The following is a 57,671-nucleotide window of genomic DNA, read 5'->3' as shown; positions in this document are numbered from 1 at the left end:
GGTGGACAAGACACCCCGCGAGTTAAGGGCGCGCCCGTATCCGAACACCGACCAGGGTACCGGTGCGCAGCACCGGCAAGTAGTCAGCCCGGATACCGGGGCAGACGAACCGAGAGGCGTCTTGCTGAGACCAAGCTCCCTTCAATAAGCAGCAGCGTATCGAAGCCAAGCCAGACCAAATGACGGGCGACAAACCTGCTATTTGCCAACAAACCCTTGCACACAATAATCACCAAAAAAGTGCCTATCAAATTGGTACATCGCTAGATACGCGGACAGACAGACGGATAGACAGCTAGACAGATAAACAGATAGATAGGTGGGTAGGTGGGTAGGTGGGTAGGTGGGTAAAGTATGTGCGTGAAAAGACGACATTTACCGAGCCTCCCTGAAAAGAAAAATCCCCGCTGGCAGATCAAGCAAGCGGGGATTTCAAAACATCTTAGGCGGCAAAGATCTAAGTCATCAGCCACACAAACAATACTCCGCCCAACGCAATCCGATACCAGGCAAAAGGACGATAGGTGCGACTGGACACAAAGCGCAGCACGGCCTTCACCAGGAACAAGGCGCTAAAGAAGGCAGCAACAAAGCCCACAATAATCGCGGTGCTTTGATCTGCACTCAAGGACGCACCGTTGCGATACAGGTCATAAACCGTAGCAGCCAGCATGGTTGGCATGGCCAGGAAGAAAGAAAACTCCGTGGCGGTCTTGCGCTGAATACCAGCCAACATGCCACCGATAATGGTGGCACCCGAACGTGAAGTACCTGGCACCATGGCAATGCACTGGGCAAAACCAACCACCAAAGCCTGCTTCCAGGTGATCTCTTCCAAGGCAAAGGCGGTGGCCTTTTGCGAGGTGGCGGTTTCACCCTGATCCAGCTCCGACGTGTTCTTCGCGTACTGCGGTTTGCGCTCGACCCACAGCATCAACAAACCACCCAATACCAGCGTGAACACAAACACAATCTGGTGATGGAACAAGGCTTTAACGTACTGAATCGTCAAGGCACCAATAACGGCAGCGGGCAAAAAGGCAATCAGCAGATTGCGAGTGAACATCAGCTCGGTACGATCTCCGCGCAAGACCCCGGTGATCAGCTGAATCAAACGGGCGCGAAAAATCCAGATCACGGCCAGAATCGAACCAAACTGAATGACAACCTCGAAGACCTTGGCATCACCCGAGGAAAAATCAATCCAGGAGCCCAGGATCAGCAAGTGCGCCGTACTGGAAACCGGAATGAATTCCGTGATGCCCTCAACAATCCCCAGAAACAGGGCTTTCAACAAATAGAGAGTTTGCTCAGTCATGTTGTCCGAATCAAAGCCAATAAAAATTAAGACGCCAGAAATGGATCGATTTGTTCATCATCGTATGGCACACGCTCCAGGCTGACCTGCGAAATGCGACGCCCTTCCAGCTCTTCCACCTTGAAGCGATACACCGCATCGCTTTGCTCAAGCACACACATATCGCCCACCTTGGGCAATTGTCCGAAACGCGTCAGCAGATAACCGGCCAGGGTGGCATATTCTTCCTCTTCATCCACCAGACCATCCACACCCAGCATCTGTTCCAGATGATGCAAGTCGGTGGAGCCGTCCAGGAGCCAGTGGTCCTGGGACTCCTGGACAATATCGGGAGTTTCGTCCTCGCTGGGGAAATCGCCTGCAATCGCCTCGAAAATATCCAAAGGCGTCACCAAACCTTCAATAGTGCCGAACTCGTCCGTCACCATGACCAACTGCCCGCGGCTTTGCTTGATGGTTTCCATCAGGTCCAAAATCCCGATGGACTCATACACAAAAACCGGCTGACGCAATTGGTCCAGACGGATATGACCATGAATCAGCAGGTCTGCCAGTAACTCTTTGCTTCGGCCAATGCCAATAACCTCATCGAGCGAACCGCGACACACTGGCACCATGCTATGGGGTTCATGCGTCATCTTTTCGCGCAGGACCTCAGGATCGTCCTGCACATTCACCCAGGTAATCGCATTGCGCGGCGTCATCACCGAATGCACCGTGCGCTCGGACAAGGTCAATACACCACTGACCATATTGCGCTCTTCCTGACCGAACACCATTTGCGCCGCCGCACCGGGCAGATCCGGCCCGATGGCCGTTTCACCGGAAGCGGGACGCTTGCCCAACATGCGCAGCACAGCCTCGGCCGTACGCTCACGCATGGGACGACCAGCCTGCAGCATACGCAACTTGCGACGCGCCAGCTGATTGAACATTTCGATCAGGATGGAGAAGGAAATGGCCGCATACAGGTAACCCTTGGGTACATGTACGCCAAAGCCTTCCACCAGCAAGGAGAAGCCGATCATCAACAAAAAGCCCAGGCACAGGATCACCACCGTGGGGCGACTATTGATATAAGCCGTCAAGGGTTTGGAAGCAACCAGCATGATGCCAATGGCAATGACCACCGCCGCCATCATGATGGGCAGGTGCTCGACCATACCCACCGCAGTAATGACCGCGTCGATGGAGAACACGGCATCCAGCACCACGATCTGCGCCACGATGACCCAGAAGCTGGCATACATGCGCGAGCCGGAAGCATGAGCGCTGCGGTTCTCAATACGTTCGTGCAGCTCCAGTGTGCCCTTGAACAGCAGGAAAAAACCACCCACGATCATGATCAGATCACGGCCAGAAAAATCCAGACTGAATATGGAGATCAAGGGGTCGGTCAGCTGCACCAGATGGGACATGACCGTGAGCAAGCCAAGGCGCATCAGCAAGGCCAGTGACAGGCCCAGCACACGAGCCCGGTCGCGCTGCGCCGGAGGCAGCTTGTCGACCAAAATTGCAATGAACACCAGGTTATCGATGCCCAGCACAATTTCCAGAACTACCAGTGTGAGTAACCCAACCCAGGCGGTCGGGTCCATCAACCACTCCATCTCAGCTCCTTGGCGCTGTGATTAAAAGAACACCCCGGCAATGCCGGGGTCTAGGTTCTTAATCTTGCAGGTGCGACAGCATCTGAATAAAGATCTTCGGACTGGCGGCAATCACATTGCCAGTCTCTTTCCAGGTTTGTTCGCCTTCAAAGTCGCCCACCAGACCGCCGGCTTCGGTCACCAGCAAAGTGCCGGCAGCCAGATCCCAAGGTTGCAGATTGACGGCGCAGAAGCCATCCAGACGACCTGCAGCCACATAAGCCAGATCCAAAACCGTTGCACCCACGCGACGCACGGCAGCACATTCGGCCAGCATATCGGCAAATGGGGAGGTGGGTTTCACGCCTGCACCCGAATCCGGCACGTGTGCACCGATCAAGGCATCGTGGTAACGAGTCTGGCCCGACACACGAATACGACGGTCGTTCAGGAAGGCACCACCGCCACGGCTGGCCGTGAACATTTCATTGCGGTTAGTGTCGTAAATGACGGCATGGGCAGCCTGGCCACGGTGCATCAAGGCAATCGAAATTGCGTAGCACGGAAAGCCGTGGATAAAGTTGGTGGTGCCATCCAGAGGATCAATGACCCACTGGTATTCGGGAGTACCTTCGCCTGCGGGTTCCAGCGGTGGGCGCTCGCCCGTTTCCTCGCCGATAAAACCGTGGTCGGGGTAAGCTTCGCTCAATACTTCAATGATGGCTTCCTCTGCTGCGCGATCCACTTCCGTGACATAATCTTTAGGGCCTTTACGCGCAACCGACAGGTGCTGGAGGTCCAGACTGGCGCGAGAGATAATGGTGCCGGCACGGCGAGCCGCCTTGATGGCGGTATTGAGCATCGGGTGCATGGAAATTCCGTTTTTTTAACAATAATTGAGCCTGCCTGGCGTGCCCTGTTGCAGGGCAAAATCGCGTGAGCAGACACAGGAAGCGTAGCTTCAAAGTAGCTATTTTAAATGACTCAGACGCAAGCATCGGCATTTGATGATAATTTTCACCGGGTTCGCTTCATTATGGTGCAACCCAGCCACCCTGGAAACGTCGGCGCAGCAGCGCGAGCGATCAAAACCATGGGCTTTGGCGACTTATGCCTGGTCGACCCGCTAGACCCGGACGTTGCACAAAACCCTCAGGCAATCTCGCTGGCCAGCGGTGCCGTAGACGTTTTGGAGCAAGCAACTATTGTTCCCACTCTGGCGCATGCACTGGAACCGGTCACTCTGGCTTTTGCCCTGACGGCCCGCCCCCGCTATTTAGGACCGCCAGCCGCCGATATACGTCAGACTGCCGAACTGAGCCGTGAGCATCTGCGCCAGCACGCCGGAACCGTCGCCATTGTGCTGGGGACCGAACGCGTGGGCCTGACCAACGATCACATCAGCCAGTGCCAATACGTCTGCCATATTCCGGCCAATCCTGAATACAGTTCCCTGAATGTCGCCCAGGCTTTGCAACTGGCTGCCTGGGAATTGCGCTACGCGCTGCTGGCTGAAAGCGGTGCCAGCCTGCTGCCCCATACGGATGGCAAGGCAGACCCTGGCAAGGAGCTGGCTCCCCAAGCCAAAGTGCAAGCCTTGCTACAGCACTGGGAACAGGCCATTGAAAGCGTCAAGTTCCTGGACCCCAAACACCCCAAGAAGCTGGTGCCCCGCATGCAGCACCTGTTCGGGCGCGCCCAGCTTAGTTTGGACGAAGTGGATATGTTGCGCGGCCTGTGTACCGCCATGATCAAGACCGCTAAAACAGCGGGCCACCCCATCCCCGAACAACGTAAAGACGAATCGGCAGGCCCGGAACATCGCTAAAACCTGCGTTCAAACGCGCTCCCCCTCTTGCCCGCTGCACCCAGCGGGCACTGTCTTTTATGAGCGATCACACAGTGGACACTTTCTTGGCTGGCGTATATTCTTACTGAGTTACTTTTTCGGTAAGCAATAGCTGTTTTCAAGCATGAACACTCCCGAGACCGTAGAACCGCAGGATCAGGCCGGGCCGCGCACCTTGCAACGCGGCCTGCTGGTGCTCAAGACTTTGCAGAATCATCAAGGCAAAGGGCTGAGCGTCACCGACCTGTCGCGCGCCACGCAATTACAGCGCCCCACCATCTACCGGCTGCTGGCCGCCCTGATCGATCACGGTCTGGTCCAGAACAGCAGCCATAGCCGTCGCTACAACGCCACGCGCCAGGATCAGGGCCTGTTTGGACTGGACCCGCGTGTCACCATCATGCAGCCCATCATGCAAGAGCTGGCTCAACAGACTGGCGACGCGGTCTTTCTGGTGGGCCGCGATGGCGACGACTCTGTTAGCCTGTGGCGCGAAATTGGCCCCTACCCGGTACAGATTCTGGCCACTTATGTAGGCAAGCGTCAGCCTTTGGGCGTGGGTTCGGGTGGCATGGCCTATCTGGCCACACTTGGGGACGAAGCGATCGAGCAGATTATCGAACGCAATGCCAATCAGCTGGATCAGTACGGTGGCATGACTCAGCGCGAGATGCGCCAGTTGGTCACCAACACCCGTATCCGGGGCTACTCGGTTGTAGGCAATTACGCCGTACGCGGTGCTTTGGGTGTGGGCTGCGCGTTGTGCGATCACAAAGGCCGCCCCATTCTGGCCATGAGTGTCACGGCCATTACCGAGCGCATGCCTGCGCCACGGCAAAAAGAAATTGCCGGTTTGCTGCGCGACGCGCTGGATTCGGTCGCCGACAAGTTTTAAATCTGGGCGGATTTCTCCCCCTGAATGGTGTCGGGATCGTTAACACCCTCATCCGCACACAGCCTGCCCTGTGTGCTTTTTTACGTCTCGAAGTTCATTCCCTCTGTCTGCTTTTCCAATCAACGCAGGTGGCTCCTCCAGGCTCAGCCTGTCAAAAAAAGAGAAACTACGCTGGCTATAAGCCCAGTCCCTTCCCACGCCGCACTCCCCCAGGTTGGCGTATGAAAAAAAAGCAGTTCCGTTTCAAACAGCGCCCTATCCGCAACTCAAACTGATCCTCTAATCAGTTCGTTTTAGCTAAATATCCCCATCTCCCGTAAAACAAGCGGCTTTATACCCAAAGCCGCGTGTCGCAGCATTCGCACGCCCTTTTCCCCTAGGGTTAACGCGTCATCGTTTCGCCGCGCGTAAATAAAACAACATTTGCTTTATTGATCCACGCACTAGCCTGTCGCTATCTTGTGGGCACAACGATAAGCCCCCTAAGGGGCACACCATAAAAAAGGAAGGCGAGATACAGGCAACAGTCATTACCGAGGAGTACGCGCTAGCGGGACTGTGTATCCAGCATCCACATCCATCAGCCGACCCACTAGCCAGGTCGGGGAGACAAAAACAAGGATAAGTTCATCATGAACACCACTGCTACCCTCTCGGCCAAACCCAGGCCAAACTTGCTGACCCGCTTTACCAATATCTGCGTGCGTTACGTAGAAAAGTGGATGCCGGACCCGTATCTGTTCGCCGTCATCCTGAGCTTGCTGGTTGTAGGACTGATTGCCCTGTTTGTCGATGGCGCCACCCCCGGAGGAATGGTGGATGCCTGGTATCGCGGGGTATGGGGCCCCAAAAGTATTTTCACCTTTGCCCTGCAAATGGTGCTGATTCTGGTGACGGGCTACACCCTGGCTGAAGCACCGCCCTTGAAACGCGCCATCATCTGGTTGGCCTCCCGTGCCCGCACACAAGTTGAAGGTGCCCTGTTGTGCTTTGCCGTGGGCGCGATCTTCTGCCTGCTGAACTGGGGCCTGGGTCTGGTGGCCGGTGCCCTGGTTGCACGCCAGGTTGCCCGCCGTCTGCCCAATGTGCACTTTGGTTATCTGATTGCCTCGGGTTATATGGGTTACCTGCTCTGGACTCAAGGTCTGTCCAGCTCGATTGCCCTGGCCAATACTGATCCCAACAGCCCCATCAACGTCATCCATCAACTGACCAGCATGACGGTGCCGTTCAGCCTGACCATTTTCCAGCCCTATAGCTGGATTCCAGTTGTGGCCCTGATCATCCTCCTGTTTCTGACGATCTGGCGCATGGAGCCTGACTACGCCTTGCCGCCCGACCCCGCCGTCTTTGCTGACATTGAAAAAGACCTGCCCAAAACCAAGCCCAGTACCCCGGCTGAAAAGCTGGAAAACCTGTGGATTCTGAATGTGCTGTTCTTTGCCGCGGGTATGTACTACTTCGTGCGCAGCGGTTTTGCGCTGAACATCTCATCCATGATCATGCTGTTTACCGTCACCGGTGCCCTGCTGCACTGGACGCCTATCCGCTTTATCAAGTCCTTTGTCGAGTCCGCCAAAACGGCAGGCCCGCTGATTCTGCAGTACCCGCTGTATGGCGGCATCATGGGCTTGCTGGCCTATATCCCCATGGAAGGCGGTCGCGCCCTGGAAGAAATCCTGTCCTCCGCGCTGGTGACTGGGGCCAATGAATACACTCTGCCCTTCCTGACCTTTATCGCCTCCATCATCATCTCGCTGTTTGTTCCTTCCGGTGGCGGACACTGGGGTGTGCAAGGCCCCATCGCCGTGCAATCGGCCCTGGCCATTGGTCAGGACGGACCCGCCTACCTGGGCCTGATGTCCATGGCCGTGGCCTTTGGTGAAGCGGTGGCCAATATGATCCAGCCCTTCTGGCTTTTGCCTGTGCTGGCCATTGCGCGCCTGAATGTACGACAAGTGATGGGCTTTACCGTGGTGGCCTTTCTGATTGGCACCGTCATTTTGACGATTGCTATTCTTATCGCACCTTTCACGATCTAAGGACGCGCCATGTCTGTGAATGATTTCGCTACCCGAAACAGGACATCCAGCCAGGAGGCAGCAGAGGCAGCAATTGCCCGCTACGAGCAAACCGAGGATCTGATTCAGGCCTTTGCCCATCTGGACAAGGAGCAGGTACGGCATGTCGCCCAAGAGCAGGAGAACAACACCGGCCCCTTGAAGGGGCTGGTCATCGGCATCAAGGATTTGATCAATACGGCGGACGCTCCAGCCACCTATGGTTCGCCCATTTATCGCGACAACCGCCCCACCCAGGACGCTGCCATTGTGCAGGCCCTGCGTGCGGCCGGTGCCGTGCCTTTTGGCAAAACCGTCACCACAGAATTTGCGCTGTTTAGTCCACCCAAGACACGCAACCCCTGGAATCTGGAGCACACGCCGGGCGGTTCGTCGTCCGGCTCGGCCGCTGCCGTGGCTGCCAATGTGGTGCCGGTAGCTTTGGGCACCCAGACAGCGGGGTCCGTGGTGCGCCCCGCCACGTTCTGCGGAATTTATGGCTTCAAACCCAGCTTCGGCGCCTTGCCCAGCAGCGGCCTGAAAACCATCAGCCCGTCTCTGGACACCTTGGGAATTTTGGGCCAGCGTCTGGAGGATGTTCGCCTTGTGTTCAACGCACTACGCAGCACGCCGGAAGTATCGCAAGTCCTGCAGCAAGCCCCTTTGCGCCTGAGCTTTTTGCACACACCCTGGTGGGAGGACATTGCCGAGGATTTGCGTGATCAGCTGGAAGCGACCGTGACTCACCTGAAAATGGATGACGGCCAGTTCGAAGTTCAGCTTAGCGACAGGGACAGTCTGTTTGGTGAACTGACCCATGCGCAGCAAGCCGTCATGGGGGCTGAAGTGCTGATCCATTTAAGCCATGAACGCCAGCAACATCTGGAACTGCTCTCGCCTGCTTTGCAGACTTATCTGGATAAATGCGCACAGACTCAACCTGCCGAACTGATTCAGGCTCAAGGCCTGATCAATCAGGTCAAGCGCCAACCCGAGCTGATCTTCGGCGACGCAGACCTGATCCTGAGCGCAGCCGCCTTGGGCGAGGCTCCCACACGCGACACGACGGGCGATCCCGTGCTGTGCCGCGCCTGGACGGCACTGGGCATTCCATGCATCAACTTGCCCATCGGCTTTGGTAGCCACGGGCTTCCTTTAGGACTGCAAGTGGCTGCCCGCCCTGGGCAAGATGACCTGCTACTGGAAGCGGCCACCCGCATTGCCCATCGCCTGGGCACATTAACTATCGCGCTGCCTGAACTCCGAACCTGAAGGGTCGGGCAGCTTACTCAACGGATCACATCGACAGAGGTAGGACAGGGAAACCCAATGACGGACAGCAACTGGAATCTTAAGAATCAAGCCCGCCAGCAAAGACTGCAACGTGCCAGCCGTGCACTGGGAGACTCTTTGCAAGGCAAGATATGCAGCACGGATAAAGCCAGCAGCTTGCTGGAAGCCGTATTACAAGTAGGAGATCGAGTATGTCTGGAAGGCAATAACCAGAAGCAGGCCGACTTTCTGGCCGACGCACTGGTGGGCGTCGACCCAGCGCAGATTCATGACCTGCACATGGTGCAATCCGTGCTGGCCTTGCCCCAGCATCTGGATGTGTTTGAAAAAGGCATTGCGAACCGCCTGGACTTCAGCTTTTCCGGCCCGCAAGGTGCGCGCCTGGCCAGGCTGGCCTCGGCAGGACGACTGAACATCGGTGCCATTCATACCTATCTGGAGTTGTTTGCCCGTTACTTTGTAGATTTGACCCCGAATGTCGCGCTCATCGCGGCCCAGGCCGCCGATGAGCACGGCAATCTGTACACCGGCCCCAATACCGAAGATACCCCGGCTATTGTGGAAGCCACTGCCTTTTCCGGCGGCATTGTCATCGCCCAGGTCAACGAGCTGGTCGACAGCAAGACCACCCGCCTGCCGCGTGTGGACATTCCCGCCGACTGGGTGAACTTTGTCGTGCCCGCTCCCCGCCCGCACTTTATCGAACCGCTGTTTACCCGCGACCCAGCCCAGATCAGCGAAATCCAGGTCTTGATGGCCATGATGGCGATCAAGGGCATCTACGCGGAATACGGTGTGCAACGCCTGAACCACGGCATCGGTTTTGATACCGCCGCCATTGAATTGTTGCTGCCCACTTACGGCGAATCACTGGGCCTGAAAGGCAAGATTTGCCAGCACTGGGCCTTGAATCCGCATCCTGCCCTGATCCCGGCCATCGAAGCCGGTTGGGTGCAATCGGTGCACTCCTTCGGCTCCGAGCTGGGCATGGAAAACTATCTGCGCGCCCGCTCCGATGTGTTCTTCACCGGCCCGGATGGCAGCATGCGCAGCAACCGCGCGTTCTGTCAGGCGGCTGGCCACTACGCCTGTGACCTGTTCATCGGCTCCACCTTGCAGATCGACCTGCATGGCAATAGCTCCACCGCCACGCTGGGCCGTATTGCCGGTTTTGGTGGCGCACCCAATATGGGCGCGGATGCACGTGGTCGTCGCCACGCCAGCCCCGCCTGGTTGAAAGCCGGGCAAGAGGCACGCCAAGGACGCCAAGGTGCAGCCGGTACGCCACGTGGTCAGAAGCTGGTGGTGCAGATTGTGGAAACCTTCCGCGAACACATGACGCCCGCCTTTGTGGACACCCTGGATGCCTGGACCCTGCAGGAGCAGACCGGCATGGATCTGCCGCCCATCATGGTGTACGGCGACGATGTCACTCACATCCTGACAGAAGAAGGCATCGCCAATCTCTTGCTGTGCCGTACCGACGAAGAGCGCGAGCAAGCCATACGGGGCGTTGCCGGCTATACGCAAGTGGGCCTGGGCCGAGATGCCCGCATGGTGGAGAACCTGCGTGATCGCGGCATCATCCGTCGCCCTCAGGATCTGGGCATAGACCCACGCCAGGCCACCCGCAATTTATTGGCCGCACGCAGCATGCGGGATCTGGTTCAAGCCTCCGGCGGGCTGTATCAACCTCCGGCACGCTTCCGTAACTGGTAATGGCCCGCCACGCTATTTGCATTAGGAGATCACGATGACAAACATTCCTCACGGCCTGGAAACCCTGGCCTATAGCTTCAAAGGGCAAGAGCCTATTGGCACCTTCCAGCCTGTGCTGGTGGGCGTGGTAGGTTCGGGCAATCTGGAAGTGCTGGCCGAGCCCAAGGACAGCGCCGAATGCACCATCCATATTCATACCTCGGCACGTGGTTTCTCCACGATCTGGGATGCGGTAGTGCGGGACTTTCACCAGCGCCATCCGCTGGCCGGTATTCACTTTGACATTAACGATATGGGGGCCACCCCTGCCGTGGTCAGTCTGCGTCTGGACCAGGCCGCCAGCGAAGCCCTGGCACGCAGCCAAGCACAAGGAACACAGTCATGAGCAGTTATCTGGAGTGTTCTGCCCGCCAGCGCGTCCAGGCTCTGTTTGACGCCAACAGCTTTCACGAATGGCTGCCCCCCGCACAACGCTTGAGCAGCCCCCATCTGGCGCAGTTGGGAGTGCCTTCTTCCTTTGATGATGGCGTGGCTATCGGCCGTGCTTTGCTGGAGGGGCAGACCGTGTATGTGGCGGCGCAAGAAGGCGAATTCATGGGCGGTGGTGTGGGCGAAGTCCACGGCGCCAAGCTGGTGGGCCTGCTGCGTCGAGCCATGATCGACCGCCCTGCAGGCGTAGTGCTGCTGCTGGAGTCCGGGGGTGTGCGTCTGCACGAAGCTAACGCCGGTTTGATAGCCGTCTCGGAAGTGATGCGCGCCCTGCTGGACACGCGTAATGCCGGAGTGCCTGTGATTGCTTTGGTCGGCGGGCAAAACGGTTGCTTTGGGGGTATGGGCATTGTGGCCCGCTGCACCAACCACCTGATCATGAGCGACGTCGGCCGTCTGGCCATGTCCGGCCCGGAAGTGATTGAAGCCTCCCACGGAGTCGAAGAATACGACTCCAAGGACCGCGCTTTGGTCTGGCAAACCAGTGGCGGAAAACACCGCTGGCTGACCGCCGATTGCGACGACCTTGTACCGGACACCGTGGCCGCTTTCCGCGCCGCTGCCGTACAAGGCTTGAAGAATCCAGCCCGTGGCCCCGTCACCCTGGAAGAGCTGGAACAGGAACATCAGCTGCTGGCACACCGCGCAGCCCTGCTGCCTGTGGAGCAATGGAACCAAACTGAAAATCAGGCCCAAGCCTTGTGGCAAGCACTGGGGCTGGAACAAAGTGATCAAGTCGGGCAGATGGATGCTGCAGCCGTCAAAGCATTACGCAGCCAGGAGGCGCTGTCATGAAATGGGAAACACTGGTGCAATCGCTGTTCGATACGCAGCACAGCATTAGCGAACAGGATTTATTTTTGCAGGGCGATGCCCAGTTTGATGGCGAGACCTTGGCCGTGATCGGCACGACGGGACACGCCCCCATCGGCGTGTCCCTGGCCCTGACCCAGGCACAGGCCGTGCTGGACACCATCAAGAACCATCCTGGTCGCAGCCTGCTGCTTTTGGTCGATACCCAGGGCCAGCAACTGCGCCGCCGCGATGAGCTGCTGGGCATCAACCGCGCCATGGCTCACTTGGGTATGTGCCTGGATCTGGCCCGACGCAAAGGCCACAAGGTCATTGGGCTGGTGTACGACCAGGCCCTGTCCGGTGGCTTCATCACCTCCGGCCTGATTGCCAATGCCTGCTATGCCGTGCCCGAAGCCGAAATTCGCGTCATGCGCATTCCTGCCATGGCCCGCGTGACCAAGCTGCCCGAAGCCATGCTGGAAGAGCTGGCGCAGTCCAATCCGGTCTTTGCGCCCGGCGTAGGCAACTACGTGGCCATGGGAGGCATTCAGTCTGTCTGGGACAGCAGCTCGCCAGAGCAACTGCGTGCTTCCTTGCGGGCGGCACTGGCTCAATCCAATGATCAGGATCGCCGCGCCAGCGATGGTGCCGAACGTGGTGGCCGCCACCTGGCTGCCCAGATCATTGAACAGGTCTTGCAGGCATCCTGATGAACGCCCAGCTGCCCGCTCGCCGTCACCACCTGATCAGCCTGGACAGTACCGCCTGGGATCAGGTGCTGACTGATCTGGAGCCGACCAGCCACACCTGCCAGAGCCTGCGTCAATGGCAAACTCGGGGCTGGCCGCTGGTCGTCAGCCGTCAGCCAGGCGAACTGCATAGCGGACAGTTGCAAGTGGGCATTCCTTTACCGAGCGATTGGGGGCGGCAACGTCTGTCCCTGATCGTTTCCCAAAACCAGAGCCTGTCTTGGGGCGGTTTCCCCCCCGCCCACGAAGCCCAAACCTTATTGCCAGCCTCCTTGGCGCAAGACTGGCTGAGCTTATGTCAGCGTATGCAAGCACATGGCTGCACGGCTCAGGTCTATGGCAGTTATGGCTGGGAACTGATCACAGGACAGGGCTATGTGCGTGAAGGTTCAGACCTGGATTTGCTGCTACCCGTGCAGAGCGCCACGCAAGCAGATCGTCTGGTGGAGCTATTAAGTGCAATCAGCGAATTGTCCGGTTTGCCCCGCCTGGATGGCGAGCTGCTGTTCCCCGATGACGCCGCCATTGCCTGGCGTGAATGGCAGCAATGGCGCAGCGGTGCCAGCAGCAAAGTCATGATCAAACGCACTCATGGTGTACGTATTCAGGCGCACTCGGACTGGCCCGAGCACGCTCCTGCTCCGGAGTCCTCTCATGCTGCTTGATGCAATTGAAACCAGAACATTGGCGCATCGCCCCACTGCCGCCGACTTCATGGATCCATCTCGTTCCTGGAGTTGTGCGGCCATAGGCCGTGCGGCGGTTCTAGCGCTGTATGACGAGCTGATTCTGGCCCCCAAACCGGGGCTGGTTTCCTTGCTCGACAGCGGCAGCCATGACGATATGGATGCCAGCACTTTTTATCGCAGTCTGTTTGCCCTGCGCCATTATTTTTCTGACATGGCGGCTCTGGGCCAACAGCGTGTTCCATTCAGCCAGCTGCAAACTCGCGGGATTGCAGCGGAGGCTCGCATGCAGGCGGCAACCGGGGGCATCAATACCCACCGTGGCGCCATCTTCATGCTGGGTCTGTTGTGCGCAGCCGCAGGCGCTTGCCTACCTTTTCGCACCCTGACTCCCGCCACGATTCGGGACCAACTTCAAACATTATGGGGGGCGGCTTTACAGGCCCGCAGCCTGCAAGCTTCGTCCGCACTGCCGGGCGGACGGGCGGTACGCCGCTATGGCTTGCAAGGCGCGAACCAGGAAGCAGCCCAGGGCTTTCCCACCTTGTTTGAAACGGCCTGGCCCGCCTGGCAAGTCGCTGTCAAAACTTTGTCTCCGCACAGCACACCAGTGGCAGAAGAGCAGTTGCAAACCGTGGGTTTGCATACCTTTTTTTCTGTTATGGCGGTCCTTGACGATAGTAATCTGGCCCATCGTGGCGGACTGGAGGGGCTACACTACGCGCGCCACTGCGCCACACAATACTTGCAAGCAGGCAGTGCGTTCAGCCCCGATGCGGTGCAGCGCGCGCAAGCCTTGCATCAAGCCTTCATGAAACGTCGCCTGTCCCCCGGCGGCGCAGCCGACACCTTGTCGGCCTGCTGCTGGCTGGATCGCTTGCAAGCCTATGCACCCGGCAGTGCCAGCCAGCGTCGCCCTACTGGAGCCTGACTATGAAAATCGCCCTGCTGTTTTCCGGGCAAGGCATGCAATACGCAGACATGCTGCCCTGGATGAACCCGGCAAACCCCTCGCTGCTGCAAATGCAGGAACAGTTGCACGTTCCCGATTGGCGCGCTGCCATGCGCGATACCCGTTGGGCCAGCACCAATGCCCATGCCCAAGTTCTGCTGACAGCTTGCGCCTTGGCCGCTTGGCAGGAATTGCAGGAGCACGTCCCTGCTCTGCAAACCTCCAGGCGATCTTTGGTGGCCGTGGCGGGCTACAGCATTGGTGAACTGGCAGCCGCTTGTGTAGCGGGTGTGTTATATGCCAGCAATACCATCCAGCTCGCCGGACTAAGAGCCGCCTTGATGGATAAAGCCGGGGCCGGACAGGACAGCAGCATGCTGGCGATAAGTGGGGTTTCAATCCGGACGATTGAGCAATGGTGCCAAGCGCACGGCGCTGCCCTGGCGATACGCAATGGTCCTGATAGTGCTGTCTGTGCGGGACCACGTGACAAGCTTGCTGCCCTGGAAAAATTCGCTCAAGAACAAGGGGCACGTTGCACACCCCTGGCCGTGAATATTGCCTCCCATACCCATTGGATGAGCAGCGCGGCCCAGGCCTTTCAAGAGCAACTGAATCAAAGCGAACTGACTGCCCCAACCTTGCCTTGGCCCACCAATGCCGGTCTATGGGTGCATAACGCCACTACCGCTGCCCAGGCCTTATCAGCGCAGTTGATGCAAACTGTGCAATGGGACTCCTGCATGGAACAGATTGAAGAGCGACAGCCCAATGTGGTGCTGGAGATTGGTCCGGGCCGCAGTCTGGCGACCATGTGGAATCAACGCTATCCGGAGATTCCTGCGCGCAGTGTGGACGAGTTCCAAACCCTGGATGGCTTGCAGCGCTGGCTATCTCGCTGGGCTGGATAAACGCAAGACAGCGGCTTGCGCAGACCCGTATCAGCCCGACGTCGGCCCTTCTTTTTCCAACTGAGTACGCACGATCCGGCAGGCCCGTAACAAGCTCAACACATTCGGGCTGCGCTCGCGCGACTTCATGCACACCAGGCCGATACGCTGTGAATGTCGATACTTCTGCTCCAGGCTCAGCCACTGAATCTTGTCAGAAAAAACCGCTTTGGCTCGCGCAGGTAAAAGGGAGCATCCCACACCACCACTAACCAGACTCATCAAGGAAAAGATGTCTCCGGTGCGCATCACAATATCGGCATCAAACCCGGCTTTGGCCAACATGCGCTGCATGTCCCGCCCCGTTGCAAAATCATCGGTCAGCGACACAAAACGTTCCTTGGAACAACGCTCCAGATCCACCACGGACGAGTCCGATCCTTGCCAATCCATGGGAGCAGCAAACATCAGCTCATCATCAAAAATGGGCAGCACTTCCAGATCATCCGGTTGCTCCTGTGGCAACTCGATCAGGGCTGCGTCAATATGACCGCCCCGCAACTTTTGCAACAGCTTCTCGTTGGAGTCCAGCACCAGATCAATCTGCAATAAAGGCTTGTGAACCTTCAGCTCTACCAAAAGGCGCGGCACCAAACGTATCGTCAGCGAGTACATGGAACCTATGCGCAACTGATCCGACGAATACCCCCCGGCTTCGCGGGCAGCATCAATGCCGTGCTGCAAGGTGCGTATGGTTTCCTTGGCCGCTTCGGCCAGCTCGCGCGCCGACTCCTGTGGCACCAGATTGCGGCCTTCCTGCAAGAACAGCGGGCAGCGCAACCCTTCCTCCAGGCTTTTCAAGGCCCGATGCACGCTCACCGCACTGGTACCCAATTGTTCAGCGGCACGGGCAATCGTGCCAGCTTCCAGAAAAGCCAGCAGAACTTCCAAGCGTCGTACCGTGATTTTTTCGTCGATCAGAAACATCGTGAGGGCAGGTGGAAAAACAGCGCCAGAGCAAAGAGTACAGTATGGGAGAAGCCCGCAGTAAGACCAATGCAGGCTAACCCGAAAAAAATGCCCCAAGCCGCTAAAAGCAAGGCTTGGGGCATTCCCATGTCAGGTCAGAACAGCACGGGCTTGAACCCGGCAAAATCGTATTCAGGATCTGGAAATCAGGCCCTGAACCCAAGGCTTAAGCAGCCTTTTTCTCGCCACCCGTTTGCACGATTTCACGTACTGGAACGGGCGTCTGCAAACCAGCCTGATTCAGCACTTGGACCGCACGGCGGAACAGATCAAAACGGGCATCCCAGAAGTCAGCAGCATTGATCCACGCACGCAGATTGACGGTGATTACGCTGTCCTTGTACTCCATGACCATGACCAAAGGAGCCGGGTCTTTCAGCACCTGAGGATGTTCATTGAGCAGGTCTTGCAGCAGCTTGATGGCCAGGTCCAGATCATCGCCATAACGTACGCCCACCCCGAAGTCCAAACGACGAGTGGTGTTACGGCTGTAGTTGATGATAGGGTTGCCCCAGATCAGGCTGTTGGGCAGCGTGAATTGAATGCCATCCACTTGCTCAAAGCGGGTCAGGAACAAACCCACTTCCTGCACAGTGCCGTCACCTTTACCAACAACCGACACAAACTCGCCCGCACGCAAGGGACGCAGCATCAGCAACATGATGCCGGCGGCGATATTTTGCAGTGTGTTCTGCAAGGCCAAGCCCACCGCCAAACCGGCGGCACCCAGTACCGCGATAATGCTGGCGGTCTGCACACCAAAACGGGCCAACACGGCAATCAGCACAAAGATGCGGATTGTCCAGACCGTTACGGACTGGGCCATAGGCACAATCGTCGGATCCACTCGCGGCGAGCGGGCTGCCATGCGCTTGATGGCACGACCGGCGGCGGCAGACAGCCACCAGCCAATAATCAGAATCAACAAAGCAATCACGACGTTGAGCGCAATCGCGACAACGGCTGGAAACTCTGTCATCCAGGCTTGCAATTTTTCCACGTTTCAATCTCCTCAATTAAAAGGCAAAGCACCGAAGGGACTGGCCGCCAAGGGTAAACATTGTTAGTGCGCATCATAGCCTTGGGACGGGTCTGAACCCAAGTTGAGCAAGCCCACCATCTTATCCCCGAAAACTGTGGATAGCTCATAGGAAAAACTGGGCAAATCAGAAAAACCTTCCGTAGTATCAGCCACTTGAAAACCACGAACAGAAAACATCCAAATCCGGAAACAGACGCCAGCTTATCCCCATAAAATGTGGACAAGTCACAGGATAAACCGTGAATCACTGCACTTATCCCCGTGCAATCAAGCACTTAGAAATGGCGAGCAGAGAATCGACAATTCTTTACCATTTTTTTCCTCGGGCAAGCCTTTGCTTGTTGAAAACCGGCTTATCCACAAAAGATGTGCATAAAAATAGGGAAAACCCCTGTATTAGCAAAAAATAGGCTTATAAAACAATCACCTAAGTAGCCAGGTCAGGGATTCACCATTTTGCACCTGTTCAAGCCGGTACGCGCCACAGGGAAGCCAGCCAATGCTGCTCCTGCGGCGGCCTGTCTGTGGGGCGATAAAAGTGATCGATATAGTCAAAGCCCGCTTGCTCCAGACGCTCTGACCACTGCTCCCAACTGTAGTAGCAACCATAGCGCTGACCATTCCAGCCTTCTTGCCCCTGACCGCGCGGATTGGAGGAGAACAGCACGCCGCCCGGTCGCAGACTGTGCCGCAAAGCGGTCAAAACTGCAGGCAGCTCCGCGCTGGGCATATGGAATAGAACCGCATTGGCAAACACGCCATCAAAAGCCGCAGCGGGCAAATTCAAATCCAGAAAGTCCTGATGCAGCACCGGCAAGCCAGTTTGCTGACGAGCCATCTCCACAAAAGCCGCACAGCCATCCAGCCCCACCGGACGATGGCCCATGGCCTGAAACGCGACCAGATCCCGCCCCGGTCCACAGCCCAGATCCAGAATATCCACGGGCCCCGGCAAGCCGATGGCCGCCAGCAAAGCATCACGATTCTGGCTGACATCATGGTCCCACGTGCCGTCCCGATAAGCCTGCGCATGGTCCTGGTAATGATTGACGGTGCGACGACTGGTTTCTTTCATCTGAACATCCTTGCCTATGCTATGGGTTTACTTGACGCTGCCTAACGATGGATCGACTATATCCTGAGTCCAATTTGAATCTGATGCCATGAAGCCAAGCTATCCGCTCTCCGTCCTAGACCTGTCCCCTATTGTTCAGGGCTCCACACCGGCCCAGTCCTTTCGCTGTTCGGCGGACATTGCCCGTCATGCCGAGCAGTGGGGCTATCACCGTTACTGGCTGGCCGAACACCACGGCATGCCCGGTATTGCCAGTGCTGCCACTTCAGTTCTGATCGGGCACATTGCCGGTCAAACCAGCCGCATTCGTGTGGGCGCGGGCGGCATTATGTTGCCCAACCATTCCCCTTTGGTGATTGCTGAGCAGTTTGGAACGCTGGCCTCCCTGTACCCCGGCCGTATTGACTTGGGCCTGGGTCGTGCCCCTGGCTCCGACCCCGAAACCGCCCGCGCCTTGCGCCGCAATCTGAACAGCGACCCCGACCAGTTTCCGCGCGACGTGCTGGAACTGATGGACTATATGTCCGACGAGCCGCGCAACCGCATCATGGCCGTGCCCGGTCGCGGACTGAATGTGCCGGTCTGGATTCTGGGCTCCAGCCTGTTTGGTGCTCAACTGGCCGCCGCCTTGGGCTTGCCCTACGCCTTTGCTTCGCATTTTGCACCTGCTCAATTGATGGATGCTATTGAGGTTTACCGCCGTCAGTTCCAGCCTTCCGTGCATCTGGAAAAACCTTACGTCATGCTGGGCTACAACGTCTTTGCCGCCGACACGGAAGACGAAGCCAAACTACTGGCCTCCTCCTGGCAACAGTCTTTTGTGAACCTGCGCAGTGGTCGTCCCGGCCAGTTGCCACCGCCCGTACGCGACTACTACGAGCAATGCAGCCCATCCGCCCAGCATCTGCTGGACTCCCTGCTCAGCTGTACGGCCATTGGCAATCCGGAACAAGTGCTTGAACAGATGAAAGGCTTCATTCAACTGACCGGCGCCAACGAGCTGATGCTGAACGCCAATATCTTTGACCATAACAAGCGCTTGCGCTCCTACGAGATTGCCGCCGAGCTGCGCGGCAGTCTGGTATGAACCCACGCCATCTTCAGGAGACCGCACTGCGCTACTTCCAGGAAGTAGCGCGTTGTGGCTCTATCTCGCAGGCGGCCAGCAATCTGCATGTGGCCACATCGGCCATCAGCCGCCAGATCAGCGGACTGGAAGAAAACCTGGGTATGGCCTTGTTCGAGCGCCATGCCCGTGGCATGAACCTGACCGCTGCGGGAGAACTGCTGCTGGCCCATGCCCGTCGCAGCGCCATGGATGCCGAGCGCACCTTGCACGATATTGCCGCCTTGCAAGGGCTGCAAACCGGCCTGATACGCATCGCCTCCTCTGAAGGTTTGGCCGCCCAGCTACTGCCGCAATGCATTGCACAGTTTCGTGAAAAGCATCAGGGCATACGTTTTCAACTGGACGTACTGCCGCCACACCGCATCACCATGCTGCTGCTAAGCGGCCAGATTGATATAGGCATCAAATTCACCCAGACGGCTGAAAAAGACATCAAGACCTTGTTCCGCCGCGATGCACCCGTCATGGCTCTGGCGGTTCCCGGCCACCCGGTAACCCGTACCGAACGTATCAGCCTGAAAAGCCTTCTGGCACACCCCCTGGCCTTGCCCGGCCCCGACACCACCGTGCGGCAAATGATGGATGTGGCCTGCAGCGCACAGAACCTGAGTCTGGACCCGGTATTCAGCAGCAATCACATGCAGTCTCTGCATCAATTTGCCTTGTCCGGCGCAGGCGTGACGGTGTCGGCCTTGCTCTCGGCTCGTCACCTGATTGAGCAAGGTTTGCTGCAAGCCAGTTTCATTCATGAACGCGGCCTGTTGAACCGCCAAATTGAAGTGCAGGCCCTGGCTGGCCGCCGCTTGCCCTCTATTGTTCGCCGCTTTCTGGACGAGTTGCTGCCACAGCTTGAGGTCGACCCTCTAGCCTTGCCAAAATAGCAACACTGACCTGCTTATTTGTTGCTGGTTCGGCATCATCGCCTTTCCTATCATCTCTTGATTGAGGAGATAGCCATGACAAGACCCAGCAACGCCGCAAGCAACGCGCAGCCCCCATCGACCCGTCGCCCCTGGCGGCGTCTTGCCCAAACCTTATTAGGTGCTGTTCTGGCCGTCAGCAGCGTGGCGGCCCATGCCAGCGATTGGCCTGATCGTCCCATTCGCCTGATCGTACCCTTCCCCACTGGCGGTGCCACCGACGTCATCAGCCGCCTGATTGCCGAAAGCGCGGCCAAAGCGATGAACGCCAACATCATTGTGGACAACCGCACGGGCGCGGGCGGCACAATTGGTTCAGGCGAAGTCGCTCGCAGCAAGCCCGATGGCTACACCCTCCTGTTCACCACCAGCAGCACCCACGCGATTGCTCCGCACCTGTACAAGTCCCTGCCCTACGATGCAGAAAAAGACTTCACCCCTATCGCTCACTTGGGCGATGCCGCCAGCGTCCTGCTGGTGAACCCGTCCGTACCCGTACAAACGCTGCCAGAGCTGATTGACTACGCTCGCGCCCATCCTGATGAGTTGAACTACGCCAGCAGTGGCAATGGCACCATCGTGCACCTGGGCACCGAAGCCTTTTTGAATCAGGCCAATATCGTCATGTCCCACGTTCCATACCGCGGAACCGGTCAGGCCATTAACGATATGCTGGGCGGCTCCATTCATGTTTTACTGGACGCCATCCCCACCGGGATGCCCTATGTGAACAGCGGCCAGTTGCGCGCCCTGGCGGTAACCGGCCAGCAGCGCTCGCCGCTGGCACCCGATTTGCCCACCTTTCAGGAGTCCGGCCTGCCGGGCTATGAGTCGGTGACCTGGTTTGGCCTGTACGCCCCCGCAGGCTTGCCCGACGAAATTCGTGACAAGGCTTATGAGGCCTTTTCACATGCCGTTCAGGACCCCAAAGTACGCTCGCGCCTGCAAACATTGGGCGTGGACCAGCCCCGCAGCACCAGCCGAGAAGAATTTATCTCTCTGGTCCGCGAGGACAGCGCACGCTGGCAAGGCCTGATCCAACTGACTGGAATACAGATTCAATGAACAAGACTGACACCTGTCTGGACTGGAACAACCCCTACCCGTCCGCCCGCTCTGCGGTACTTGGCCAGAACATGGTCAGCACCTCCCACCCCTTGGCCGCGCAAGCGGGCCTGCGCATGTTGCAGGCCGGTGGCAATGCCGTCGATGCCGCCCTGGCGGCCGCCATCACACTGACTGTGGTCGAACCCACGGGTTGCGGGATAGGCAGTGATGCCTTTGCCATCGTCTGGGACGGCAAAGAGCTGCATGGCTTGAACGCCTCCGGGCGCTCGCCCCGTGGCTGGTCGCCGGATCGTTTCAAAGGTCACGATGCCATCCCCGACAAGGGTTGGGAAAGTGTCTCCGTGCCCGGTGCGGTCTCTGCCTGGGCCGAGCTATCCAGCAAGCTGGGCCGTCTGAGTCTGGAGCAAGTGGCCGCCCCCGCGATTCATTACGCCCGAGAAGGCTTCCCGGTCTCGCCCGTAATCGCGCGCTTGTGGGAGCTAGGTCGTCAGCGTCTGGGCGATCAACCCGGTTTTGCCGAAGCCTTTTTACGTGATGGCAAAGCACCAGTCGCTGGCCAGTGGTATCAGAACCAGGACCAGGCCAATACGCTGGAACGCATTGCGGCCACCCAGGGTCAGGACTTCTACACCGGCGAGCTGGCCAAACGCATCGCCGACTTCTCCCGCCAGCATGGCGGCGCCATGGATGAGCAGGATCTGGCCGAGCACCGCGCGAACTGGTGCGGCACCATCAGCCATCCTTTTGCCCAGTCCGTGATTCACGAAATCCCGCCCAATGGACAAGGTCTGGCGGCCTTGATGGCCTTGGGCATCATGGAACAAGCTGGTGTGGGCCAGCAGCCGCTGGACCATATCGACACGGTGCATTTGAGCATTGAAGCCATGAAGCTGGCTTTTGCCGATCTGTACGAGCACCACGCAGATCTGGAGCACATGATTCATCATCCCGAGCATTTGCTGGACCCGGCCTATCTGCGCGAGCGCGCCGCCCTGATTCAGATGGACAAGGCAGGCGACCCCAAGCACGGCCTGCCTGGCCCCTCCGGCACGGTCTATGTCACCGCCGCCGACTCCAGCGGCATGATGGTGTCCCTGATCCAGTCCAACTACATGGGTTTTGGTTCCGGCGTGGTCGTTCCCGGCACCGGCATCAGCATGCAGAACCGTGGTCATGGCTTTACCCTGCGCCCCGGTCATGTGAATGAAGTGGCCGGTGGCAAGCGCCCTTCGCACACCATTATTCCGGCCTTTGCCATGAATGCCGATGGCACCCCTCAAATGTCTTTTGGTGTGATGGGTGGCCCATTCCAGTCGCAAGGCCATATGCAAATGGCACTGCGTGTTCTGCTGTACGGTCAGAACCCGCAGGCCGCTGCCGATGCCCCACGCTGGCGCGTGACGGGTGGCCGTGGGGTGGCAGTAGAACCCACTTTCGATCCGGCGCTGGTTCAGGCCTTGCGCGAGCGCGGTCATGAAGTCGTCGTTGAACCCGGCAGCGGTGTGTTCGCCTTTGGCGGTGCACAACTGATTCTGCGTCAGGGCAATCATTACGTGGGCGGCTCCGACCCGCGCAAAGACGGGCAGGTGGTGGCTTACTAAGCCTATTTGCCTTCCAGAGATCACTGCCGCTTTCTGATTGGGGTCTGGATAAGAGCATCCAGACCCCAAATACCTTTGGGCCTCCCTATCTCTATTCAGACAAACCACTCGACGAAGCAAAGGCACGCTCACCAAGGCCCCATCCCTTCAGCCCCCTTCAAGGCTCAGCCCTGTCCACCAAAGAGCCAGGCACAGCCCCCAAAGCAGACTCCAGCATCTACTTGGCTCACTAAACGTACACCGTGGTCAATATCTGACACTTTCCCTACACAAAGACTGTGTTTTTATCAGGTTTTCTTCAGCCAGACAGAATGACTGCTGTACCATCAAAAATTGCCGCTTCATACCCCGGAAGCGGTTTTCTATTTGTCTAAACGGCCCTGTCATCCAGAGGGCCGTACGCTGGAGCCCATTCGGTGCTGTCATTCTTTGAACGTCGATTAGATCCCTATCCCGAACAACACGTCGCCCCTCCTCCCAAAGGATTTTTCCCCTTCATCTGGGCCTGTACGAAAAATTCACGCGGCTGGATTGGCTTGATGACCGTAACCTCGATTGGCCTGTCGGCCTACGAGGCCATGCTGTTTGCCCTGCTCAGCTATATCGTGGACTGGCTGCCCTCGATTGAACCTGCCCAGTTCTGGAGCCAGCAGGGTGGCACGCTGTTGACCATTGCCGCTGTTCTGCTGGGCAGCGTCGTGCTGATCAGCCTGCATACGCTGGTCATGCACCAGGTACTGGCCATCAACTTCCCCATGCGCCTGCGTTGGCTGTTTCACAAGCTGATGCTGAATCAGAGCATGTCCTTTTACGCGGACGAGTTTGCCGGTCGCATCACCACCAAAATCATGCAAACCGCTCTGGCGGTGCGTGAAACTCTGTTCATGGCCGTGGAAGTGGTCGTGGGCATGAGCGCCTACCTGATCGGTATTCTGATTCTGGCAGGCAGCTTTGACCGCCTGCTGATCCTGCCCTTCCTGCTCTGGCTGGTGGGCTACGCTTTGGCCTGCGTGTACTTTGTGCCCCGTCTGGGCAAAGTCGGGGCTGAACAGGCCGACGCCCGTGCGCTGATGACGGGCCGTATTACCGACGCCTACACCAATATCAACACGGTCAAGCTGTTTGCCCACACACGCCGTGAAGCAGACCATGCCAAGAACGCGATGCGCCGCTTCCAGGAAACCGGCCATGCCCAGATGCGTCTGATCAGCATGTTTGAAGTGACCAACCATGTGCTGGCTACTGTCTTGCTGATCAGTTCGGCAGGCCTGGCCTTGTACTTGTGGTCGATTGATCAATCCACAGCCGGTGTAGTGGCGGCCGTCATTGCCATGGCACTGCGCCTGTCCGGCCATTCCCATTGGCTGATGTGGGAGCTGACCAATCTATTCGAGAACGTAGGCACGATTCAGGACGGCATCAATACCTTGACGCAAAAACCCACGGTGGTAGATGCTCCCGATGCCAAGCCCCTGCAAATCGAGCAAGGTCGCATCGAATTCCAGGACGTGAGCTTTGCCTACCGCGATAAAAGCCGTCAGGTGATCGACAAGCTCAATCTGGTGATCAAACCGGGCGAGCGCGTTGGTCTGATTGGCCGTTCTGGCGCGGGCAAATCCACGCTGGTCAACTTGCTGCTGCGTTTCCATGATGTGGATAGCGGCACCATTCGCATTGATGGCCAGGACATTGCCCACGTCACGCAAGACAGTTTGCGTGCCGCCATTGGCATGGTGACGCAGGATACCTCCTTGCTGCACCGTTCCATGCGCGACAACATTCTGTATGGCCGCCCGGATGCCAACGACGAGCTGCTGCATATGGCGGTAGAGCGTGCCGCTGCTGCCGACTTCATCCCGCAACTGCATGACCGCCAGGGCCGTGAGGGCCTGGAGGCGCATGTGGGCGAGCGCGGTGTGAAACTATCTGGCGGCCAGCGTCAGCGTGTGGCAATTGCCCGCGTCATGCTGAAAGACGCCCCCATCCTGTTACTGGATGAAGCCACCAGCGCCCTGGACTCTGAAGTGGAAGCCGCCATCCAGGAAAGCCTCAACACCCTGATGCACGGCAAGACGGTAATTGCCATTGCCCACCGCCTGTCCACCATTGCGGCACTGGACCGCTTGATTGTGCTGGATCAGGGCCGCATCATCGAGCAAGGCAGCCACCAGGAATTGCTGGAAAAAGGTGGTTTGTATGCTCGTTTGTGGGCACGTCAAAGTGGTGGCTTCCTGGGAGAGACTGGCAAACAAGATAGTTAAAACGTGTCACTTGCTTGCAAAAAAAAACTGACGTTACATCTTTGTCCCATTAGAATTTCGAAAGATCAAACTTCGCCGTGCTTGCGGCGAAGTTTTTTTTCAACTTATTCAGCCCATACATAGAACAAGATTATGTTTTTAGTCTTCCCCGATTCCGCCGCCATTGCGGCACACCTGAGCGCCCGTCTTCAGGAAATTATTCGTCAGGATCCACAAGCGACTCTGGGTCTGGCAACCGGGGGGACCATGGAACCCGTCTACGCCCGTTTCGTACAGGACGTACGTGCCAATGGGCTGGATGTCTCCAAGATCAACAGCTTCAATCTGGATGAGTATGTGGGTCTGGCGGCAGCGCACGAGCAAAGTTACGCCTACTACATGCGCCAGCACCTGTTCGGCCAACTGCCTTTTGATGCCGCTCGTTTGCATCTGCCCAATAGCCTGACCCAAGAGCTGGAGCAGCACTGCCAGGACTACTCCGCCGCGATTGCGGCCAGTGGTGGTGTCGCCTTGCAATTGCTGGGCGTAGGCACCAACGGCCACATCGGCTTTAACGAACCGGGCACCCCTTTTGACAGCCGCACCCATGTGGTGGCCCTGTCCGAGCGCACCCGTATCGACAACAGCCGCTTTTTTGATTCCATGGACGAAGTGCCTGCATCGGCCATCACCATGGGGATTGCCGATATTCTGAGCGCCCGTGAAATTGCCCTGGTGGTCACCGGCGAGCACAAGGCTCGCACCATGCTCAATTACCAGGAAGGCGGTGTCACGCCCGAGCTGCCTTTCACAGCCTTGAAGCAACACGCCAACACCCACATCCTGCTGGATGAGGCGGCTGCCAGCCTGCTAGACCCCAGCCTCTGCCACCGTCCCCTGATCAGCCAGGCTGCCTGAGCCAGCTTGCCAGCCCCCGCCCAGTGCTCGGAAGAGCGCCGCGCGGGATTGCAGACGTGCCTGCATCAAACTGACGCGCACATCCTGAGCGGCGTACAAGGTACGCTGCGCATCCAGTAAAGACAGCAAGGTTTCCGAGCCAGAGCGATAACGTGCTTCGGCCAGTTGAAACGCCAGCCTGGCTTGCTCCCACTCCAGCTCCATAGTCTGCGCCTGGGCATCAAGGCTATGCAGTTGTGCCAGCACGCCTTCCACATCCATATAAGCTTGCACAATGGTCTGCCGATACTGCGCCAGCCATTCCTGCAAACGGGCGTCGCTCAAATCCTTGCCCGCCTCCAGACGACCGGCATTGAAGATAGGCGCCACCAGCCCGCTGATCAGGCTGTAGACCGGATGGCGCAAGCTTTCTTCCCAATGATTGCCCGATGCCCCTGCCCGCGCCCCCAAGGTCAGGCTGGGATACATGGCAGCGCGCGCCACATGCACATCGGCATGAGCCGCTGACAACTGGGCCTCGATGCGCGCAATATCAGGGCGCTGCGACAAGAGCTGTGAAGGCAGACCTGCTTCCAGCTCCGGCACGTGCAAGCTGGCAATATCTTCCTGGGGCTCGGGCATGATTTCAGTACGGCCCAACAAGGTCGCCAGCTCCACCCGCGTGCGAATGGCCTGTTCTTCAATCACAAACAATTTGCGCTGTTGCGAAGCCAGCAATTGGCGTTGCTGTGCCAGCTCCAAAGGCGAAGCCGCCCCCGCCTGCAAGCGTGCTTCCAGCAGGCTCAACAAGCGTTGCGCAACGGCCAGGTTTTGACGGGCAATGGCCACGCGCTGTTTGTCGCCCAAGGCTTGCAGGCTTAAATGCACCACCTGCGCCTGCACGCTGACACACAGCACATCCAGCTCGTAATTTGCCGCCTGGGCCAGGAACACGGCACTGTCGGCCTGAGCACGATTGCGTCCCCACACATCCAGCTCGTAGCTCATGAACACACCGGCCACATATTGCGAGCGAGTGTCTCCATGCGAGGAAGAAAACGGCGCATCTCTTTGCGCAGACAGATTGCCCTGCAATTCCGGCAGCAAACTGGCTCCGGCAATGCGTGCCTGAGCCTGCGCCTGCAAGATCCGGGCCTGTGCCTGACGCAGCACCGCCACGTCCTTCAAGGCTTCCTGCATCAGGCTGTTCAAGGCGGGGCTGTTATAAGCACGCCACCACTCCGGCTCTACCTGGGCCAGTACAGGACTGGGTGTCGCCTTGGCTTGCTGTTGATACGCCTGGGGCAGCGTCGGCGGGGTCTTGTCCAGATCAGAGGACAAGGAGCCGCACGCTTGCAGCACAAGCGTGCTCATGGCCCCTGCTATCCATCGGTAATGAGCCATGCTTACTCCCCTGCCAAAGCCTGAACGGGGTCCAGCGCGGCCGCCGTTCGTGCTGGCATATAGCCAAAAACCATGCCCGTCACCACGGCGCAGCCAAAGGCGCCCAAGGCCGCCCGCAAGGAAAACACCACATCCACCCCACCAAAAATCAGGCCGATACCCACCACAGCACCAGCCAGCACGCCCAGGCAACCGCCTGTAATCGTCAACAAAACCGCCTCAGTCAGAAACTGGCGCATGATGTCACTTTGCCGTGCACCGGTTGCCATGCGTATGCCAATTTCCCGCGTGCGTTCACGCACCGTCATCAACATTACGTTCATGACCCCGATGCCGCCTACCACCAAAGACACGGCGGCAATCAGGCCCAGCATCATGCTCATGGCCTGACGCGTGGAAGCCTCTGCCTGCAAGCGAGCCGCCGCATTCCCGATTGAAAAGTCTTCTCGCCCACCATGACGCTGTGTCAGCAACTGACGCATGTCTTGTTCCGCTTCCAGAACGGTGGAACTGTCCTGCGCATCAATCACCACATAGTCGGGCTGCGTCTGGGCCTGATACACACGGGCACGCGCCGCGTGATAAGGCACAAACACCATATCGTCGTAAGCCTGCGCGCCCGAATCGGCACCGCGCTCCTGCATTACCCCGACCACCTCAAAAGGTGAATTGCCGATCAGGAGCTGCTGCCCCAACGGCACGTCCATATCGGGGAAGAATTGCTTGGCGGCACGATGTCCCAACACAACCAGGGGAGCCAGATCCCGGTCCTCGGCATCGGTGTAGTAGCGACCTTGTGCCAGCTGCCAGCGATGAATATCCGGCATGGTTTCATTGGCGGCAAACACATACACCTGGCGGTCCACGCTGCCACGCCGCACGGTAATCGGATCTCCAATCACCGGCATGACACGCCGTATCAATGGCAGCTCGCCAACCGCCTCCAGATCCTCTTCTGTCAGCTGTCCCTTGGCGACCCCATTGGGCGGTGATGAACTGCTCAAGTAAATGATCGTGGTCCCCATCGTGCCCATCTGATCCATGACACGTTGGCGGGCACCTTCACCCACCGCCAGCATCACGATGACCGAGGCCACCCCGATGATCACGCCTAACAAGGTCAAGGCCGTGCGATGACGGTTAATGAACATGCTGCGCAAGGCGCTGCGGGTAGCATCCTTGATCTCCGAAACCCAGGGCGAGCGGCGGTGCTCGGGCGGTGGTAAAGACTGCTCAAGCTTGGGCTCGGTGGCCGTTTCTGGGCGGCTATCCGAGAGGATGCAGCCGTCACGAATTTCAATAATCCGGTCTGCCATCGCCGCGACCTCATGATCGTGCGTAATCAGGATAATGGTGTGACCAGAGTTCGAGAGCTTGCGCAGCAAGGCCATCACTTCTGCACCACTGCGCGAGTCCAGCGCACCCGTGGGTTCGTCGGCCAGAATGACACGGCCACCGTTCATCAAGGCACGAGCAATCGACACCCGCTGCTGCTGGCCGCCGGACAACTGATTGGGCCGGTTATCCAGCTTGTCCGCCAGACCTAGGCTACTGAGTAATTCTGCGGCACGTGCCGCACGCGCGCCCTCATCCATTCCCGCGTAAATGGCAGGCATCTGGACATTTTCACTGGCGCTTTCAGTCGGAATCAGGTGATAGCCCTGAAAGACAAAACCAAAGGTCTCACGGCGCAACTGGGCCAGTTCATCAGGACTGAGCTGCGCGACATCCCGACCTTGAAAAAGATAGGTGCCGCTGCTGGGTTTATCCAGACAACCCAGCAGATTCATCAGCGTCGATTTACCGGACCCCGAGGCCCCCACAATCGCCACAAACTCACCCGGCTCAATACTCAAGCTGACATCGAACAGAACCTGCACAGCAGGCTTAGTGCTGGGCGGGCCGCCATAGATACGGTTAATGTCCCGCAGCTCAATCAAAGGAGGTGCAGCCCCTACCATTGCAGCCACCGCCAGCCACGCTCAGGAGTGAGCACCGCCAGAACAACGTGCTCCCCTTTAGCCAGCCCGTTCACGACTTGTACCTGGTGACGATTGCGCACTCCCAGGTCGACCGGCTTTTCCTGCACCTTGCCCCGCTCCAGCACCGGCACCGTAAAAGCATCAGGACCACTATCGGGGTCTGGGCGTAAAGCCACCAGGGGTATCAGTAAGGCCTGGTCGGCACGATCAATCTCAAACAGCACCTGCGCCGTCATCTGCGGCATCAATTCGCCGTCTTCATTGGCCACATCAAACAGCACCGTATACATGATGGCCTGTGTGGCAGTCGGTGCCGCCGCCGTGCTTTCATCCTGAGTGCTGCCCTCTGGCGCAGGCATGATTTGGCGAACCTTGGCCTGCCATTGACGCGCCCGCGTTTCGCCCTGCTCTCCCAGAGTCGTGAAGGTGACGGTCATACCGGGCTTGATACGACGAATATCGGCCTCGGACACGCTGGTCCACACTGTCATGGTGCTCAGGTCTGCAATGCGCAGAATGTTGGGAGTTTGATACGTGGCATTCAGCGTCTGGCCTTCACGCGCCTGCACGCCAATGACCGTGCCACTCATGGGCGCGTAAATGCGCGTATAGCCCAAGCGTGCCTCATCGGCTTTCAGCGTGGCCTGAGTCTGCTCCATCTGCGCTTGTACATGCGCTACCCGAGCCTGCGCAGTCGCCAGATTGGCTTGGGCAATCTGAATATCTTCCTGACGGCTGGCCTGCTGGCGCTCCAGTTGACGCTGGCGAGCCAATTGCTGACGCGCCAATAAAAGCTGAGCCTGCTGCTCGGCCAACTGGGCCCGGAACGCGGCCAAGGAAGCGCGGCCTGCATCGACGGTGGCTTGCTGCACACTGGGATCGATTTCCACCAGCAACTGGCCCTGCTCAAGCTGATCGCCCGGCGCAACCGGCAAAGCCGTAATCTGCCCGGACACCTGCGCACCCACGTCCACATAGCGACTGGGCTTCAAAGTTCCCACCGCAGCAACGGTAGCGCGTATATCACTTTGCTCCACGGCCACCGTTTCAAACTGCTCTGAAGAACGCCCGGCCTGTGCGGCAAGCGCCCCCAGCACCAGCACCGCCACCAGGGCCAACGCCCAGCGGCGCTTTACTGCTTTGGACTTCATAACTAATCCCAAAAAACCGTGGATCTGCACCCGCCGTATCATGCGCGGCAGGTGATCAAAAAAACAAAAGTGGTCAAGAAGGCAGGTACTTGCTTAGACCAAAACCGGCTCCACGCTACTTAGCAGACAAGGAGGTTCCCACCTAAACGGTGCAGTCAAGCGGACAGGGCAAGAGGTCCTTTTTCAGGCCTTCCTTATAAAGACGTTTGAGAGCCCACTTTCCGGACATTTATTTTGTAAAAGTTATAGCGATGGGCTTGAGATAAGGGCGTCAAACATTTGCTGGACGCCCTATGTGGTGGAGAACAGGCAGGACTGTGCCCCCTGCCCGGTCCTTTCCTTAAAACTCCACCGAGACACTCAGCATGAACGTGCGTGGCTGCGACAAGACCAGATAGCCATTATTGGGATAGCCACCGACCGAAGCCCAATACGCCGTATCGGCCACATTCTCGACACTGGCCCTGAACGTCATGGGCACACCGGAAATCTTGCGCTGATAGCTGGCCCCCAGATCCCAACGCACCCAACCTGGCACACGGATCGCATTGGCCGAATCCGCGTAACGGGCACCGGTTGCCAGCAACTGCGTATCCAGCGACAAGCCTGTCACCTGCGGCACATCCCAGGTTAGGCCCAGACTGCCTTGCCAACGCGGCACGCCAATCACGCGCTGACCTTCGCTCAGCGGGTCACCCGTGTTTTTCTGCTTGGTGTCCAAGGCGGTCACTCCACCCAGAATGCGCAGGGAGTCCGTCAACTGGCCGTAGAAGCTCAGCTCCAACCCGTTATGGCGATCCTTGCCCGCTTCCACAAAACGCAGATCGTCGTTCACCACACCACGCGGTTTGGTCGTGGTGAAGAAGGTCAGCCCACCGCCCATGGAACCGTTGTCGTACTTGATTCCCAGCTCTTTTTGCTGGGCCACAAAGGCCGACAAGCGCTGCCCGGCGTTTTGAACCGGCTGATTGTTAAAGCGAGTCGGTGCCAGATCGCCTTGCGCCAGGCTTTCCGTGTAGTTGCCGTACAAAGCCCATTCATCAGTCAGCTTGAACACCACACCCGCAGCAGGGCTGGTATGTTGCTGACGATCTTTGCGCTGCAAGGCCTGGGTGCCATAGTCATAGCTGCGCGTTTCCATGATTTGATGGCGCAGCCCCAACATGACTTCCAGCCTGTCGTCCCAGAGATACATCAGGTCGCCCAGGGTATAACTGGTCAGTTTGGTGCGTCCCACCAAAGCGGGTGAACCCAAATCTCCCCCGGTATAAGCGAAGGGTGACAAGGCGTGATTCACAGGATCATAAAGATTACTTTCCTGCACGCTGCCCATAGCCCAGGCATTTTTCTCTTTGTGGTCATACAAAGAAGCAGCAGCGACCAGCTCATGCAACACAGGCCCGGTCTCAAAACTGGCTCGCAAACCCAACTCGCCTGTTTTCACGTCATCACGTCGGGAATTGTTGAAACGCGAGAAGGTGGTTTTTCCAGAAACGGCATCCGTTACCGTCTGAGTCGCAAGCTGATTTTTTTCCTTGCCATCTTTCATACCGAAAGCAGCCCACAGGGTCATGGAATCATTCAGATCATATTCCCCGCGTACCGTCCCAAAAATGGTTTTCTCATTAGAGTAGGTCCAGGGCTGGGCGAAGTTGCGCGTGTGCGAAGGCAAGCCCGGCAAAGCGGACAAGCCCGCCTTTAAAGCCACATTAGGCCGGACTTCACGCAGCTTATGCTCTTGATAGCCCAAGTCAGCCGACAAGCGTACACGCTCACCACGCCAATCCACCCCTACTGTGTACAGGTCCAGACTGGTGTGCTCATTGTCGACCGCCGTATCACCACTGCGTTTGATGGCATTGATGCGAATGCCAGCCGCATCATCGGCAAAACGACGCGCAATATCCGCCTTGATCTGGCTTTGTCCGCCACTGCCATAACCTGCACCGACCTTGGTCAGCGGGCTCTCGCCAGCCCGTTTGGGCAGCACATTGATCGTGCCCCCAATACCACCGCCGGAAGGCGCGGCACCGTACAGAAAGCCACCTGCGCCATGCAGCACTTCAATACGCTCGGCCAGTTCGGCAGCCGTCGCTTGCCGGGGCAGCAAACCAAACAAACCGTTGTAGGCAATATCATCGGACGCCGTCAAAAAGCCCCGAATGAAAAAACTTTCCTGAAAATTGCCAAAACCACGGGCCACGCGCACGGAAGGATCATGGCGCACCACATCGGCTACGGTCGACGCCTGCAATTGCTCGATATAGCGGCTGGTGTAGCTATTGACGCTGAAAGGCGAGTCCATGTTTTCAAGAGAACCCAATATCCCCACTCGCCCGCCGCTGGCGACCTGACCGCCCGCATACTCCGGCAGCAAGCCCTGACGCGACGCATCCGCACTGGCATTAACGGTAATGGTGGACAACTCCTGCGGCTGGGCAACATCCCTCTGGTCTTGCGCCTGAGCCTGACAATGAAGAGCAAACAGAGACAGGACGAGAGAGCGTCCCAGGCAAGGCTTGAATAAGCTGGTCATCACGATTACCTATCAAGCCTTGATGTTCTTCAGGTCAATACGCACCACACTTTCGCGCTTGCTGGCTTTGTACTGCGGAGTGGCAGGAGCTTTAACGGTGACGTACAACTGGCTATCCGGGCCCAGCTCCAGGCTGTTGGGGTTATCAGGCAAGTTGTATTGCGCCTTGATCGCATAGCTGCCGCCATCCAGCACAGACACTTTGCCTTGCTCGCGGTGAGTCAAATACAGCTCGTCGCGATCAGCGTTATACAAGACATCCATGGCATCCCCCACCGGCAGTTCCTGCAGCAATTTGCCGTTGCGGGCATCCAGCACATACACGGTTTTCTGGTCTTTGGTCTCGGTCACGTACAGACGATTGCGCCTGGAATCCAGCGCAAAATTCAAGAGCAAGGCGGGTTTGGCGCCCGCCGGTTTCCAGCGCTGTTCGATCTTGTTGGTTTGGGTATTGATCACCATCACTTCGCCGTCGCCATTGGCGGCATACAGACGATGCGATCCCGAATCTATCAGCAGACCGGTCACCCATTTGCCTGCGTTTTCAATGGTGTCGATCAGTTCCAGATTACGATCATCCAGCACCCAGATCACGGCCGGCGCACCTACGGCCCCCACATACACACGGCCTTGCTGGGGGTCGTGACGAATCGTGCGCGGCCCCATTTTGGTGTCATCAAAACTGGTATTGCTAAAGCGGACTCGCTCCAGGCTCCCGTCCTCTTTCAGCTCAACTTTGGAGACGGCAGCAGCCAGACTATTGGTGACGTACAGGGTGTCGCCCGACGCGTTCGTCGCCAGGCCGAAGTTACTTTCATCGGTATAAATCGTCCCCTTTACATCCAGGGTGATGGGGTCCAGTTTATAGATCACACCACCCCGAACCGAAGGCGCACGCTCTGCCGAGGCCACATACAAGGACTTATCAAACGGGCTGTAAACCGTTTGATAAACCCCGTAAGCCAGATCCTTGCGCAAAGCCCCTTCTGCCGTAATTGACGTCTTTTGCGCCAGCTCCGGTGTCAAGGGCAGCGAGACCGACTCGGACGGCTGGGCATGGGCAAGAGATCCGGCACTTAGCAAAGCGGCAGACAAGACAGACAAAGCAAGGCGACGTGTGAACATTTCAATATCCCGTGTTAGAAATAGAAGTGATTATCATTTGTATTATTGCATTAAGCACTTCCATGCTCAAAATCGGGATATCCCTGCACCTTAAGGAGAAACACGCGGGACTAAATCAGCCGCTTCCCTATCCCCCACTTGACTGCCCTCGCTACAATATCGACTCAGCCGCCTTCCGGGCGGCCTTGTTGTTGAATTCCCTGACCTGTACTGCGCTATGACTTCTGCTGCCGATCTGTCCGCCCACACGCCCATGATGCGTCAATACCTTCAGCTCAAAGCGGAGGCTGGCTCGCATCTGCTGTTCTATCGGATGGGGGACTTCTATGAGATGTTCTACGCCGATGCCGAACGCGGCGCACGCCTGCTGAACCTGACGCTGACCAAGCGCGGTTCCTCCAACGGCGAGCCTATCCCCATGGCTGGTGTGCCTTTTCACGCCATGGAAGGTTATCTGGCGCGTTTGGTGGCCTTGGGCGAATCCGTCGCCATCTGTGAGCAGGTCGGTGACCCGGCGACCAGCAAAGGTCCGGTCGAGCGCAAGATCATGCGTGTGGTCACCCCCGGCACACTGACGGATGACGCCTTGCTGCCTCCCAAGGCAGACCGCCTGATTGCCGCCTGCACACTGATCAAGGTGCAACGTCAGGAAATGGTGGGGCTGGCCTGGATGAACCTGGCCAGTGGCGAGTTTCTGGTCAGCCAGTGCGAACCGGACATGCTGGATACGGAACTGAATCGTATCGGCCCTGTAGAACTGGTCTATCCCGAATCGCTGCGCCCTGCCCCGGAACTGCCGCAAGCCAGCTGCCACACCCTGCCGGATTGGCACTTTGCACAGGACGGTTCACGCGAAACCTTGCTGGACCATTTTGACCTGGATTCTTTGGCCAGCTTTGGTCTGGACGATCTGCCTGCGGCGACGGCGGCAGCCGGAGCCCTGCTGCGTTATGTCGGCAGCACACAATCTCAGTCCCTGGTCCACATCACCGCTATCCGCGTTCAGCACAGCTCGGACTTTCTGGTGCTGGATGCCGTCACGCGCAAGAATCTGGAAATTACCGAAACCATTAGCGGTGAAACCAGCCCAACCCTGTTCTCCACGCTGGATCATTGCCAGACCCCTATGGGCAGCCGTTTGCTGCGCCGCTGGCTGCATCACCCCTTGCGCTTGAACCACGCCGTTCAGCAGCGTCAGGATGTGGTGTCCCTGTTCTTCCAAACCCAGCAAAGCGCCAGCTTGAATGCAGGCGATCCTTTGGGTGTGCTGCGCCATGCCCTGCGCCGCTTCCCGGACCTGGAGCGTATTGCCACGCGTATATCGCTACGCAGCGTGCGTCCTCGGGAGCTGGCCAGCTTGCGCGATGCGCTGGTGACACTGCCTGAGCTACGTCGGGAGCTGGAACAGAACTTTGCTCAGTCTGAACACTTGCATGGGCATTTGTTAAGTCTGGCTCTGGACCCGGAGCTGGCTTCCTTGCTGCAGTCTGCCGTCGCCTCCGAGCCCGCCTTGCTGATACGCGATGGTGGTGTCATTGCCGATGGCTACGATGCGGATCTGGACGAGCTACGCAGCCTGGCCAGCGATAGCGGCGATGTGCTGGTGAAGATCGAAGCTCGCGAACGCGAGCGCACCGGCATTGCTACCTTGCGCGTCGAATACAACCGTGTGCATGGTTTCTTTATTGAAGTCAGTCGCGGTCAGGCCGACAAGGTACCCGACGACTACCGCCGCCGCCAGACACTGAAAAATGCCGAGCGCTTCATCACGCCTGAATTGAAAGAGTGGGAGGACAAGGTCCTGTCCGCCAAGGACCGCAGTCTGAGCCGCGAGAAGTTCCTGTTCGATGAATTGCTGGACAAGCTGCAAAGCTATGCAGGCCCCTTGGCCTTGTGCTCCAGCGCCCTTGCCGAACTGGATACCCTGTCCTCCCTGGCCTTGCACGCACTGGACAATAATTGGGTCGCCCCCGAGCTGACCGAGCAGGCTGGTATCTGGATTGAAGCAGGCCGTCACCCTGTGGTGGAGCACAGCATCGAGCGCTTCACGCCCAACCATTGTGAAATGCACGCGCAACGTCGCATGTTGCTGATTACCGGCCCGAATATGGGCGGTAAATCCACCTATATGCGTCAGGTTGCCCTGATTGCCTTGCTGGCCCGCATCGGTAGCTTTGTACCGGCAAGCACAGCCCGTATTGGTCAGATCGACCGCATCTTTACCCGTATCGGTGCAGCGGATGATCTGGCCGGTGGCCGCTCTACCTTCATGATGGAAATGACCGAAGCAGCAGCCATTCTGGCCGGTGCTACCCCCTACAGCCTGGTGCTGATGGATGAAATTGGTCGCGGCACCTCCACCTATGATGGTCTGGCCCTGGCCTGGTCCATCGCGCATCGCCTGCTCAGCCACAATCAGGCACTGACCCTGTTTGCCACGCACTATTTCGAAATCACGCGCCTGCCCAACGAGCTGCCTGCCGCCGCCAACGTGCACTTGGCCGCCGCAGAATCGGCCTCCGGCATTGTGTTCCTGCACGAAGTTCAGGAAGGCCCCGCCAGCCGCAGCTACGGGATTCAGGTTGCACAGCGCGCCGGCATCCCCTCCGCGGTCATCCGCCAGGCCAGTCGCGAGCTGAGCCGTCTGGAAGCACAAAACGATCCTAGCGCACAACTGGACTTGTTCAATGCAGGCAGCGCTCCGGAAGCCACGGTCGCCGAGCCTGATCCGACCACAGAAAAAGCACTGGACCTGCTGGATCAGTTCAAGCAACTGGATGTGGATGACCTGAGCGCACGCGACGCCCTGGATTTGCTGTACCGCTGGAAAAAAGAGATGAAGGCGGCGGGTTAAACAGTCCAGAAGGGAGCCCAAGAGGCTCCTTTTTTTATGTGGTTTTCCGAGGACCGTTGGCGAGCAGATCGACAATCAATCATTCTTAGACTCCTACCGTGAGTCAATCACTCTATATCGCAAGTATTTCTCTGGATTCTTTGCGCTGGATACGCCTGATACGCAGGCTAGCCATACACCGGGACGGGCCGGATCAGTTAAGCTACGGGCTAATTTAATTCTTGTTCGGGCAGTCCATGACTATCGACCAGCCATTGACCCTTTTGGGCGGCATCAGCGCGCATGAGTTCATGCAAACCTACTGGCAACGCAAACCTTTATTGATACGCGGCGCCATCCCTAATTTCAAGCACTCGCTGAGCATAGACAATATCCGCGAGCTGGTAACGCGTGAAGAAGTCGAGTCGCGCCTGATCATCCATGATGGCGAAGACTGGGAAATGGAAACCGGGCCTTTTGACGAGCTGCCGCCCGCCTCGCAGCCCAACTGGACCGCCCTGGCACAAAGCGTGGATCTGCACGACGACAACACCGCCGCCCTGATGCGTCAGTTCCGCTTCATTGGCGATGCCCGTCTGGACGACGCCATGATCAGCATTGCTTCTGACGGCGGTGGCGTAGGCCCACACTTCGACAGCTACGATGTGTTCCTGCTGCAAGCCCACGGCAAGCGTCACTGGCGTATCAGCCAGCAAAAAGACCTGAGCCTGGTGCCCGACCTGCCCTTGAAGATTCTGCGCAATTTCCAGGTAGAAGAAGAGTTCACGCTGGAACCCGGCGACATGCTGTATCTGCCCCCGCACGTGGCACATGACGGGATTGCAATGGGCGACTGCATGACGATTTCCATCGGCTTTCGCTCGCCTACCCAGGCAACGCTGGCCCGTGGTTTGATGGATGCCGCCTCGGATCAGTTGGCCGCCGCCAGTGGCGAAGGCTTTGGCTTGTATGCCGACCCACCGATGCCCATGCCCGAGAGCCTGCAGCAGCGCTACACCGACCCGGATGCCCAGGCCAGCACCACACCTGCCGCCTTGCCGGAGAAGCTTGTTCAGAAGTCGCTGGATGCCTTGAACGCCATTCGTTTTGACGAAGCATTGGCCTCACGGTTCCTGGGCGTCTGGCTGACCGAATTGCCCAGTAATAGCTGGTTCGACATTGCCGAAGACCCGGTTGATCTGCATGACCCCGAGCTGCCTGCAGGCCGCTTGGCTTTGGATCGCTGCTCGCGCATGATGTATCGCGGCGATGAGCTGTATATCAACGGTGAGGTCGCCTCCTGCCCCGCCAGCCCGGCCCTGAAACAATTGGCTGACCAACATGAACTCCTGATTCCCGGCGACAGTTTCGAAGCCCTGGATGAAGATGAGCGCGAAATGCTGAATGCCTGGCTGGATGACGGCTGGCTGCAGTTCAAGGAAAACTGAGCACTGAGCCACTAACTCTGGCGAGTTCAGAAAAAAAGCGGGGCAGCTTGCAGGCTGCTTCGCTTTTTTATTGCTAACACCTCAGGAATCGAAAAACCGATACATTTGCTGGTTGCAGTTGCGATTGCAGTTGCAGTTGCAGTTGCAGTTGCAGTTGCAGTTGCAGTTGCAGTTGCAGTTGCAGTTGCAGTTGCCACAGTATTTTATTCACGCCATCCAGCAAGAAAAAGCACTATCATGAACAACGCGATTCACAAGACGAGCAATTCGTCATAAAGCCACCATTAGTGGCTTTGCAGCCGAGCTTCAATCCTGCTCGGGCCACATTCAAAATCACGTAGCCACCCCGCTCAATCTAGTCAGGCACCTACCCAACTCAAAAGTGGTCTGCCCTACACCCAGAAAGCGTCCTATCTGGCCAGTCCATTTAATCGCTATAAATAGTGCTCGTTTGTCATCTCTCCTTTTGGAAAGCGCAGAGCACTATGTCTACCTCCCGATCGACCTCATCCTCTCTAGTCAGCGACCTGATCCCGCCTATCGTGGCCGGTCTGATCTCGGTCATCGTCAACTACGGCGGCACCTTTATTCTGGTTTTCCAGGCCGCCAAAGTAGCCGGCCTCAGCCCTGAGCTGACCGCCTCCTGGGTCTGGTCAATTTCCATTGGTGTGGGTGTTACCGGTTTGCTCTTGAGCTGGGTTTCGCGCGAACCCATCATCACCGCCTGGTCCACGCCCGCCGCTGCATTTCTGGTTACGGCTCTGGCCACCACGCCATATGAAGAAGCCGTCGGCGCCTACCTGATCTCGGCAGCGGCCTTTGTGGTCCTGGGCCTGTCCTCCTACTTCGAGCGCCTGATCCGTCTGATCCCCAACGGCATCGCTGCCGGTCTGCTGGCCGGCATTCTGCTGCAATTTGGCATTGGCGCATTTGGCAGCATGACACTGGACCCGAAACTGGCAGGTCTGCTGATTCTGGCCTACCTGATCATCAAACGCTTTTCCGCACGCTACGCAGTGGTCGGCATTCTGATCCTGGGCCTGAGCTTTCTGCTGCTGGAGCATCGCGTAGACCTGAGTGGCCTGAAACTGGAACTGGCCGCGCCGGTATTCACCATGCCAGTATTCACCCTGAATGCCTTGCTAAGCGTCGCCTTGCCTTTATTCCTGATCACGCTGACCGGCCAATACATGCCCGGCATGCTGGTCCTGCGTAACGACGGTTTTCGTACCAGTGCCAACCCGATAGTGTGGGTGACAGGGCTGGGTTCGCTGATCATGGCTCCTTTTGGCTCCCATGCCATGAACGTAGCCGCCATTACCGCCGCTATCTGCACCGGGCCAGAGGCGCACCAGGATCCTTCCAAACGCTGGGTTGCCGGGATTGCCGCCGGTGTGTTCTACATTCTGGTTGGCGTTTTTGGAGTAACCCTGGCCGCTGTATTCATGGCCTTCCCTGCAAGCTTTATTACCACGCTGGCGGGCTTGGCTTTGCTGGGCACCATCGGCGGCAGCCTGGCGGGAGCCATGGCAGACGTCAAATCACGTGAAGCAGCCTTGATTACCTTTTTGGCATCAGCCGCCAATATCACCCTGTTCGGGATTGGCGGGGCTTTCTGGGGCCTTGTGATCGGTCTGCTGGCGTACTTTATTTTGAATGGAAAGTTGCCGCAGCGGCAGAAAAAGGATGTGCCAACAGAAGGTTTACCTATTGGCACCAATGCTCGTTAAGTCTAGAAATCTAAAAAAAGCTGTGCGGTCTTACACAGCTTTTTTCTTACCAAGAAAAAAGCTGCTATTCGGCAGTGATCAAGCTGTCTTCCTTATCAACACGAAAAACGTAATCACTGCTTATTCAACTCAATCTAACCCAGGGCCAAAGTGCGCTTTTCTATGACAGTTCGGGCATAGAGCGATCGCGTTCTCAACGGTATCATCCCCTCCATGCGCCAACTGAATCCTATGATGCACCTCTAAGTAAGGCGTGCCGTCTGATTTTCGCTTGAATGGGGCTGGCTCTTTACACCCCTCACAGGTCCCCGATGCTCGCTCTAAAACCTCTGCTACCACATCAGGATTACGCCTGAACTCTGCAGATAAGACCCATATTCTCGAAGGTTTTTTACTTGCACTTCTGAGTCGTGCTTTGCGTTGCTCAGGTGTGGAGCGACGCGCAACCTCCACCTGCTTAGCTAACTCCTGTTTTGCATACGTGGAGTCTTCTACGACCTCTACCCTCTCGTCGTCTTTAGCCAGATCAAACCACTTAGACCCATCAGCTTCTCCAACCAAACCCACGTATTTAAAAACACCTTGATAACTGAATAAATCTTTTTCCCCACGCCTTACAAAGGTAAGAATCGGGATATTGGGATTACTAATGATCGATGCATTAGCTTTGAACTTCTCACTAAATTTTCCGCTAATACTTTTTAAATAGTATTTAAGTCTCGAAGGCTCCTGTATCCATTGATTGGCGTATTGCCCTCCAGATAAGGTCGCTTTGATGACCACTGCAGACGGCACTCCATCCGAGGTCAAAACGAACATCCCTCCAGCACGCGTATCGTAGTTACGCGCAAAAATCAGTATCTGATGAGAGCTATATTGCGTGCCAACAATAAAATCCGAAGGCCGCACTCGATCGTGAGCCCAAAACGAAAAACGTTTTTCAAACTCAGGAACAATATCCTCAAAAGTCTTTAGGCCTTGTCCATGCAAGGCTTGATAGACGGGATCATTAGAGCCAATTCGAAACCGATTTAAATAGCTCAGCAGGTCTCCGACTCTCTCAAATCGCTCCACCCAGATATCTACGCTACGCACTTTATTCTTTATTTTTTCATCCAGTAAGGGATGCTCTCGTGCGGGAATAAGAACATTATTTCGAATATAAAGGCGAGCTTCCTCAATAGGCGTCATTACATCTCCGTGCTGACAGCAAAAAACCATATTTTTATTAGGGATTACAACATTAGAGCATCTAGCACCTCACATCCTCTTCTCCCATTTTCAGACTGCGAACGCATCCGGTACTAAACACTCCCAAAAAATTCCAGGTACATAGCTTTAATCTCAGCCCACACTTTATTGTAAAAAATAGACACAATCCATAATTCAACACACCCCTTCTTATCCCATCCTCCCTCTACCTCCTGCAAAAAACCCTGTAAGAATTAATAGACACAATCTATTGACTGCCTTTTCTACGCTCAAGTGCTAGCCTGCGCTGGCTTTGATCTTCAGGAAACGGTGTCATGTTTGGCGATTTTGATCTTGCGTCACCCTATGCAGCTTATGCCCGTCTTCGTCAGGGGCCGCCTTTGGTTTGGGATGCGGATTTCTGCGGTGGGGCGTGGTTAGTTCATAGGCACAGCGATGTACAAGCCGCCCTGCGCAATCCCGATTTAAGTGTGCGGCGTGTTGGCGGGTGGGTGGCCCAGGCTGGCGCTGACCCCTCCCCTCGTCTGCAAGCCTTCAAGGGCTTGATGGCCAGGACGCTGGTCTTTCTGGACCGCCCCCGTCACACACGCGTCAGACGAGTAGTGAACGCGGCTTTTAGTGCGAAGGCTTTGGAAACCCTGCACAGCACGATTGAAAAGCGCGTTACGCATATCCACCTGGAGTTAAAAGACAAGCTGCGACACGGTTCAGTGGATCTGGTTGATGAGGTCTGTCGCCCGCTCCCCGCCTTGGTCATGATGGACGTGCTCGGCTTGGAGCAACTGCCTTTGTCTGTTTTTCAGGCCTGGTCAGAGCAACTGGCAGGCTTTATCGGACAAGCCACGCCGGATCTGCCTTTGCTGAGAAGCACCCAAGACGCTTTGCTGGATATGGCTGACTTTCTAGGCAACAGTGCCAATCTGCAAGAAGGCGGGTTGGCCTGGCGGCTTTTGCATGATGAGCAGCTTTCCCTTCAAGGCAGGCGCGAGCGCTTGGCACAGTCCTGTATGTTGCTCTTTGCAGGCTATGAAACCTCCCGGCATCTGCTTAGCTCCCTGTTTCAAACACTGCTGGCTGACTCCACAACGCTGCAGGACTTGCTATCGAATCCGCAGAAAATTCCTGCCGCGATCAAAGAGGTGCTGCGTCACGACAGCCCGATTCAGTACACAGCCAGACGTTTGATGCGCGACCAGCACTGGCATGGTCAGCATTTGCGCAAGGGGCAGTTGCTGCTTTTGCTCTTGGGCGCTGCCAACCGCGATCCGGCGGTGTTTGCCAATCCCGACGATCTGGACTTCAGCCGCAACAATCAGGCCGAGCTATCCATGGGACACGGAATTCATCATTGCCTGGGAGCCGGTTTGGTGCAGCTGGAAGCCAAGCTCGTACTTGAGCAATTCCTGCCTTTGCTCCCTCGCCTGCAAGGGACGCAAGGTGAGCGTATTCGACTCCCCGCCTATCGGGGCTGGAACCGCTTGCCGGTTCAATACCGGGCGGCACAGTCATGAGTGCCTTTCTCGCTCATCTGGATCAACAACTGGAGACTTTGAAGACCAGGAAACTGTGGCGCCAAAGAGCAATCAGCCGCCCCTTGCCAAACGCCCATATCGAACGCAATGGCCAGGTCTTGCTGAATTTCGCCGGCAATGACTATCTGGGCCTTAGTCAGCATCCACAACTCAAACGGCTAGAAGCACAAGACGTCGCCGGAGCGACGGCATCCCCGCTGATTTGTGGGCATCATGCGCTAGCTGAAGCACTGGAGCAGGAGCTGGCAGAATGGAGTGGCTTCGAGGCCAGCCGTCTTTTTGTCAGCGGTTATCAAGCCAGCCTGGGCGTGATTCCCGCGCTGATCGGAACGGGCGACACGATCTTTTGTGACAGGCTGAACCACGCCAGCCTGATTGATGCCAGCCGCCTATCCGGCGCTCGTTTACGTGTCTATCCCCATAGGGATATGGCACGGCTGGATGATTTGCTCGGCAGGCCAACACCAGGCTTCAAACTGGTGATCTCGGACAGCCTGTTCAGCATGGACGGGACAATAGCCCCGGTCGATGAGCTGATCGCCTTATGCGAACGCCACGATGCCTTGCTGTATCTGGACGATGCACATGGTCTGGGAATTTTGGGTGAGAACGGACGCGGAGCGCCTGAGCATTTCCAGCTCACGACCACGCAGCGGCGGCGTCTGATTTACCTGGGGACGTTTGGCAAGGCGGCCGGTCAGGGTGGTGCATTTATTGCCTGCTCCCACAAGCTGGCCGACTGGTTCACGCAATCCGCCCGCAGCTATGTGTACAGCACCGGCTTGGCCCCGGCGCATTGTGCGTCCTTGCTGGCCTGTCTGCAGCTGATCAAACAAGCCCAGCCCCAGCGGACCCTGTTGAAAGAGCATATCCAGACGCTGCAAACCTTGAGCCAGTATCTGCCCTGGCGTCTAGCTCCCTCCGATACGCCCGTGCAAAGCCTGTTGATTGGCGAGGTAGAACCTGCTTTGCAACTGGCCGAAACCCTCCTGCAAAAAGGTATTTGGGCACCGGCCATACGCCCACCTACCGTTCCTCGCCATCAAGCCCGATTACGCATATCCCTGTCTGCCGCCCACCGGCAACAGGACATTGAAAAACTGGTCCAGGCACTACATGAAGCCGCCCACTCTTTACGGTGATTTGCCATGAACTCAAACTCCTTTCCCCCTTTGGCCCAACGCAGCCTGCAAGCGGTCTGGCACCCTTGCACTCAAATGCAGCATCACGATCAAGGCGTGCCGCTACTGGCAATCAAACGCGCCCAAGGCGCCTGGCTTCATGATGCCGACGGCAACGCCTATCTGGACGCCATCAGTTCCTGGTGGGTGAATCTGTTTGGCCATAGCCACCCGCATCTGGTGCAAGCCATTAGCGATCAGGTTCAGCAACTGGATCACATCATGCTCTGCGGCCTGACCCATGAGCCGGTTGTGCAGCTTTCCGAACGATTGGCCGCCTTGAGCAGCCATCGTTTAGGCCATGCTTTTTATGCCAGCGACGGTGCTTCCGCGGTAGAGATTGCCCTGAAGCTGAGCGTGCACTACTGGCGCAACCAAGGCCAGGAACACAAGCACCGCTTTGTAGGCATCGCGCAGGGATACCACGGCGAAACACTGGGTGCTCTGGCCGTGACCGATGTGCCCTTGTTTCGGGAAAACTACGGCACACAGCTGGGCCAGCAATACACCGCAGCCAGCCCCGATCTGCGTCAAGCCACTAGCCCGGACGAACACACGCAGGTCACCGAAAACGCACTGCACTCGCTGGAGCAGATTCTGGATGGTCATCAGGACATTGCCGCCGTCATTCTGGAGCCGCTAGTGCAATGTGCGGCTGGCATGCACATGCACTCCCCCGACTATCTACGCGGCGTGCGCGAGCTGTGTGACCGCTATCAGGTGCATTTGATTCTGGACGAGATTGCCGTGGGTTGCGGCCGTACCGGCACGTTCTTTGCCTGCGAGCAGGCCGGTATCTGGCCTGACCTGCTGTGCTTGTCCAAGGGAATTACCGGCGGCACGCTGCCCTTGTCCGTAGTGCTATCCAGCCCCTCGATTTATCAAGGGTTTTATGACCAGGACTTGCGCAGGGGCTTTCTGCATTCCCATTCTTATACTGGCAATCCCCTGGCCTGCCGAGCCGCGCTGGCCACGCTGGACTTGTTCCAGCAATACCCCGTCTACGAGCTGCAAAAAACGCTGGGACAAGCACTTGATGAAGGTTTGCATAGACTGAACCGGCACTATCCCAAGATGCAGCATCTGCGCCGCTGCGGGGTAATCTGGGCCTTTGATCTGGACACGGGCCCAGCTCGCTACGATCACCAGGGCTTTGCCCGGCGCTTTTACCGCTCTGCCTTGCAACAGGAACTGATGCTACGCCCTATCGGCAATACGGTGTACCTGATGCCCGGCTATCTCTGGGGCACAAAAGAGGTGGAGCATTGCCTGCATGGGCTGGGTCGTCTGCTGAAGGAATACGCATGAGGGCCTGCTTTGTGACGGGCACCGATACGGAAATTGGCAAAACGCTGGTCAGCTCGGCTTTACTTCATTTACTAAGCCAAAGCGGCGCACGCACGCTCGGCATCAAACCCATTGCTTCGGGGGCCGTAGAGGTAGAAGGACGTTTACAGAACGAAGATGTGGATGCACTGGCGCGGCATTCCAGCCTGAAGCTCGCTCCCGAAACCCTGACACCGTACTTGTTTAAGCCCGCTGCGGCACCCCATATTCTGGCTGAACAAGCAGGAATCGAAATAGACCCGGCTCTGATCAAAACAACGGTTCAAACGGTGGCGGAGCAAGCCGATTATGCAATCGTTGAAGGAGCAGGAGGCTTCATGCTGCCCTTGGGGCAAGGGCGGACAGGCATAGATTTAGCGCAAGTCTTGCAACTACCTGTGGTGCTGGTTATCGGTCTACGTTTGGGTGCCTTGAATCACGCTTTGCTGACGGCTCAAGCCATACGCGCCAGCGGCTTGAACTTGCTGGGCTGGGTCGCCAACCACATAGCGCCGGAGATGAGTTATGCCCAGGAGAACCTGCAAACGCTGCATGACTATCTGCCGAGCCCTTGCCTAGGGGTCATTCCAAGACTGAATGCCACCACACTGGATGATCGTATCCAGCAAGCAGCGCAATATCTACGCTCGCCATGGGGGGATAAGAACTAGGCGCTTTGCACAAGGCTTATAGAAAGTAGCTACCTACGCTACCCAAAAATGCCACTCCCAACAGCAGACACACTGCGCCACCCAAGGCAAAGCGCAAGGCCGGGTTAGTGGACCAGGCGTCCAAACAGCTATTTAGCAAACGTTGACGCCATGTCCCCGACCCTGCCGCGCCTGCGGCTTGCCGGGAGTTTGCACGCAAACGACTCAGATGCTCCTCGCTGATTCCATCCATGGCTTCCCACTCCAGCTTCCAGCGCAAGAAGGCGGCCTGATGCTCGGGATCAATGGACAACCAGGCCCGGAACGCAGACTGGCTGCGGGCATCGTTCTGATGTTTGGGGTCGTGCTGTTTGAGCAGCCAGCTCAAGGCTTGCTCGTCAATGTGCTGCATGTGTTCATCCTTAGACATACGAACCAGCCGGACGCGGCACTGCCCCGTCCACCCGATTGAGCGGTGCCGGATTATGGCGGCACGCCAACATGGCCATGCGGATATAGTGCTCAACGACTCGGGGGCTGGTGCCCATACGAGTCGCGATTTCTCTGTAGTTCAGGCCCTCGAAGCGATGCAGCACAAAGGCCTCACGACGACGACGAGGCAAGGCCTCGATCATGGCCAGCATACGAGCACCCGGTTCTGAAGGAGCGTGAGCAGAGGCTTGTGTGCCACGCAGCATACGCAGGCAAAAACTTAAACCGTTACGGCAAAACGATTTCAGCATGGGCCACTCCCTAAAACACATTAAATGATAATGGTTCCTATTATCTTTATAGTTTTAGAGAAAGTCCAGCCCTGCTCAAGAAAGATTAACTCTGCTCACAAAATAAAAGATGGCCCCCCCCTCAAGTCTTTGCCAAAGAAAGGCTTTGCACCATTTCAGGGAGCACCGCAATCCAGGCGCTACAAACAGAGCGCAGCGCAGCCTGGAAAAGAGACTGTATCCTTTCAGGAAATGCTCTCAACGACCTCTTCTTCTGTAGAGGGAAAGCCAGCGCTAATCGCGCTGACCTCGCCAGATTCCGGGCCCCTATTGGCTCCTCTTCGACAAGAGAAAGAGAGCCAAAGTAACTCAGAACGGAGCTAGTGCATAAAAAAAGCCCTGGCATGAAACCAGGGCTTTTTCCAGACGGCCCGCAGGCCGACTCAAAACAATCAGTTGCCGGGGCGCAGATTGGTAGACAGCACATTGATGATGCGCTTGGCTGTCGGCGTGGTCTGCTCCTGACCTTGCTGATCCAGCACCGTTACGCGAGTGCCAGCACCTTGGGCGCTCAACTTGATGCGGAAGGGTGTGGCTTCGGCGGTGTTGCGGCTGCCGAAGATGCGGCCAATGATGTTTTGCTGCTCGATCTTCTCGCCGGTATCCGAATCCAGATAGCGGATGAAGAACTCGCCAGCGGAACGGTCACGATCCTCAACCGAGAAACCGGCGGAGTCGATGGCTACGCCAACACGACGCCATGCACGATCAAAGGACTCGTTCAGCATCAACTCAGCCTGATCGCCCTTGTCCGACGCCTGGACCTGAACGCTGGAAGGATCCTTGGAAGCGTTGGCTACTTGTTCACGTGCTGTTTCAATATCCGAGCCCAGGAAGACCATCATGCGAGCCAGCATGGCCGCATTCAGACCTGGATCTTCTTTGGCGAACACCCATTTAAAGGCGGAACCGTCTGCCGTTGGTGTTTCTTCCATGTGCTGGTGGGACACATAGATTTCGGTCTTGTTGCCGACGCGCTCAAAGCGGGTACGAAAGCGGTCACGTTCGCCGCTATCAAAGACCTGGTCAATGATGGAACCCAAGGCACTGCGTATCCAGCTTTCTGGAATCTTGGCACGGTTTTCAGCCCAGTCGGTCTGAATCAAGCCGGCACGGGGATCCTGGGACTGAATGGTAAAACCATGCTCACCCCAGAAATCGACGATGCGGGGAAACAGGTCTTCCACGGGGCGGTCTACGACCAGCCAGCGCAGATCGCCATCGCGCATCACCTTGATGGCATCAGACTGGGGCAGGATCGTATCGGCACCGCCCTTGGCCTGCTGCGCGGTTTGACCTTGCGAGTAGACCGAGTAAGACGTGGCACCTTCTGGCGCACGGTAATGTGCGTCACGGTTGGCCTGGGTCAGATCCGGCGGAATGCTCAAGGGATCGCCTGCTACCGTACTCTTGTAATTAACCGACTCGCCCTGGCCCATAATCTGGTCCATCGTCGAGCAGCCCGACAGCACCAACAGGCTCAAAGACAGCCCGATCAGGCTTTTATTAACTGGCTTTGCAATCATGGAAGAAGATCCGCAAGTTTCAAAGATTGACGCAGCAACTCGTGATGCTGTGCATTTAACGGCGTCAATGGTAAACGATATCCCAGCTGAGTAAGGCCCATTTCTGCAACTGCCCATTTCACGGGGATGGGGTTAGCCTCAACAAACAGGTTCTTGTTCAGACCTGCCAGATAGGCATTCAAACGGCGTACCGTCGGTACGTCCATATCCAAAGCGGCCTGGCACAACTGGCTCATCAGACGTGGGGCCACGTTGGCTGTCACGGAGATATTGCCTTTGGCGCCCAGCAAGATATACGAAGCAGCGGTAGGATCATCGCCGCTGACCACTATGAAATCTTCGGGGGCATCACGCAGCAGCAAGCCGCCACGAGCCAGATCGCCCGTTGCGTCCTTGATACCGATGATGTTGGGGATTTGAGCCAGACGCAGCACGGTGTCATTTTGCAGATCGGCCACAGTACGACCCGGCACGTTGTACAGGAACTGCGGCAGATCCACCGCTTCTGCAATGGCGCAGAAGTGCTGGTACATGCCTTCCTGAGTAGGACGGTTGTAGTAAGGCACCACTGACAAACCGGCGTCTGCACCCACTTCCTGGGCGTGACGCGACAGTTCGATGGCCTCGCGAGTGGAGTTGCCACCCACACCGGCAATCACGGGCACACGGCCAGCCGCGTGTTCAACGGCTACCTTGATCAGTTCAGCGTGCTCATCAACCGACACCGTGGGCGATTCGCCCGAGGTTCCAACGACCACCAGCACACGCGTTCCTTCCTGAATGTGCCAGTCGATCAGCTTTCGGTAAGCGGCAAAATCCAGACCCCCATTGGGATCCATGGGTGTAACAAGGGCAACCATGCTGCCCTGAAAATTGGAAATAGCAGAGTCCGAACTTGCCATGATGAGATGAATCTCCGGGTTTAAGGCCCTATAGCCGAAAAAAAATATGACTCACAAGTTTAACGGATAAGCCGTTAAATCATAAGAACCATTTCAATATGCCTTCGCCCAGCGCAATCAAGGGACTCATCAGGGTCCACAGTACGCCGGTAAACATCAGCAGGATCAAAATGACCATGCCATAAGGCTCGATACGAGAATAATGATAGGCCAAACGATTAGGCAATAGACTAAATACAATGCGCCCGCCATCCAAAGGCGGCAAAGGCAGCAGATTCAGTGCCATCAGAACCAGGTTGACCTGCACACCGGCCACCGCCATGCCCATCCAGAAGCGGCTGTCACCCTGCCCGATCTTGACCATCAAATGGGCATACAGAACCCACAAGATAGCCATCAGCATATTGGAGGCTGGTCCGGCCAGAGCAACCCAGAGCATGTCGCGCTTGGGATTGCGCAGGCGCCCCCAATCCACAGGGACGGGTTTGGCCCAGCCAAACAGAATGCCGCCCATGCCCATCATGGCGCTGGACAGCAACAGCACCGCCGGCACCACAATCGTGCCGATAGGGTCGATATGACGCAGTGGGTTCAGGCTGATGCGACCGGCCAGCATGGCCGTCGGGTCGCCAAACATGCGGGCGACGTAGCCGTGGGCAGCTTCATGCAGCGTAATACCGAAAATGACTGGCAAAGCATAGACCGTCAAGGTCTGTATAAAAGAGTCCATGGTGATCCTTGGTCCAGGCCGGGGACTTATCCCCTACTTTTTCAAGACGATAAGTCGCCTGTCATCAGCCTGTCTGATTGGGACAGCGAGTGCTGCCCCAAGGTTCAGAATTGAAACACGGATAGGCACCTGGACGCGAGTTTTGTGCAAGCCCGCAGATCAGGACAGGCCCAAAGTGGCAGGATCACCCGAGCCACGACGCAACACCTCCGGCGTAGGACCGGTCAGATCGATCACGGTAGTGGCCTGCAAGGGGCAAGGTCCACCGTCGACAACCGCCGCCAACTGATGGGCATAACGGTCCAGAATTTCCTGGGCGTCGTTCAAGGGTTCGTCTTCGCCTTCAGGAATCAGCGTGGTGGAAATCAAGGGGCTGCCGACTTCTTCCATCAGGGCCAGGGCCACTTTCTGGTCGGGCACCCGAATACCAATGGTTTTGCGCGAAGGGTGCGACACGCGGCGCGGCACTTCCTTGGTTGCTTCCAAAATGAACGTCCACGGGCCAGGGGTGGCCATCTTCAACAAGCGATACTGCGGGTTATCCACTTTGGCAAAGTGGCTGATCTCGGCCAGATCACGACACAGCAAGGTCAGATGATGACGATCATCCAAGCCACGCAAACGACGCAGGTTGTCAGCGGCGGACTTGTCATCCAGGCGGGCGACAACGGCATAACTGGAATCGGTAGGAATGGCGAGCAGCCCTCCTTTAGCCAATAGTTCGGCTGCTTGAGCCAATGCGCGGGGTTGAGGATTTTCGGGATGAACGACGAATAATTGAGACATTTCGCGCTTCCTTGCTATTACGAGGGGAAATCATTAAACCTGAGTCACGCTCTAACCGGCAAGACCGGAGCAAGACTCAGGGTCGAAGTATTCTTGCACGAGTGTTGCATTCTTTAAAAAAAGCATGCTAGAATACATTTTTTACTTCACAGCCCACCTTGATGTAGGCCAGAAGCAAAAAAAGCAGTAAACAGTGGTGACCGTAGCTCAGTTGGTAGAGTCCCGGATTGTGATTCCGGTTGTCGTGGGTTCGAGCCCCATCGGTCACCCCAGAAATTTACCGCTTCCAAGGTTTTGTAGATCTCCTTAAATGGTGGCAAAACCAGGAACTGGAAAAAACATACTTGAAAGCCCGCCACGCAGCGGGCTTTTTTGCGTTTGTTCATCGTAACAAGTTTGCCGCCTTCGCACACCCCACGCAAGTTCAGGCTGGACAATAAACTGTGTTTGATTGTGAACCCCAGGCCAGTCCTGGCTTTCGCCTGCGACCCAGCCCTTCGAGTTGGCAGGCCCGCACAGCAAAAGCCCCTCCCCATCAAACACCCGACATTTCAGCCCGCCTCCTCTGTAATAGAAACTGGCACAAAACCACGCTTTCTTATACTCTAATCTGTCCCATTTTCTGGAAGTTTGCTGATGACACTCGGTTTCCCCTGCTGGGATCAGGCACCCGTCAATTGGGACTGGCTTGCACAGGATGAAGATGGCCAATGGTTCTGGTATGGCGTCCAGCCCTCGCCTGGCATAGGCGGTGGCGTATGGCGCTCTCCCTCCCGCCTGCAGCAGTTTGCCGCCCGCGGCGAACCGAACCCGTCCTGGATGCACAGCCTCTACCAACGCCCGGACCTGCCTGACAAGAAACGTAGCACCTGAACCCATGCAAGAGCATCTGATACACCTGCGCTCCCTGCTGCACGATTACTGGCCGCATCTAGCCTTGGCGCTCAGCGTGATACTGGGCGCTTCAGCGGCCATTCATGCCGCCATGACAAAAAATGATGTCCGCGCCGCCATCAGCTGGGTGGGCGTCATCATCATGTCGCCCCTATTGGGACCGTTTCTGTATCTGATCGCGGGGATCAACCGCGTACGCAGACAAAGCCTTCTGGAACAAAGTGCAGACGTGTTCTATGAACAGGTCACCTATCTGCACCCTCCCGTCTCGGACATTGGTGCCCTGGTCGGCGCCCCATTTCGCTCTTTGCAAATTCTGGGGGACCGCGTCAGCCGCAGCCAACTACGCAATGGCAATAATGTGCGCGTTCTGGTCGGCGGCGATCAGGCTTATCCCGCCATGCTGGAAGCCATTGATCAGGCCCACAGCACCATTGCCTTGCAAAGCTACATCTTCGATAGCGACCGCCTGGGGCGCGAATTTGTCAGCGCCCTGTCGCGCGCCCATCAACGTGGAGTGCAGATTCGCGTACTGGTCGACGCTATTGGCGCTAAATATTCGCGTACGCCCATTGTGCGATTGCTGCGCCGCGAAGGCATACGCTGCGCCCTGTTCATGACCAACCCCCTGGGCTTTCTGCGCATGCCCTACGCCAATCTGCGCAGTCACCGCAAATTACTGATTGTGGATGGCACGGTAGGTTTTACCGGCGGCATGAATCTGCGTGAGTCCTTTATGGCGCAGTACAGCGACGGCAAGCCTTCTCAAGATACCCATTTCCGCCTGGAAGGCCCGGCAGTCATGCAATTGCTGGCTTCTTTTCGCCACGACTGGCAGTTCACGACTCGCGAAGACCTATCGCCCATCTATTGGCATGCCAGCTCCTCGCCCGCCCCCAGACCTCATGTTCCGGCTCGCTGCATTGCTTCGGGCCCGGATCGTTTCATGGCCAGTACCCACCATATGCTGCAAGGGGCGTTTGCCATTGCCCAGCGCCATATCCGTATTCAGTCTCCCTACTTTCTACCCGATCAGATCCTGTTGGGTGCCTTGAACACCGCCGCCCGACGCGGCATTCAAGTGGATATCGTCATCCCCGGGCAAAACAATCTGCGCCTGGTCAATTACGCCATGACAGCCCAACTGGATCAGGTGCTGCGCGCAGGCTGCCGGGTCTGGCGCGCCAGCGGCCCCTTCAACCACTCCAAGCTCATGACGATTGACGGAGTCTGGTCTTATATTGGTTCGTCCAATCTGGACCCGCGCAGCTTGCGGTTGAACTTCGAGCTGGACGTAGAAATCTACAGCCGCGACACGGCCCGCCAAATCCAGAACCTGATTGATCTGGAAATTGAGGACGCCCAAGCCGTCAGCCTGGAGTCCTTAAGTTCAATCGGCTTTGGCAAGCGCTTGCGCAACCGCCTGATCTGGCTGGCCAGCCCCTATCTGTAATATGTGCACACCTGAAACTGCTGCAAGCTTCAAGAAAGCCCCTGGCTTGCACAATCTTTCAATCCGCTTGCGCACCCACCCTTTATAATCAAGCGCTTAAACGGTCTACACAGACAGGCGTGCCGTTCCAAAACAGACTTGAGCGCCATTAAAAAAACAATGTCCGAGCTTCCTTATTCCGACCTGGCCCAATGGGCCGCCCACCATCTGGAAAACCGCCCTCCCCGAGCCAAGTCCCTGGTCATGACCTTGTTTGGCGACGTGATTCGCCCACATGGCGGCAAACTTTGGCTAGGCAGTTTGATTCAGTTGCTGGCCCCCTTCGGGATCAGCGACCGACTGGTGCGCACCAGCGTGTACAGGCTGGCCGAGGAGGGCTGGCTGAGCGCGCAGCGCGAAGGGCGACGTAGCCAGTACACCTTGCGTCCCGAAGCCAGCCAGCGCTTCGAACACGCGTATCAACGCATCTACACCCCAACCTATCTGGCCTGGGACGGGCAATGGACGCTGATCTTCAGCATGCCCAGCTTGATGATGAACTCCAAGCAACGGGCAGACCTGCGCAAGGAACTGCTGTGGGAGGGCTTTTGCGCCTTGTCACCCACGGCTTTCCTGCACCCCAACCCGGATCACACGATTCTGGATTACATCCTGCAGGCGACACAGGCGCAGTCGCAGGTGTATGTGGGCAAGCTGGAACCTTCCCAACTGCCGCAAACCCGCCCTCTGTCCCAACTGATTCAGGACAGTTGGGATCTGGCTCAGGTGGCCAGCGGCTACGGTCAGTTCATCCAGCGTTTTGCGCCCGCTCTGGCCATGCTGGATGCAGGCCACGACTATAACGACGAGCTGGCCTTTGTGATTCGCACCCTGCTGATTCACGAATTCCGCCGTATTCAGCTGCATGACCCGCAACTGCCCATTGAGCTACTGCCAGCAGGCTGGGCAGGGAAACAGGCTTATGAGCTGTGCCGGGATGTATACCGTCAGGTCTGCGGCAAAGCCGAGCGCTATATTCTGTCCACCTTGCGGGCCGAGGATGAACAGGCACCGGAGGCCGCCGCGTACTTCTATGAGCGTTTTGACGGCCTGCCCGTCCCGTCCGAGACTCAGGCCTGAAGCTGAATCCCTGAATAGAGAGACTGACTGCTGTGTGCTTGATATCCGCAGCACACGACCAGCAGTACTGACAGCAATAGCGGCATGAGCAAATGAAAAACCCGGTGTGATCTGAATCACACCGGGTTTTTTTGCACCCTTAACAATCAGGCTCAGGCAAGGGCAAACAAGCCCGGCCGGTCAGAGCAGATTAGTGCGCAGACGCTGCCTCTGCACCCACACCTGTCTCGGAGCGTACCGACTGAGCCTCGAAACCAGCACGGTCGATCTCGGCACGTGGGCTACGGTCAGTGATCGAGAAGAACCAGATCGCCACGAAAGCCAAAGGCATGGAGAACAAGGCTGCCGACGCATAAGGGAATGGCGAAGAACCGGCTGGATTGCCCAGCGTAGCTTCCCACACCGAAGGCGAGAGCAAGGTCAGCAGCAAGGCAACGATCAAGCCCAGGAAACCACCAATCGTGGCACCACGTGTCGTGCAGCCTTTCCACAGAATGGACAGGAACAGGACCGGGAAGTTAGCCGAGGCAGCAATCGCGAAGGCCAGAGACACCATGAAGGCGATGTTCTGCTTCTCGAAAATAATACCCAGCAACACGGCAACCACACCCAGAATCAAGGTGGTAGTGCGCGAGACACGCATGACTTCCTCGTTCGTAGCTTCGCCCTTCTTGATCAGCGTGGAGTACAGGTCGTGCGACACGGCGGATGTACCGGAGAGCGTCAAACCAGCCACCACAGCCAGAATCGTGGCAAACGCCACTGCCGACATAAAGCCCAGGAACACGTCGCCACCAACAGCATCAGCCAAGTGCACAGCGGCCATATTGGAACCGCCAATCAGATCGCCGCCAACGTCCAGGAAGCGGGGATTGGTGGACACCAGCACGATAGCGCCGAAACCGATAATGAAGGTCAGGATGTAGAAGTAACCGATCCAGGTGGTTGCCCAGAACACGGATTTACGTGCTTCTTTTGCATCAGGCACGGTAAAGAAACGCATCAGGATGTGTGGCAGACCAGCAGTACCAAACATCAGAGCCATACCGAAGGAAATCGCGCTGATAGGGTCCTTGATGAAGTTGCCGGGGCCCATGATGGCTTGACCAATTGTGGAGGCCTGGACAGCATCTTTACCGGCTGCAATAGCGGCATCTGTCTTGACCTGCACTGCCGCAGCGAACAGTTTTTCTGGCGAAAAACCATACTGTGCCAGCACCATGATGGCCATGAAGGAAGCACCGAACAGCAGCAGACCAGCCTTGATGATCTGCACCCAGGTGGTGGCTGTCATGCCGCCAAACAGCACGTAGACCATCATCAACACGCCCACCAGCACCACAGCCACCCAGTACTCCAGACCAAACAGCAGCTTGATCAACTGACCGGCGCCTACCATCTGTGCGATCAGATAGAACAGAACCACAACCAGCGTGCCCGAGGCGGCGAAGGCGCGGATAGGACCTTGGCGGAAGCGGTAAGCGGCTACGTCAGCAAAGGTGAATTTGCCCAGGTTACGCAGCTTTTCTGCCAGCAGGAATGTAATGATGGGCCAGCCGACCAGAAAGCCAATGGAGTAGATCAGGCCATCGTAGCCGTTGATCATCACCGCCGCCGAAATACCCAAAAAGGAAGCCGCAGACATATAGTCACCGGCAATGGCCAGGCCGTTTTGAAAGCCCGTAATACCGCCACCTGCCGTGTAAAAGTCAGAGACCGACTTGGTGCGGGCAGCCGCCCATTTGGTAATCCACAAGGTCGCCACCACAAAGACCGCAAACATGCCGATGGCGGTCCAGTTGGTCGGCTGCTTTTGCAGCTCGCCCAGGTCGCCGCCAGCCGCCAGCAAGGCGGGGCTGGCCAGCATCAGGCCCAGAGCCAGGCCGGAACGAAGATAGGAATGCTTCATTTACGCACCTCCTCAAGGACTTCCTTGGCCATCTGGTCAAACTTGGTATTGGCGCGCCAGACATAAATGCCCGTAATGACAACAGCCAACACAATGACTCCAAAACCAATAGGAATACCCAGGGTCATGACGCCATCACCCAAGCGCTCTGCAAACAATTCCTTGTCGAAAGCAATAATGCCGATGTAACTGTAGTAAGCCACCAGCATGACGATGGTGAGTATCCAGCCCAGCCGCAACCGGGTCTTGACCAGATTCTGATAGCGAGGATTGGCCGTAATCCGACCTACAAGGGGGTCTTGCATAGTTTGTCTCCGCATTGTTCTGAACGCCTTATTTTGCTGGCGTATCTTATTGAACCGGCCCAGCCCGAAAAGGCTGAAAACGGCGCTATGAAGACGCCTGCCGACGTCTATGCGGTGAACATTAGAGCCCGACACTTACACCATACTTACTAAATGCATCGGCTCAGGGTAATGCCTAGGAGCAGAAAAGCACGCAAGAAAAAGGGGAGTAAGGTTGGCGCGGGTGGAGGGGTTCGAACCCCCGGCCCCAGGCTTAGAAGGCCTGTGCTCTATCCAACTGAGCTACACCCGCCAGGTGATGGTGGCATCGTCAAAACTGTCAGGCGATGCAAGGTCCGAGATAACGGTCCGTAAGGAATAAGGACCGAATTCAAGGCCCATTTTTTGTAAAAAAACAGACCTGAAAAGGACAATCGAATATTCTAGCCTGAAAATCTGTTTTAGATAAGCAGCACTCTGGTCAGAGTGTCAATACTGTAAGAAAAATAATTATAGGTAGTATTTTTAGTCGCAAATGGTACAGTCGTGTACGGATTAACCCGTTTTCCTGGACTTTTCTCCATGCCGACCAAAAAGAAACTAAGCAAGCACTCTTTAATACTATCGGCCCCCTTTCTTATCTTGAGCGCAATCCTGAATACCGCACAGGCAGGTATCAGCTATCAATTGCGCCAAGTACAGGCCAGTTCTGGTGAAACCGTCGATATTGACGCCATCGTCTACAACGACACAGGCAGCTTGATGAGCTGGACCGCCCCGCAAAACCTGGTTTTGCAGTGGCGCGACAATAACGGCAACGTCATCCGCAGCCTGGCCGAGCTAGTCAGCCCGCGGCCCCGAGCATCCATCCCCATCAACAACTTCACCGCC

Annotated in this window: 48 protein-coding genes and 2 tRNA genes (1 of these 50 cut by a window edge); 29 read left to right on the top strand and 21 right to left on the bottom strand. The window is 57.1% G+C overall.

Going from position 1 to position 57,671, the window contains the following annotated elements; translation table 11 throughout:
• Positions 1-457: 457 nt before the first annotated feature.
• Genes ACU6HM_RS10740 through ACU6HM_RS10730 form a run of 3 tightly spaced genes read right to left on the bottom strand, consistent with a single transcriptional unit; the run spans position 458 to position 3,778 of the window.
• Positions 458-1,318, bottom strand: coding sequence for an undecaprenyl-diphosphate phosphatase (locus ACU6HM_RS10740; protein WP_022983525.1), 861 nt, complete (start codon positions 1,316-1,318; stop codon positions 458-460).
• A gap of 26 nt (positions 1,319-1,344) precedes the next feature.
• The gene (locus ACU6HM_RS10735; RefSeq protein ID WP_446763790.1) at positions 1,345-2,928 is read right to left on the bottom strand and encodes a TerC family protein; all 1,584 of its coding nucleotides are present in this window, start codon (positions 2,926-2,928) and stop codon (positions 1,345-1,347) included.
• 58 nt (positions 2,929-2,986) lie between these two features.
• Entirely contained in the window at positions 2,987-3,778 is a 792-nt protein-coding gene (locus ACU6HM_RS10730; protein WP_009457824.1) for an inositol monophosphatase family protein, read from the bottom strand.
• 108 nt (positions 3,779-3,886) lie between these two features.
• Between ACU6HM_RS10730 and ACU6HM_RS10725 the strand changes: the two genes are divergently transcribed.
• From ACU6HM_RS10725 to ACU6HM_RS10675, 11 genes are all read left to right on the top strand, one after another.
• On the top strand, positions 3,887-4,735 hold the full coding sequence (locus tag ACU6HM_RS10725; protein ID WP_009457826.1) for an RNA methyltransferase: 849 nt from the start codon (positions 3,887-3,889) through the stop codon (positions 4,733-4,735).
• Positions 4,736-4,880: 145 nt separating this feature from the next.
• Complete coding sequence (locus tag ACU6HM_RS10720; protein ID WP_446763789.1) at positions 4,881-5,651, top strand: IclR family transcriptional regulator; 771 nt, start codon at positions 4,881-4,883, stop codon at positions 5,649-5,651.
• Between the two features lie 632 nt (positions 5,652-6,283).
• Positions 6,284-7,693, top strand: a complete 1,410-nt coding sequence (locus ACU6HM_RS10715) for a short-chain fatty acid transporter (RefSeq protein ID WP_035270901.1) — start codon at positions 6,284-6,286, stop codon at positions 7,691-7,693.
• A 9-nt stretch (positions 7,694-7,702) separates the two neighbouring features.
• Positions 7,703-8,983, top strand: coding sequence for an amidase (locus ACU6HM_RS10710; RefSeq protein ID WP_446763788.1), 1,281 nt, complete (start codon positions 7,703-7,705; stop codon positions 8,981-8,983).
• Between the two features lie 57 nt (positions 8,984-9,040).
• Entirely contained in the window at positions 9,041-10,723 is a 1,683-nt protein-coding gene (gene mdcA / locus ACU6HM_RS10705; protein WP_009457830.1) for a malonate decarboxylase subunit alpha, read from the top strand.
• Positions 10,724-10,757: 34 nt separating this feature from the next.
• A complete protein-coding gene (gene mdcC, locus ACU6HM_RS10700; protein WP_009457832.1) occupies positions 10,758-11,108 on the top strand; it encodes a malonate decarboxylase acyl carrier protein in 351 nt (116 codons plus the stop codon).
• Positions 11,105-12,007: a biotin-independent malonate decarboxylase subunit beta gene (locus tag ACU6HM_RS10695; protein WP_446763787.1), complete on the top strand. Its 903-nt coding sequence runs from the start codon at positions 11,105-11,107 to the stop codon at positions 12,005-12,007. Before mdcC ends, ACU6HM_RS10695 begins: the two co-directional genes overlap by 4 nt.
• On the top strand, positions 12,004-12,717 hold the full coding sequence (gene mdcE / locus ACU6HM_RS10690; RefSeq protein ID WP_446763786.1) for a biotin-independent malonate decarboxylase subunit gamma: 714 nt from the start codon (positions 12,004-12,006) through the stop codon (positions 12,715-12,717). The genes ACU6HM_RS10695 and mdcE overlap by 4 nt, the downstream gene beginning before the upstream one ends.
• Entirely contained in the window at positions 12,717-13,421 is a 705-nt protein-coding gene (mdcG, locus tag ACU6HM_RS10685; protein WP_446763785.1) for a malonate decarboxylase holo-[acyl-carrier-protein] synthase, read from the top strand. The genes mdcE and mdcG overlap by 1 nt, the downstream gene beginning before the upstream one ends.
• Positions 13,411-14,373, top strand: coding sequence for a triphosphoribosyl-dephospho-CoA synthase (locus ACU6HM_RS10680; RefSeq protein WP_250756826.1), 963 nt, complete (start codon positions 13,411-13,413; stop codon positions 14,371-14,373). The genes mdcG and ACU6HM_RS10680 overlap by 11 nt, the downstream gene beginning before the upstream one ends.
• Before the next feature lie 2 nt (positions 14,374-14,375).
• Positions 14,376-15,305 carry an acyltransferase domain-containing protein gene (locus ACU6HM_RS10675; protein WP_009457837.1) on the top strand — a complete coding sequence of 310 codons (930 nt, stop codon included), beginning with the start codon at positions 14,376-14,378 and terminating at the stop codon, positions 15,303-15,305.
• A gap of 30 nt (positions 15,306-15,335) precedes the next feature.
• On the opposite strand, the gene ACU6HM_RS10670 is transcribed toward ACU6HM_RS10675, so the two are convergent.
• The 3 genes from ACU6HM_RS10670 to ACU6HM_RS10660 form a co-directional block, all read right to left on the bottom strand.
• On the bottom strand, positions 15,336-16,271 hold the full coding sequence (locus ACU6HM_RS10670) for a LysR substrate-binding domain-containing protein (protein ID WP_250756825.1): 936 nt from the start codon (positions 16,269-16,271) through the stop codon (positions 15,336-15,338).
• Between the two features lie 208 nt (positions 16,272-16,479).
• Positions 16,480-17,292: a mechanosensitive ion channel family protein gene (locus ACU6HM_RS10665; RefSeq protein WP_254500286.1), complete on the bottom strand. Its 813-nt coding sequence runs from the start codon at positions 17,290-17,292 to the stop codon at positions 16,480-16,482.
• 529 nt (positions 17,293-17,821) lie between these two features.
• The gene (locus ACU6HM_RS10660) at positions 17,822-18,430 is read right to left on the bottom strand and encodes a class I SAM-dependent methyltransferase (protein WP_446763784.1); all 609 of its coding nucleotides are present in this window, start codon (positions 18,428-18,430) and stop codon (positions 17,822-17,824) included.
• An 88-nt stretch (positions 18,431-18,518) separates the two neighbouring features.
• Between ACU6HM_RS10660 and ACU6HM_RS10655 the strand changes: the two genes are divergently transcribed.
• The 6 genes from ACU6HM_RS10655 to ACU6HM_RS10630 all read left to right on the top strand — a co-directional run bounded on the left by ACU6HM_RS10655 (position 18,519) and on the right by ACU6HM_RS10630 (position 26,306).
• A complete protein-coding gene (locus tag ACU6HM_RS10655; protein ID WP_022983518.1) occupies positions 18,519-19,517 on the top strand; it encodes an LLM class flavin-dependent oxidoreductase in 999 nt (332 codons plus the stop codon).
• Positions 19,514-20,440 (top strand): LysR substrate-binding domain-containing protein, encoded by a 927-nt coding sequence (locus ACU6HM_RS10650; RefSeq protein ID WP_009457852.1) that lies wholly within the window; start codon positions 19,514-19,516, stop codon positions 20,438-20,440. Before ACU6HM_RS10655 ends, ACU6HM_RS10650 begins: the two co-directional genes overlap by 4 nt.
• 75 nt (positions 20,441-20,515) lie before the next feature.
• On the top strand, positions 20,516-21,544 hold the full coding sequence (locus tag ACU6HM_RS10645) for a Bug family tripartite tricarboxylate transporter substrate binding protein (RefSeq protein ID WP_250756822.1): 1,029 nt from the start codon (positions 20,516-20,518) through the stop codon (positions 21,542-21,544).
• Positions 21,541-23,148 (top strand): gamma-glutamyltransferase family protein, encoded by a 1,608-nt coding sequence (locus ACU6HM_RS10640; RefSeq protein WP_009457854.1) that lies wholly within the window; start codon positions 21,541-21,543, stop codon positions 23,146-23,148. Before ACU6HM_RS10645 ends, ACU6HM_RS10640 begins: the two co-directional genes overlap by 4 nt.
• Positions 23,149-23,564: 416 nt before the next feature.
• The gene (locus ACU6HM_RS10635; RefSeq protein ID WP_009457855.1) at positions 23,565-25,409 is read left to right on the top strand and encodes an ABC transporter ATP-binding protein; all 1,845 of its coding nucleotides are present in this window, start codon (positions 23,565-23,567) and stop codon (positions 25,407-25,409) included.
• Positions 25,410-25,541: 132 nt separating this feature from the next.
• A complete protein-coding gene (locus ACU6HM_RS10630) occupies positions 25,542-26,306 on the top strand; it encodes a glucosamine-6-phosphate deaminase (protein ID WP_446763783.1) in 765 nt (254 codons plus the stop codon).
• Here the strand turns inward: ACU6HM_RS10630 and ACU6HM_RS10625 are convergent.
• From ACU6HM_RS10625 to ACU6HM_RS10605, 5 genes are all read right to left on the bottom strand, one after another.
• The gene (locus tag ACU6HM_RS10625; RefSeq protein WP_446763782.1) at positions 26,259-27,659 is read right to left on the bottom strand and encodes an efflux transporter outer membrane subunit; all 1,401 of its coding nucleotides are present in this window, start codon (positions 27,657-27,659) and stop codon (positions 26,259-26,261) included. The genes ACU6HM_RS10630 and ACU6HM_RS10625 overlap by 48 nt on opposite strands.
• Positions 27,660-27,691: 32 nt before the next feature.
• Positions 27,692-29,650 (bottom strand): ABC transporter permease, encoded by a 1,959-nt coding sequence (locus ACU6HM_RS10620; protein WP_446763781.1) that lies wholly within the window; start codon positions 29,648-29,650, stop codon positions 27,692-27,694.
• Positions 29,644-30,822 (bottom strand): efflux RND transporter periplasmic adaptor subunit, encoded by a 1,179-nt coding sequence (locus ACU6HM_RS10615; protein ID WP_446763780.1) that lies wholly within the window; start codon positions 30,820-30,822, stop codon positions 29,644-29,646. Before ACU6HM_RS10615 ends, ACU6HM_RS10620 begins: the two co-directional genes overlap by 7 nt.
• Before the next feature lie 340 nt (positions 30,823-31,162).
• Entirely contained in the window at positions 31,163-33,358 is a 2,196-nt protein-coding gene (locus ACU6HM_RS10610) for a TonB-dependent receptor (protein WP_446763779.1), read from the bottom strand.
• 12 nt (positions 33,359-33,370) lie between these two features.
• The gene (locus ACU6HM_RS10605) at positions 33,371-34,483 is read right to left on the bottom strand and encodes a YncE family protein (RefSeq protein ID WP_446763778.1); all 1,113 of its coding nucleotides are present in this window, start codon (positions 34,481-34,483) and stop codon (positions 33,371-33,373) included.
• Between the two features lie 217 nt (positions 34,484-34,700).
• Between ACU6HM_RS10605 and mutS the strand changes: the two genes are divergently transcribed.
• The 3 genes from mutS to ACU6HM_RS10590 all read left to right on the top strand — a co-directional run bounded on the left by mutS (position 34,701) and on the right by ACU6HM_RS10590 (position 40,494).
• Positions 34,701-37,337 (top strand): DNA mismatch repair protein MutS, encoded by a 2,637-nt coding sequence (gene mutS, locus ACU6HM_RS10600; RefSeq protein WP_446763777.1) that lies wholly within the window; start codon positions 34,701-34,703, stop codon positions 37,335-37,337.
• Positions 37,338-37,573: 236 nt separating this feature from the next.
• Entirely contained in the window at positions 37,574-38,764 is a 1,191-nt protein-coding gene (locus ACU6HM_RS10595; protein ID WP_446763776.1) for a JmjC domain-containing protein, read from the top strand.
• Positions 38,765-39,249: 485 nt separating this feature from the next.
• Positions 39,250-40,494 carry a benzoate/H(+) symporter BenE family transporter gene (locus ACU6HM_RS10590; RefSeq protein ID WP_035270927.1) on the top strand — a complete coding sequence of 415 codons (1,245 nt, stop codon included), beginning with the start codon at positions 39,250-39,252 and terminating at the stop codon, positions 40,492-40,494.
• A 129-nt stretch (positions 40,495-40,623) separates the two neighbouring features.
• Here the strand turns inward: ACU6HM_RS10590 and ACU6HM_RS10585 are convergent, their stop codons facing one another.
• Positions 40,624-41,685: an HNH endonuclease gene (locus ACU6HM_RS10585; protein ID WP_336972802.1), complete on the bottom strand. Its 1,062-nt coding sequence runs from the start codon at positions 41,683-41,685 to the stop codon at positions 40,624-40,626.
• A gap of 335 nt (positions 41,686-42,020) precedes the next feature.
• Between ACU6HM_RS10585 and ACU6HM_RS10580 the strand changes: the two genes are divergently transcribed.
• The 4 genes from ACU6HM_RS10580 to bioD are packed head-to-tail and all read left to right on the top strand — an operon-like array spanning position 42,021 to position 46,416.
• Complete coding sequence (locus ACU6HM_RS10580) at positions 42,021-43,217, top strand: cytochrome P450 (protein WP_336972800.1); 1,197 nt, start codon at positions 42,021-42,023, stop codon at positions 43,215-43,217.
• The gene (locus ACU6HM_RS10575; RefSeq protein ID WP_336972798.1) at positions 43,214-44,380 is read left to right on the top strand and encodes an aminotransferase class I/II-fold pyridoxal phosphate-dependent enzyme; all 1,167 of its coding nucleotides are present in this window, start codon (positions 43,214-43,216) and stop codon (positions 44,378-44,380) included. The genes ACU6HM_RS10580 and ACU6HM_RS10575 overlap by 4 nt, the downstream gene beginning before the upstream one ends.
• Before the next feature lie 6 nt (positions 44,381-44,386).
• Positions 44,387-45,727, top strand: a complete 1,341-nt coding sequence (bioA, locus tag ACU6HM_RS10570) for an adenosylmethionine--8-amino-7-oxononanoate transaminase (protein WP_250756810.1) — start codon at positions 44,387-44,389, stop codon at positions 45,725-45,727.
• The gene (bioD, locus tag ACU6HM_RS10565; protein ID WP_250756809.1) at positions 45,724-46,416 is read left to right on the top strand and encodes a dethiobiotin synthase; all 693 of its coding nucleotides are present in this window, start codon (positions 45,724-45,726) and stop codon (positions 46,414-46,416) included. Before bioA ends, bioD begins: the two co-directional genes overlap by 4 nt.
• Positions 46,417-46,432: 16 nt before the next feature.
• Here bioD and ACU6HM_RS10560 read toward each other — a convergent pair whose 3' ends face one another.
• The 6 genes from ACU6HM_RS10560 to ACU6HM_RS10535 form a co-directional block, all read right to left on the bottom strand.
• Positions 46,433-46,807: a FecR/PupR family sigma factor regulator gene (locus tag ACU6HM_RS10560; RefSeq protein ID WP_022983511.1), complete on the bottom strand. Its 375-nt coding sequence runs from the start codon at positions 46,805-46,807 to the stop codon at positions 46,433-46,435.
• 10 nt (positions 46,808-46,817) lie between these two features.
• Entirely contained in the window at positions 46,818-47,138 is a 321-nt protein-coding gene (locus tag ACU6HM_RS10555) for a sigma-70 region 4 domain-containing protein (RefSeq protein ID WP_250756808.1), read from the bottom strand.
• A gap of 431 nt (positions 47,139-47,569) precedes the next feature.
• The gene (gene bamC / locus ACU6HM_RS10550; protein ID WP_009457893.1) at positions 47,570-48,703 is read right to left on the bottom strand and encodes an outer membrane protein assembly factor BamC; all 1,134 of its coding nucleotides are present in this window, start codon (positions 48,701-48,703) and stop codon (positions 47,570-47,572) included.
• Positions 48,700-49,605 (bottom strand): 4-hydroxy-tetrahydrodipicolinate synthase, encoded by a 906-nt coding sequence (dapA, locus tag ACU6HM_RS10545; RefSeq protein ID WP_446763775.1) that lies wholly within the window; start codon positions 49,603-49,605, stop codon positions 48,700-48,702. Before dapA ends, bamC begins: the two co-directional genes overlap by 4 nt.
• A 79-nt stretch (positions 49,606-49,684) precedes the next feature.
• Positions 49,685-50,335 carry a site-2 protease family protein gene (locus tag ACU6HM_RS10540; RefSeq protein WP_022983510.1) on the bottom strand — a complete coding sequence of 217 codons (651 nt, stop codon included), beginning with the start codon at positions 50,333-50,335 and terminating at the stop codon, positions 49,685-49,687.
• A 159-nt stretch (positions 50,336-50,494) separates the two neighbouring features.
• Positions 50,495-51,121, bottom strand: a complete 627-nt coding sequence (locus tag ACU6HM_RS10535) for an L-threonylcarbamoyladenylate synthase (protein WP_009457902.1) — start codon at positions 51,119-51,121, stop codon at positions 50,495-50,497.
• A gap of 196 nt (positions 51,122-51,317) precedes the next feature.
• Between ACU6HM_RS10535 and ACU6HM_RS10530 the strand changes: the two genes are divergently transcribed.
• The 4 genes from ACU6HM_RS10530 to paaX all read left to right on the top strand — a co-directional run bounded on the left by ACU6HM_RS10530 (position 51,318) and on the right by paaX (position 54,587).
• Positions 51,318-51,393 (top strand) — tRNA-His (locus ACU6HM_RS10530).
• A 364-nt stretch (positions 51,394-51,757) separates the two neighbouring features.
• A complete protein-coding gene (locus ACU6HM_RS10525) occupies positions 51,758-51,994 on the top strand; it encodes a hypothetical protein (protein ID WP_254499656.1) in 237 nt (78 codons plus the stop codon).
• Positions 51,995-51,998: 4 nt separating this feature from the next.
• Complete coding sequence (locus tag ACU6HM_RS10520; RefSeq protein ID WP_254499657.1) at positions 51,999-53,468, top strand: phospholipase D-like domain-containing protein; 1,470 nt, start codon at positions 51,999-52,001, stop codon at positions 53,466-53,468.
• A 159-nt stretch (positions 53,469-53,627) separates the two neighbouring features.
• Positions 53,628-54,587: a phenylacetic acid degradation operon negative regulatory protein PaaX gene (gene paaX, locus ACU6HM_RS10515; RefSeq protein ID WP_022983507.1), complete on the top strand. Its 960-nt coding sequence runs from the start codon at positions 53,628-53,630 to the stop codon at positions 54,585-54,587.
• A gap of 190 nt (positions 54,588-54,777) precedes the next feature.
• Here paaX and ACU6HM_RS10510 read toward each other — a convergent pair whose 3' ends face one another.
• From ACU6HM_RS10510 to ACU6HM_RS10500, 3 genes are all read right to left on the bottom strand, one after another.
• Positions 54,778-56,496 (bottom strand): cation acetate symporter, encoded by a 1,719-nt coding sequence (locus ACU6HM_RS10510; protein ID WP_250756805.1) that lies wholly within the window; start codon positions 56,494-56,496, stop codon positions 54,778-54,780.
• On the bottom strand, positions 56,493-56,801 hold the full coding sequence (locus tag ACU6HM_RS10505) for a DUF485 domain-containing protein (protein ID WP_026485267.1): 309 nt from the start codon (positions 56,799-56,801) through the stop codon (positions 56,493-56,495). Before ACU6HM_RS10505 ends, ACU6HM_RS10510 begins: the two co-directional genes overlap by 4 nt.
• Before the next feature lie 215 nt (positions 56,802-57,016).
• Positions 57,017-57,093, bottom strand: a tRNA-Arg gene (locus tag ACU6HM_RS10500).
• A 269-nt stretch (positions 57,094-57,362) separates the two neighbouring features.
• Here ACU6HM_RS10500 and ACU6HM_RS10495 point away from each other — a divergent pair.
• Positions 57,363-57,671 carry the 5' end (the start) of a phospholipase A gene (locus ACU6HM_RS10495; protein WP_336972786.1) on the top strand. Its footprint extends 996 nt past the window's final position, so only the first 309 of its 1,305 coding nucleotides appear in the window; its start codon is at positions 57,363-57,365; the stop codon falls past the right edge of the window.

This window comes from Alcaligenes sp. RM2 (assembly GCF_052931795.1).
The sequence above is the reverse complement of the archived record's forward strand: the minus strand, read 5'-3'. Positions and strand labels throughout refer to the sequence as shown.

Excerpts from the sequence above, each read along its gene's own strand:
- ACU6HM_RS10740 (WP_022983525.1), bottom strand. The coding sequence starts at position 1,318 with ATGACTGAGCAAACTCTCTATTTGTTGAAAGCCCTGTTTCTGGGGATT.
- ACU6HM_RS10735 (WP_446763790.1), bottom strand. The coding sequence starts at position 2,928 with ATGGAGTGGTTGATGGACCCGACCGCCTGGGTTGGGTTACTCACACTG.
- ACU6HM_RS10730 (WP_009457824.1), bottom strand. The coding sequence starts at position 3,778 with ATGCACCCGATGCTCAATACCGCCATCAAGGCGGCTCGCCGTGCCGGC.
- ACU6HM_RS10725 (WP_009457826.1), top strand. The coding sequence starts at position 3,887 with ATGACTCAGACGCAAGCATCGGCATTTGATGATAATTTTCACCGGGTT.
- ACU6HM_RS10720 (WP_446763789.1), top strand. The coding sequence starts at position 4,881 with ATGAACACTCCCGAGACCGTAGAACCGCAGGATCAGGCCGGGCCGCGC.
- ACU6HM_RS10715 (WP_035270901.1), top strand. The coding sequence starts at position 6,284 with ATGAACACCACTGCTACCCTCTCGGCCAAACCCAGGCCAAACTTGCTG.
- ACU6HM_RS10710 (WP_446763788.1), top strand. The coding sequence starts at position 7,703 with ATGTCTGTGAATGATTTCGCTACCCGAAACAGGACATCCAGCCAGGAG.
- mdcA (WP_009457830.1), top strand. The coding sequence starts at position 9,041 with ATGACGGACAGCAACTGGAATCTTAAGAATCAAGCCCGCCAGCAAAGA.
- mdcC (WP_009457832.1), top strand. The coding sequence starts at position 10,758 with ATGACAAACATTCCTCACGGCCTGGAAACCCTGGCCTATAGCTTCAAA.
- ACU6HM_RS10695 (WP_446763787.1), top strand. The coding sequence starts at position 11,105 with ATGAGCAGTTATCTGGAGTGTTCTGCCCGCCAGCGCGTCCAGGCTCTG.
- mdcE (WP_446763786.1), top strand. The coding sequence starts at position 12,004 with ATGAAATGGGAAACACTGGTGCAATCGCTGTTCGATACGCAGCACAGC.
- mdcG (WP_446763785.1), top strand. The coding sequence starts at position 12,717 with ATGAACGCCCAGCTGCCCGCTCGCCGTCACCACCTGATCAGCCTGGAC.
- ACU6HM_RS10680 (WP_250756826.1), top strand. The coding sequence starts at position 13,411 with ATGCTGCTTGATGCAATTGAAACCAGAACATTGGCGCATCGCCCCACT.
- ACU6HM_RS10675 (WP_009457837.1), top strand. The coding sequence starts at position 14,376 with ATGAAAATCGCCCTGCTGTTTTCCGGGCAAGGCATGCAATACGCAGAC.
- ACU6HM_RS10670 (WP_250756825.1), bottom strand. The coding sequence starts at position 16,271 with ATGTTTCTGATCGACGAAAAAATCACGGTACGACGCTTGGAAGTTCTG.
- ACU6HM_RS10665 (WP_254500286.1), bottom strand. The coding sequence starts at position 17,292 with ATGACAGAGTTTCCAGCCGTTGTCGCGATTGCGCTCAACGTCGTGATT.
- ACU6HM_RS10660 (WP_446763784.1), bottom strand. The coding sequence starts at position 18,430 with ATGAAAGAAACCAGTCGTCGCACCGTCAATCATTACCAGGACCATGCG.
- ACU6HM_RS10655 (WP_022983518.1), top strand. The coding sequence starts at position 18,519 with ATGAAGCCAAGCTATCCGCTCTCCGTCCTAGACCTGTCCCCTATTGTT.
- ACU6HM_RS10650 (WP_009457852.1), top strand. The coding sequence starts at position 19,514 with ATGAACCCACGCCATCTTCAGGAGACCGCACTGCGCTACTTCCAGGAA.
- ACU6HM_RS10645 (WP_250756822.1), top strand. The coding sequence starts at position 20,516 with ATGACAAGACCCAGCAACGCCGCAAGCAACGCGCAGCCCCCATCGACC.
- ACU6HM_RS10640 (WP_009457854.1), top strand. The coding sequence starts at position 21,541 with ATGAACAAGACTGACACCTGTCTGGACTGGAACAACCCCTACCCGTCC.
- ACU6HM_RS10630 (WP_446763783.1), top strand. The coding sequence starts at position 25,542 with ATGTTTTTAGTCTTCCCCGATTCCGCCGCCATTGCGGCACACCTGAGC.
- ACU6HM_RS10625 (WP_446763782.1), bottom strand. The coding sequence starts at position 27,659 with ATGAGCACGCTTGTGCTGCAAGCGTGCGGCTCCTTGTCCTCTGATCTG.
- ACU6HM_RS10620 (WP_446763781.1), bottom strand. The coding sequence starts at position 29,650 with ATGGTAGGGGCTGCACCTCCTTTGATTGAGCTGCGGGACATTAACCGT.
- ACU6HM_RS10615 (WP_446763780.1), bottom strand. The coding sequence starts at position 30,822 with ATGAAGTCCAAAGCAGTAAAGCGCCGCTGGGCGTTGGCCCTGGTGGCG.
- ACU6HM_RS10610 (WP_446763779.1), bottom strand. The coding sequence starts at position 33,358 with ATGACCAGCTTATTCAAGCCTTGCCTGGGACGCTCTCTCGTCCTGTCT.
- ACU6HM_RS10605 (WP_446763778.1), bottom strand. The coding sequence starts at position 34,483 with ATGTTCACACGTCGCCTTGCTTTGTCTGTCTTGTCTGCCGCTTTGCTA.
- mutS (WP_446763777.1), top strand. The coding sequence starts at position 34,701 with ATGACTTCTGCTGCCGATCTGTCCGCCCACACGCCCATGATGCGTCAA.
- ACU6HM_RS10595 (WP_446763776.1), top strand. The coding sequence starts at position 37,574 with ATGACTATCGACCAGCCATTGACCCTTTTGGGCGGCATCAGCGCGCAT.
- ACU6HM_RS10590 (WP_035270927.1), top strand. The coding sequence starts at position 39,250 with ATGTCTACCTCCCGATCGACCTCATCCTCTCTAGTCAGCGACCTGATC.
- ACU6HM_RS10585 (WP_336972802.1), bottom strand. The coding sequence starts at position 41,685 with ATGACGCCTATTGAGGAAGCTCGCCTTTATATTCGAAATAATGTTCTT.
- ACU6HM_RS10580 (WP_336972800.1), top strand. The coding sequence starts at position 42,021 with ATGTTTGGCGATTTTGATCTTGCGTCACCCTATGCAGCTTATGCCCGT.
- ACU6HM_RS10575 (WP_336972798.1), top strand. The coding sequence starts at position 43,214 with ATGAGTGCCTTTCTCGCTCATCTGGATCAACAACTGGAGACTTTGAAG.
- bioA (WP_250756810.1), top strand. The coding sequence starts at position 44,387 with ATGAACTCAAACTCCTTTCCCCCTTTGGCCCAACGCAGCCTGCAAGCG.
- bioD (WP_250756809.1), top strand. The coding sequence starts at position 45,724 with ATGAGGGCCTGCTTTGTGACGGGCACCGATACGGAAATTGGCAAAACG.
- ACU6HM_RS10560 (WP_022983511.1), bottom strand. The coding sequence starts at position 46,807 with ATGCAGCACATTGACGAGCAAGCCTTGAGCTGGCTGCTCAAACAGCAC.
- ACU6HM_RS10555 (WP_250756808.1), bottom strand. The coding sequence starts at position 47,138 with ATGCTGAAATCGTTTTGCCGTAACGGTTTAAGTTTTTGCCTGCGTATG.
- bamC (WP_009457893.1), bottom strand. The coding sequence starts at position 48,703 with ATGATTGCAAAGCCAGTTAATAAAAGCCTGATCGGGCTGTCTTTGAGC.
- dapA (WP_446763775.1), bottom strand. The coding sequence starts at position 49,605 with ATGGCAAGTTCGGACTCTGCTATTTCCAATTTTCAGGGCAGCATGGTT.
- ACU6HM_RS10540 (WP_022983510.1), bottom strand. The coding sequence starts at position 50,335 with ATGGACTCTTTTATACAGACCTTGACGGTCTATGCTTTGCCAGTCATT.
- ACU6HM_RS10535 (WP_009457902.1), bottom strand. The coding sequence starts at position 51,121 with ATGTCTCAATTATTCGTCGTTCATCCCGAAAATCCTCAACCCCGCGCA.
- ACU6HM_RS10525 (WP_254499656.1), top strand. The coding sequence starts at position 51,758 with ATGACACTCGGTTTCCCCTGCTGGGATCAGGCACCCGTCAATTGGGAC.
- ACU6HM_RS10520 (WP_254499657.1), top strand. The coding sequence starts at position 51,999 with ATGCAAGAGCATCTGATACACCTGCGCTCCCTGCTGCACGATTACTGG.
- paaX (WP_022983507.1), top strand. The coding sequence starts at position 53,628 with ATGTCCGAGCTTCCTTATTCCGACCTGGCCCAATGGGCCGCCCACCAT.
- ACU6HM_RS10510 (WP_250756805.1), bottom strand. The coding sequence starts at position 56,496 with ATGAAGCATTCCTATCTTCGTTCCGGCCTGGCTCTGGGCCTGATGCTG.
- ACU6HM_RS10505 (WP_026485267.1), bottom strand. The coding sequence starts at position 56,801 with ATGCAAGACCCCCTTGTAGGTCGGATTACGGCCAATCCTCGCTATCAG.